The organism is Providencia sp. PROV202, from assembly GCF_028479565.1.
Classification (GTDB): Bacteria; Pseudomonadota; Gammaproteobacteria; order Enterobacterales; family Enterobacteriaceae; genus Providencia; species Providencia zhijiangensis.
This window is the reverse complement of sequence record NZ_JAMPNV010000021.1, coordinates 1-57,671: the sequence shown is the minus strand read 5'-3', so window position 1 is coordinate 57,671 and position 57,671 is coordinate 1. Positions and strand designations below refer to the sequence as shown.

The 57,671-nt window shown below is 41.5% G+C and carries 54 protein-coding genes, 1 tRNA gene and 1 other RNA gene (1 of these 56 running past the window's edge); 25 read left to right on the top strand and 31 right to left on the bottom strand.

Annotated elements, in window-relative coordinates:
- On the top strand, positions 1–474 hold the 3' portion of the coding sequence (gene pgpA, locus PR799_RS15895; protein WP_272522726.1) for a phosphatidylglycerophosphatase A. It extends 36 nt beyond the left edge of the window; only the last 474 of its 510 coding nucleotides appear in the window; its start codon lies beyond the left edge, outside the window; it ends in the stop codon at positions 472–474.
- Between the two features lie 66 nt (positions 475–540).
- Here pgpA and dxs read toward each other — a convergent pair whose 3' ends face one another.
- From dxs to xseB, 3 genes are all read right to left on the bottom strand, one after another.
- Positions 541–2,406 (bottom strand): 1-deoxy-D-xylulose-5-phosphate synthase, encoded by a 1,866-nt coding sequence (gene dxs / locus PR799_RS15890; protein ID WP_272522724.1) that lies wholly within the window; start codon positions 2,404–2,406, stop codon positions 541–543.
- Between the two features lie 174 nt (positions 2,407–2,580).
- Positions 2,581–3,498 (bottom strand): (2E,6E)-farnesyl diphosphate synthase, encoded by a 918-nt coding sequence (gene ispA, locus PR799_RS15885; protein ID WP_154628305.1) that lies wholly within the window; start codon positions 3,496–3,498, stop codon positions 2,581–2,583.
- A gap of 3 nt (positions 3,499–3,501) precedes the next feature.
- Positions 3,502–3,753: an exodeoxyribonuclease VII small subunit gene (gene xseB / locus PR799_RS15880; RefSeq protein ID WP_036953869.1), complete on the bottom strand. Its 252-nt coding sequence runs from the start codon at positions 3,751–3,753 to the stop codon at positions 3,502–3,504.
- A 222-nt stretch (positions 3,754–3,975) separates the two neighbouring features.
- Between xseB and thiI the strand changes: the two genes are divergently transcribed.
- A complete protein-coding gene (thiI, locus tag PR799_RS15875; RefSeq protein ID WP_154628304.1) occupies positions 3,976–5,427 on the top strand; it encodes a tRNA uracil 4-sulfurtransferase ThiI in 1,452 nt (483 codons plus the stop codon).
- Positions 5,428–5,481: 54 nt separating this feature from the next.
- On the opposite strand, the gene yajL is transcribed toward thiI, so the two are convergent.
- On the bottom strand, positions 5,482–6,093 hold the full coding sequence (gene yajL, locus PR799_RS15870; protein WP_154628303.1) for a protein deglycase YajL: 612 nt from the start codon (positions 6,091–6,093) through the stop codon (positions 5,482–5,484).
- Positions 6,056–6,967, bottom strand: a complete 912-nt coding sequence (gene panE / locus PR799_RS15865) for a 2-dehydropantoate 2-reductase (RefSeq protein ID WP_154628302.1) — start codon at positions 6,965–6,967, stop codon at positions 6,056–6,058. Before panE ends, yajL begins: the two co-directional genes overlap by 38 nt.
- 174 nt (positions 6,968–7,141) lie before the next feature.
- Between panE and PR799_RS15860 the strand changes: the two genes are divergently transcribed.
- A complete protein-coding gene (locus tag PR799_RS15860) occupies positions 7,142–7,633 on the top strand; it encodes a YajQ family cyclic di-GMP-binding protein (RefSeq protein WP_036953882.1) in 492 nt (163 codons plus the stop codon).
- 76 nt (positions 7,634–7,709) lie between these two features.
- On the opposite strand, the gene PR799_RS15855 is transcribed toward PR799_RS15860, so the two are convergent.
- From PR799_RS15855 to PR799_RS15815, 9 genes are all read right to left on the bottom strand, one after another.
- Positions 7,710–9,071 carry an MFS transporter gene (locus PR799_RS15855; protein ID WP_154628301.1) on the bottom strand — a complete coding sequence of 454 codons (1,362 nt, stop codon included), beginning with the start codon at positions 9,069–9,071 and terminating at the stop codon, positions 7,710–7,712.
- Between the two features lie 351 nt (positions 9,072–9,422).
- Complete coding sequence (gene cyoE, locus PR799_RS15850) at positions 9,423–10,310, bottom strand: heme o synthase (RefSeq protein ID WP_036953887.1); 888 nt, start codon at positions 10,308–10,310, stop codon at positions 9,423–9,425.
- A 12-nt stretch (positions 10,311–10,322) separates the two neighbouring features.
- Positions 10,323–10,655: a cytochrome o ubiquinol oxidase subunit IV gene (locus PR799_RS15845; RefSeq protein WP_006657209.1), complete on the bottom strand. Its 333-nt coding sequence runs from the start codon at positions 10,653–10,655 to the stop codon at positions 10,323–10,325.
- Positions 10,656–11,270 (bottom strand): cytochrome o ubiquinol oxidase subunit III, encoded by a 615-nt coding sequence (locus PR799_RS15840; protein ID WP_036953890.1) that lies wholly within the window; start codon positions 11,268–11,270, stop codon positions 10,656–10,658. It abuts the gene before it with no gap.
- Positions 11,260–13,251, bottom strand: a complete 1,992-nt coding sequence (gene cyoB / locus PR799_RS15835) for a cytochrome o ubiquinol oxidase subunit I (protein WP_272522720.1) — start codon at positions 13,249–13,251, stop codon at positions 11,260–11,262. Before cyoB ends, PR799_RS15840 begins: the two co-directional genes overlap by 11 nt.
- 4 nt (positions 13,252–13,255) lie before the next feature.
- On the bottom strand, positions 13,256–14,248 hold the full coding sequence (gene cyoA, locus PR799_RS15830; protein ID WP_154628299.1) for a cytochrome o ubiquinol oxidase subunit II: 993 nt from the start codon (positions 14,246–14,248) through the stop codon (positions 13,256–13,258).
- A 426-nt stretch (positions 14,249–14,674) separates the two neighbouring features.
- Positions 14,675–15,448 carry a nucleoside-specific channel-forming Tsx family protein gene (locus PR799_RS15825; RefSeq protein ID WP_154628298.1) on the bottom strand — a complete coding sequence of 258 codons (774 nt, stop codon included), beginning with the start codon at positions 15,446–15,448 and terminating at the stop codon, positions 14,675–14,677.
- Between the two features lie 277 nt (positions 15,449–15,725).
- On the bottom strand, positions 15,726–17,252 hold the full coding sequence (ampG, locus tag PR799_RS15820) for a muropeptide MFS transporter AmpG (RefSeq protein ID WP_272522717.1): 1,527 nt from the start codon (positions 17,250–17,252) through the stop codon (positions 15,726–15,728).
- 183 nt (positions 17,253–17,435) lie between these two features.
- Positions 17,436–18,017: a YajG family lipoprotein gene (locus tag PR799_RS15815; protein ID WP_154628296.1), complete on the bottom strand. Its 582-nt coding sequence runs from the start codon at positions 18,015–18,017 to the stop codon at positions 17,436–17,438.
- Positions 18,018–18,280: 263 nt separating this feature from the next.
- Between PR799_RS15815 and bolA the strand changes: the two genes are divergently transcribed.
- From bolA to PR799_RS15770, 9 genes are all read left to right on the top strand, one after another.
- Entirely contained in the window at positions 18,281–18,619 is a 339-nt protein-coding gene (gene bolA, locus PR799_RS15810; RefSeq protein WP_154628295.1) for a transcriptional regulator BolA, read from the top strand.
- Positions 18,620–18,958: 339 nt separating this feature from the next.
- Entirely contained in the window at positions 18,959–20,263 is a 1,305-nt protein-coding gene (gene tig, locus PR799_RS15805) for a trigger factor (protein WP_272522715.1), read from the top strand.
- A gap of 533 nt (positions 20,264–20,796) precedes the next feature.
- The gene (gene clpP / locus PR799_RS15800) at positions 20,797–21,417 is read left to right on the top strand and encodes an ATP-dependent Clp endopeptidase proteolytic subunit ClpP (protein ID WP_006657219.1); all 621 of its coding nucleotides are present in this window, start codon (positions 20,797–20,799) and stop codon (positions 21,415–21,417) included.
- A 117-nt stretch (positions 21,418–21,534) separates the two neighbouring features.
- The gene (gene clpX / locus PR799_RS15795; RefSeq protein ID WP_006657220.1) at positions 21,535–22,812 is read left to right on the top strand and encodes an ATP-dependent protease ATP-binding subunit ClpX; all 1,278 of its coding nucleotides are present in this window, start codon (positions 21,535–21,537) and stop codon (positions 22,810–22,812) included.
- Positions 22,813–23,045: 233 nt separating this feature from the next.
- Positions 23,046–25,475: an endopeptidase La gene (lon, locus tag PR799_RS15790; protein ID WP_154602730.1), complete on the top strand. Its 2,430-nt coding sequence runs from the start codon at positions 23,046–23,048 to the stop codon at positions 25,473–25,475.
- A 238-nt stretch (positions 25,476–25,713) separates the two neighbouring features.
- Positions 25,714–25,989, top strand: coding sequence for a nucleoid-associated protein HU-beta (gene hupB / locus PR799_RS15785; RefSeq protein ID WP_181478026.1), 276 nt, complete (start codon positions 25,714–25,716; stop codon positions 25,987–25,989).
- A gap of 173 nt (positions 25,990–26,162) precedes the next feature.
- Entirely contained in the window at positions 26,163–28,031 is a 1,869-nt protein-coding gene (ppiD, locus tag PR799_RS15780; RefSeq protein ID WP_154628293.1) for a peptidylprolyl isomerase, read from the top strand.
- Positions 28,032–28,194: 163 nt separating this feature from the next.
- Positions 28,195–28,566, top strand: a complete 372-nt coding sequence (locus PR799_RS15775; RefSeq protein ID WP_154628365.1) for a ComEA family DNA-binding protein — start codon at positions 28,195–28,197, stop codon at positions 28,564–28,566.
- A gap of 213 nt (positions 28,567–28,779) precedes the next feature.
- Positions 28,780–29,208: an acyl-CoA thioesterase gene (locus PR799_RS15770; protein ID WP_272522712.1), complete on the top strand. Its 429-nt coding sequence runs from the start codon at positions 28,780–28,782 to the stop codon at positions 29,206–29,208.
- Positions 29,209–29,278: 70 nt separating this feature from the next.
- On the opposite strand, the gene queC is transcribed toward PR799_RS15770, so the two are convergent.
- Positions 29,279–29,980, bottom strand: coding sequence for a 7-cyano-7-deazaguanine synthase QueC (gene queC, locus PR799_RS15765; protein WP_272522711.1), 702 nt, complete (start codon positions 29,978–29,980; stop codon positions 29,279–29,281).
- A gap of 229 nt (positions 29,981–30,209) precedes the next feature.
- Here queC and PR799_RS15760 point away from each other — a divergent pair, with 229 nt between their 5' ends.
- The 3 genes from PR799_RS15760 (at position 30,210) to PR799_RS15750 (ending at position 34,282) form a co-directional block, all read left to right on the top strand.
- A complete protein-coding gene (locus tag PR799_RS15760) occupies positions 30,210–30,671 on the top strand; it encodes an Lrp/AsnC family transcriptional regulator (RefSeq protein ID WP_036953928.1) in 462 nt (153 codons plus the stop codon).
- Between the two features lie 84 nt (positions 30,672–30,755).
- Positions 30,756–32,501: a SmdA family multidrug ABC transporter permease/ATP-binding protein gene (locus PR799_RS15755; RefSeq protein ID WP_272522710.1), complete on the top strand. Its 1,746-nt coding sequence runs from the start codon at positions 30,756–30,758 to the stop codon at positions 32,499–32,501.
- Positions 32,498–34,282 carry a SmdB family multidrug efflux ABC transporter permease/ATP-binding protein gene (locus tag PR799_RS15750; protein WP_272522708.1) on the top strand — a complete coding sequence of 595 codons (1,785 nt, stop codon included), beginning with the start codon at positions 32,498–32,500 and terminating at the stop codon, positions 34,280–34,282. Before PR799_RS15755 ends, PR799_RS15750 begins: the two co-directional genes overlap by 4 nt.
- Positions 34,283–34,429: 147 nt before the next feature.
- Here PR799_RS15750 and tesB read toward each other — a convergent pair whose 3' ends face one another.
- A complete protein-coding gene (tesB, locus tag PR799_RS15745; RefSeq protein ID WP_154628289.1) occupies positions 34,430–35,296 on the bottom strand; it encodes an acyl-CoA thioesterase II in 867 nt (288 codons plus the stop codon).
- A 238-nt stretch (positions 35,297–35,534) separates the two neighbouring features.
- On the opposite strand from tesB, the gene PR799_RS15740 reads away from it, so the two are divergent.
- Positions 35,535–35,993, top strand: a complete 459-nt coding sequence (locus tag PR799_RS15740; RefSeq protein WP_272522706.1) for a YbaY family lipoprotein — start codon at positions 35,535–35,537, stop codon at positions 35,991–35,993.
- Between the two features lie 180 nt (positions 35,994–36,173).
- An RNA gene (gene ffs / locus PR799_RS15735) (signal recognition particle sRNA small type) lies at positions 36,174–36,270 on the top strand.
- Positions 36,271–36,640: 370 nt separating this feature from the next.
- Here ffs and PR799_RS15730 read toward each other — a convergent pair.
- From PR799_RS15730 to gloB, 4 genes are all read right to left on the bottom strand, one after another.
- Entirely contained in the window at positions 36,641–36,844 is a 204-nt protein-coding gene (locus PR799_RS15730) for an HHA domain-containing protein (protein WP_004905417.1), read from the bottom strand.
- 72 nt (positions 36,845–36,916) lie between these two features.
- The gene (gene tomB, locus PR799_RS15725) at positions 36,917–37,285 is read right to left on the bottom strand and encodes an Hha toxicity modulator TomB (RefSeq protein WP_154602723.1); all 369 of its coding nucleotides are present in this window, start codon (positions 37,283–37,285) and stop codon (positions 36,917–36,919) included.
- Between the two features lie 526 nt (positions 37,286–37,811).
- Positions 37,812–39,191, bottom strand: a complete 1,380-nt coding sequence (mltD, locus tag PR799_RS15720) for a murein transglycosylase D (protein WP_154628287.1) — start codon at positions 39,189–39,191, stop codon at positions 37,812–37,814.
- Between the two features lie 82 nt (positions 39,192–39,273).
- Positions 39,274–40,026, bottom strand: a complete 753-nt coding sequence (gene gloB / locus PR799_RS15715) for a hydroxyacylglutathione hydrolase (RefSeq protein WP_154628286.1) — start codon at positions 40,024–40,026, stop codon at positions 39,274–39,276.
- A gap of 34 nt (positions 40,027–40,060) precedes the next feature.
- Here gloB and PR799_RS15710 point away from each other — a divergent pair, with 34 nt between their 5' ends.
- Positions 40,061–40,786 carry a class I SAM-dependent methyltransferase gene (locus PR799_RS15710; RefSeq protein WP_154602720.1) on the top strand — a complete coding sequence of 242 codons (726 nt, stop codon included), beginning with the start codon at positions 40,061–40,063 and terminating at the stop codon, positions 40,784–40,786.
- A gap of 12 nt (positions 40,787–40,798) precedes the next feature.
- Here the strand turns inward: PR799_RS15710 and rnhA are convergent, their stop codons facing one another.
- The gene (gene rnhA / locus PR799_RS15705) at positions 40,799–41,269 is read right to left on the bottom strand and encodes a ribonuclease HI (protein WP_036953952.1); all 471 of its coding nucleotides are present in this window, start codon (positions 41,267–41,269) and stop codon (positions 40,799–40,801) included.
- Positions 41,270–41,323: 54 nt separating this feature from the next.
- Here rnhA and dnaQ point away from each other — a divergent pair, with 54 nt between their 5' ends.
- Together dnaQ and PR799_RS15695 are read left to right on the top strand one after the other, a co-directional pair.
- Positions 41,324–42,085, top strand: coding sequence for a DNA polymerase III subunit epsilon (gene dnaQ / locus PR799_RS15700; RefSeq protein WP_154628284.1), 762 nt, complete (start codon positions 41,324–41,326; stop codon positions 42,083–42,085).
- 121 nt (positions 42,086–42,206) lie between these two features.
- Positions 42,207–42,283: transfer RNA gene (locus PR799_RS15695), tRNA-Asp, on the top strand.
- 155 nt (positions 42,284–42,438) lie between these two features.
- Here PR799_RS15695 and PR799_RS15690 read toward each other — a convergent pair.
- A complete protein-coding gene (locus PR799_RS15690) occupies positions 42,439–42,708 on the bottom strand; it encodes a hypothetical protein (protein WP_154628283.1) in 270 nt (89 codons plus the stop codon).
- Positions 42,709–43,097: 389 nt separating this feature from the next.
- Between PR799_RS15690 and dkgB the strand changes: the two genes are divergently transcribed.
- Positions 43,098–43,901, top strand: a complete 804-nt coding sequence (gene dkgB, locus PR799_RS15685; RefSeq protein WP_272522702.1) for a 2,5-didehydrogluconate reductase DkgB — start codon at positions 43,098–43,100, stop codon at positions 43,899–43,901.
- Between the two features lie 26 nt (positions 43,902–43,927).
- On the opposite strand, the gene PR799_RS15680 is transcribed toward dkgB, so the two are convergent.
- The 5 genes from PR799_RS15680 to PR799_RS15660 form a co-directional block, all read right to left on the bottom strand.
- A complete protein-coding gene (locus PR799_RS15680; protein WP_272522701.1) occupies positions 43,928–44,827 on the bottom strand; it encodes a LysR substrate-binding domain-containing protein in 900 nt (299 codons plus the stop codon).
- Between the two features lie 218 nt (positions 44,828–45,045).
- Positions 45,046–45,993 carry an alcohol dehydrogenase catalytic domain-containing protein gene (locus PR799_RS15675; RefSeq protein ID WP_272522700.1) on the bottom strand — a complete coding sequence of 316 codons (948 nt, stop codon included), beginning with the start codon at positions 45,991–45,993 and terminating at the stop codon, positions 45,046–45,048.
- Positions 45,994–46,061: 68 nt separating this feature from the next.
- Positions 46,062–47,162, bottom strand: coding sequence for an alkene reductase (locus PR799_RS15670; RefSeq protein ID WP_272522698.1), 1,101 nt, complete (start codon positions 47,160–47,162; stop codon positions 46,062–46,064).
- A gap of 294 nt (positions 47,163–47,456) precedes the next feature.
- Positions 47,457–48,614, bottom strand: a complete 1,158-nt coding sequence (locus PR799_RS15665) for an MFS transporter (RefSeq protein WP_036960479.1) — start codon at positions 48,612–48,614, stop codon at positions 47,457–47,459.
- A gap of 200 nt (positions 48,615–48,814) precedes the next feature.
- Positions 48,815–49,729, bottom strand: a complete 915-nt coding sequence (locus PR799_RS15660) for a TIGR03571 family LLM class oxidoreductase (protein ID WP_272522697.1) — start codon at positions 49,727–49,729, stop codon at positions 48,815–48,817.
- A 270-nt stretch (positions 49,730–49,999) separates the two neighbouring features.
- Between PR799_RS15660 and PR799_RS15655 the strand changes: the two genes are divergently transcribed.
- Complete coding sequence (locus PR799_RS15655; RefSeq protein ID WP_272522696.1) at positions 50,000–50,320, top strand: MoaF-related domain-containing protein; 321 nt, start codon at positions 50,000–50,002, stop codon at positions 50,318–50,320.
- Positions 50,321–50,371: 51 nt separating this feature from the next.
- On the opposite strand, the gene PR799_RS15650 is transcribed toward PR799_RS15655, so the two are convergent.
- From PR799_RS15650 to PR799_RS15635, 4 genes are all read right to left on the bottom strand, one after another.
- Positions 50,372–50,584: a DUF1471 domain-containing protein gene (locus PR799_RS15650; RefSeq protein WP_272522695.1), complete on the bottom strand. Its 213-nt coding sequence runs from the start codon at positions 50,582–50,584 to the stop codon at positions 50,372–50,374.
- A gap of 159 nt (positions 50,585–50,743) precedes the next feature.
- Complete coding sequence (locus PR799_RS15645) at positions 50,744–51,154, bottom strand: SRPBCC family protein (RefSeq protein WP_272522693.1); 411 nt, start codon at positions 51,152–51,154, stop codon at positions 50,744–50,746.
- Between the two features lie 27 nt (positions 51,155–51,181).
- On the bottom strand, positions 51,182–51,979 hold the full coding sequence (locus PR799_RS15640) for an SDR family NAD(P)-dependent oxidoreductase (protein WP_272522692.1): 798 nt from the start codon (positions 51,977–51,979) through the stop codon (positions 51,182–51,184).
- A gap of 50 nt (positions 51,980–52,029) precedes the next feature.
- Positions 52,030–53,040: an aldo/keto reductase gene (locus PR799_RS15635; protein ID WP_272522690.1), complete on the bottom strand. Its 1,011-nt coding sequence runs from the start codon at positions 53,038–53,040 to the stop codon at positions 52,030–52,032.
- Between the two features lie 148 nt (positions 53,041–53,188).
- Between PR799_RS15635 and PR799_RS15630 the strand changes: the two genes are divergently transcribed.
- The 3 genes from PR799_RS15630 to PR799_RS15620 all read left to right on the top strand — a co-directional run.
- Positions 53,189–54,073 (top strand): LysR substrate-binding domain-containing protein, encoded by an 885-nt coding sequence (locus PR799_RS15630; RefSeq protein ID WP_272522689.1) that lies wholly within the window; start codon positions 53,189–53,191, stop codon positions 54,071–54,073.
- Between the two features lie 1,312 nt (positions 54,074–55,385).
- Positions 55,386–55,895 (top strand): cell envelope biogenesis protein OmpA, encoded by a 510-nt coding sequence (locus PR799_RS15625; RefSeq protein ID WP_272522687.1) that lies wholly within the window; start codon positions 55,386–55,388, stop codon positions 55,893–55,895.
- Between the two features lie 65 nt (positions 55,896–55,960).
- Positions 55,961–57,671 (top strand): Ig-like domain-containing protein (locus PR799_RS15620; RefSeq protein ID WP_272522685.1); only part of this gene is annotated, 1,711 nt, incomplete at its 3' end.

Genomic DNA, 57,671 nt, shown 5'->3' with positions numbered 1-57,671 from the left:
CGATTAAATATGCGTAATCCGTGGCACCTTCTCGCGACGGGTTTCGGAAGTGGTTTATCGCCAATTGTTCCCGGCACAATGGGCTCATTAGCCGCCATTCCATTTTGGTTGATAATGGATAAACTCCCTGTTTGGAGCCTCTGGGTTATTATCGTCGTTGGATTCTGGTTTGGGTGTTGGATATGCCAACGAACGTCCGATGATATGAGGATCCATGACCATGGCAGTATTGTTTGGGATGAGTTTATTGGCATGTGGATTACATTAATGGCCATCCCTGTGGTGAGTATCCAGTGGGTTCTCACTGGCTTTTTGATCTTCCGTGTCTATGACATGTGGAAACCTTGGCCAATCCGTATTTTTGATCGCAAAGTCAGTGGTGGGTTTGGCATTATGATTGATGACATCATTGCTGCGATATTTGCCTATGTGACAATTTGGTTATTGGTCCATTATCAAGTTATGCCTTTCTAATTTTTCAATTAGCCTGTTACGATATTAAGGCGTTACTTTTTAGGTAACGCCTTAATTTTTTATAAGTTACTTATTCAGGTAAGCATTGATAGCGTTAACGATCCCTGTGGCATCTAAGCCCAGATCAGCCAATAACTCATCTTGTGTCCCTTGAGGAATAAAGAAATCCGGTAAACCTAAATTCAGTACAGGGAGAACGTTCTTCTCTTTCATTAAGAATTCATTCACACCGCTTCCTGCGCCGCCCATAATCGCATTTTCTTCCAGCGTCACAAGCATGTCATGGCTCTTCGCCATTTCAAGGATTAAGGCTTCATCTAAAGGTTTCACAAAACGCATATCAACAACCGTTGCATTGATTTGTTCTGCGGCTTCTAGTGCATTGCTGAGCAGTGTACCAAAACTGAGGATCGCCACTTTTTCGCCTTGGCGACGGACAATTCCTTTACCAATTTCAAGCGGTGCTAAAGGCATTAACTCTGCACCCGTACCAGCACCTCGCGGATAGCGTACAGCGGTTGGACCTTCTTGATAATGATACCCAGTATGTAGCATTTGGCGACATTCGTTTTCATCACTTGGTGTCATGATCACCATGGTTGGGATGCAGCGTAAGAATGAAATATCGAATGATCCTTGGTGAGTTTGACCGTCAGCACCGACAATACCCGCACGGTCAATGGCAAACATCACTGGGAGTTTTTGGATAGCGACATCGTGGATCACTTGGTCGTAACCACGTTGTAAGAAGGTGGAGTAAATTGCCACGATTGGGTTATAACCGCCAATGGCAAGCCCTGCCGCGAATGTAACAGCATGCTGTTCAGCAATCGCCACATCAAAGTATTGCTCTGGGTACTCTTTTGAGAAACGTACCATACCAGAGCCTTCACGCATCGCCGGAGTAACGGCCATCAGTTTATCGTCGCCTTTAGCTTCTTCACACAGCCAATCCCCAAAAATTTTTGAGAATGTCGGTCTGGTGTCTTTGCTTTTTGGTAACGTAAAAGTGGCTGGGTCGAACTTAGGTACGGCGTGCCAGCTAATTGGATCTTTCTCTGCTGGCTCATAGCCACGACCTTTTTTGGTCATAATGTGCAGGAATTGAGGGCCTTTTAACTCGCGCATATTTTTTAACGTTTGGATCAGCGCAATCACATCGTGTCCGTCAACAGGGCCAATGTAGTTAAAGCCTAGCTCTTCAAACATGGTACCAGGCACAACCATGCCTTTGATATGTTCTTCGGTTTTCTTGAGTAACTCTTTGATTGGCGGGATATTCGAGAAAACTTTCTTTCCACCTTCACGCAGTGTGGTATACAGCTTGCCGGAAAGTAAATGGGCTAAATGGTTATTCAGCGCGCCAACGTTTTCAGAGATGGACATTTCATTATCATTGAGGATCACCAGCATATCGGGCGCGGCATCACCGGCATGGTTCATGGCTTCGAATGCCATTCCTGCGGTAATCGCACCATCACCGATGACACAAACGGTTTTGCGATTTTTATCTTCTTTTTCTGCGGCGATAGCCATACCTAAACCGGCACTAATGGAGGTTGAGGAATGACCAACACTAAGAATGTCGTACTCGCTTTCGGCACGCCATGGGAATGGATGTAACCCATTTTTTTGACGAATGGTGTCGATTCTGTCACGGCGCCCAGTCAAAATTTTGTGCGGATATGCTTGGTGACCAACATCCCAAACAAGATTGTCAAATGGAGTTTTATAGACGTAATGCAGAGCAACGGTGAGTTCAATAGCCCCCAGCCCTGATGCAAAGTGACCGCTCGAGCGACTTACACTATTTAGTAAAAATTGTCTCAGTTCATCACAAAGCTTTGGCAAGCTCTCTTTTGGCAAAAGGCGCAGTTCATCAGGCGTCTCTGCCAGTGCCAGCGTTGGATATTTCGCGGTATCTATACTCATTAGGTGCTCACTACTTAAATTAATTAGGGCGATGCCTGTTAACATTGAGCGGCTGGTGACAGTGATTTTTCTTCGTTAAACGTATTTTATAAGTCGTCACAACGGCTCTAAGTTACTCAGGTAATCAATATTATAATTATCGGTCTTATCTATACCAAAAGGCAAAGCATATTGTCAGCTTTTGCGCTCAATGACAAAATTGGCTAAAGCTCTTAACAAATCCGTATTGTAGCCTTGGGATTGCAATGATTCTAAAGCGGTGATCGCATCTTGATAGAGCTCTTTGGCTTTTTCTTGGGCAGCTTCAAGACCTAACAGTGATGGATAAGTACTTTTTTCATGTTGTTCATCAGCACCTTGGCGTTTGCCCGTTACTGCACTATCACCGATGACGTCTAAGATATCGTCTTGAACTTGGAAGGCTAATCCGATGGATTCAGCGTACTTATCTAAGTTAGCTAAGGCTTGATATCCTTTATGCCCCGCGGCGTAGGCGCCAAGACGAATAGCGGCACGGATTAAAGCCCCCGTTTTGTGCTGGTGGATACGCTCAAGAGAAACAAGATCAACGCGTTTACCTTCTGCATCAAGATCTAATGCTTGTCCGCCACACATACCCGCTAAGCCACTGGCATACGCCAGTTCTGCAATCATCGCAATACGGTCTTTATCGGAGACATCGGGCATTGATGCGCTAGACAGTAACTGGAAGGCAAATGTCTGTAAGGCATCGCCAGCAAGTACCGCATTACCTTCACCAAATTTGATGTGGCAAGTGGGTTGCCCACGACGCAAGTCGTCGTCATCCATAGCCGGTAAATCATCATGGATCAGCGAGTAAGCGTGGATGCACTCAACGGCGGCTGCGGGTGCGTCTAAATTATCAAGACTCACGCCCAGCATTTCGCCAACGGCATACGTTAAGAAAGGGCGTAAGCGCTTACCACCTAATAACGTGCCGTATTTCATGGCTTGTGCTAAGGGGAGATCAGCAAAAGGCAGTGAATCTAATGAGGTTAATAGATACTGATTAACGCGATCATGAGCTTGGCGTTGTTGACGCGCAAAGGTGTCTGGGTGTTGTTCGGACATAATTTATTCTGTATCAGGTGAAAAATCGTCGAGGGCTTTATTTTCGTCATCGCTCAGCAAAATTTGCACACGCTGTTCTGCTTGCTGGAGGACTTTTTGACCTTGCTTGGCAATTTGGACGCCACGCTCAAATTCGTTTAACGCGTCTTCCAAAGGTAGCTCTCCGGATTCTAGGCGAGCGACAATTTGCTCCAGCTCTTGAAGGGAGTTTTCAAAACTAACGGTAGGAACTTGCTGAGATTTTTCTTTAGCCATAATCGTTAATCACTAATGTTAAATCACTTAAAAGTGGGGAAACTTTAATTATTGTGCAGACTAACTTAGTCTCGCAATGGTTACAATTTATTATTGGTGTTTTTAGATTCAGTACGCAAGATAGTGCTATAATACGCCTCTTTATTGACAACTGGTAAAGTGTACAACAGTCACTTTTTCGCAACGTCCGTTTGCCCCACTAACCAAGAACATGCCACGACTATGAAGTTTATTATTAAGTTATTCCCAGAAATCACTATCAAAAGCCAAACGGTTAGACTCCGTTTTATTAAAATTCTAACCAGTAATATCCGCAATGTATTGAAGAGTCTTGGCGAAGAGATCTCGGTTGTCCGTAATTGGGATAACATTGAAGTGCGTGTTAAAGGGGAATCAAAGCACGACGAAATTTGTGACATGCTGAGCCGTATTCCCGGCATCCACCACATCTTAGAAGTGGAAGAGAAGCCTTTCACCAGTTTACACCATATTTTTGAAATGACACTGGAAGCCTACGGGGCATCTGTGGAGAATAAAACGTTCTGTGTGCGTGTGAAGCGCCGTGGTAAACACGAGTTTTCATCCATTGATGCAGAGCGTTATATCGGCGGCGGCTTGAATCAGCATATCGCCTCCGCGAAAGTGAAACTGAAAGACCCAGATACCACCGTACATCTGGAAATTGAAGATGACAATTTGATCCTCGTGAAAGCGCGTATCGAAGGGATTGGCGGCTTCCCAATTGGTACACAAGAAGATGTACTGTCACTCATTTCGGGTGGTTTTGACTCTGGGGTTTCCAGCTATATGTTAATGCGCCGTGGTTGCCGAGTGCATTACTGCTTCTTTAATCTCGGCGGAGCTGCCCATGAAATTGGTGTGAAGCAAATTGCTCACTATTTATGGAACCGTTTTGGCAGCTCCCATAAAGTGCGTTTTATTGCGGTTAACTTCGAACCTGTTGTGGCTGAGATTCTAGAGAAAGTCGATGACGGTCAAATGGGCGTCGTATTAAAACGTATGATGGTACGTGCGGCTTCTAAAGTGGCAGAGCGTTATGGTGTCCAAGCTATCGTCACCGGTGAAGCGCTCGGTCAGGTTTCTAGCCAAACATTGACGAACTTGCGTTTAATCGACAATGCTTCCGACACGTTAGTTTTACGTCCGCTGATCTCTCATGATAAAGAGCACATTATCAAGTTAGCTCGTCAAATTGGTACGGAAGATTTCGCGAAGACCATGCCGGAATATTGCGGTGTGATTTCGAAAAGCCCAACTGTGAAAGCGGTGAAAGCTCGTATTGAAGCGGAAGAAGAGAATTTCGATTTTGGTATTTTAGAGTCTGTTGTTGAGCAGGCGCAAAATATTGATATTCGCCAGATTGCACAAGAAAGTCTTGAGAAAGTACCTGAAGTTGAGATGGTTAGCCAACTCTCGGCAGATAATGAAGTTATCTTAGATATTCGCTCAATTGATGAGTTTGAAGACAAGCCATTGAAGGTTGAAGGAATTGAAATTAAACATATTCCATTCTACAAACTGAGCACGCAATTTGGTGATTTACCAAAAGAGAAAACGTACCTGCTGTATTGCGACCGTGGCGTAATGAGCCGTCTGCAAGCGTTGTACTTGAAAGAGCAAGGCTTTGAGAATATTAAGGTTTATCGCCCGTAAGTTGTCAGATGATGTTGAATGAAAAAGCGAGCTGATTAGCTCGCTTTTTTGTTTCTAGTCTTCCAGATAATCATTAATACCCGGTGGTAAAACGAGCTGTGAGGCGACATTGGCAGCGGTTTTTCGTCCTTGCAATAATTCAATCAATTTCAGTGCAAAGTCAAAGGCTGTCGCAGGGCCTTGGCTAGTCAGTAAATTCACGCGCTCATCAAAATAGACGCGCTTATCGACCCATTTATGAGCTGGGATTTTATCTTGCATGCTTGTTTTGTTCTGAATATCGGGAAAGCCAGTCATGTTTCCGAGAGGAAATAGCTGGTGGTATTCCAAAACAAGTGCCGGAGCGGCACAAATGGCTGCCACAATTTTTCCATCTAAATGCATACGCCTGACTTTCTCAACCACCAGTGGGCTATCACGGAAAGCTTCGGCACCTGCCAGACCGCCGGGTAACACGATTGCGTCAAAAGGTTCGTCTGCAACGCGGATGATGGGAAGGTCGGCAACGAGTTTAATACCTCGAGATGCGGTTATCTCTAACGCTCCGTCTTCCGCCACACTGGCTAATGTCACCTGTATTCCGGCACGAACCAGTAAATCAGCGGTCGTGACGGTTTCAATTTCTTCACTACCATTGGCGATGCATATCAGCACGGAGGTTGTCATAACTTTGTTCTCTATTTTTAATTAAGTGGTACAAACGGTCATTCTCAGGGGTGGCTAAGCCATGAGCTCGAGCTTTTTTGATTAAGAAGCCAGTGATGTAATCAATTTCAGTTCTGCGATGATGGCGAACATCTTGCAGCATGGATGAATGGTTTTCCGATGTTTGATGAATAATGTCATAGACGCGTTCGGTCATCTCTTCTTTATCAGTATGCAACCCCTCGGCAACCATTACTTGGCAGCATTCATCTATGACCCGTGAAATTTGTTCAGGATAGTGAATGATTTGCCCATTGGTACAATTGTGTTCCGTGGAAAGCGGATTTATCACGCAATTAACGACCAGTTTTCGCCAAATGGTATTGAGGACCTGATTATGCCATGCCACATCCGGTAGAGCTTCATGCAGGATGTTGGCGATAGGGTAATAAGCTTCTGCTTGAGAGTTGACGGCACCGATGTGAGTGATGCCGCTAGCAGTATGAAAAACTTGGTTGTTATCTTGCCACGCCGCATGAGTTGTAACTCCGCTCAAAAATGGATGGCGCAATGTGCCTAATTCTTCCAAGGTGCCTAATCCGTTATGCAGCAAGAGAATAGGACTAGTTTCAGGAATGATGGGCAGCAGGGGCAATAAGGCATCTGAAACTTGCCATGCTTTCAAACAGACAATTACTAATTCGCTTGTGTGTAGGTGCTGATGATTATTGCAAGGAATTAATTCGCGGAAAATTTTATCGTCAGGTCCGTTAACATCAACAAATAAATCGGATTGAGCAACGCGTAGCCATCCTTGAACATCGTGTCCTTGTGAGGTGAGGGCAGCTAACCAAAGTTTACCAATAGCACCACAGCCAATCAGGGTTATTTTCATCGATTTTCCCTACTATCTGAGAGCGGTTGATTTGGATTAATAACCGCCATCATAGCGATTTTAATATGATATCCAAATAATTAGTTATGTTATGCAAGTGAGCCAATCTGACAACATGGAGTGTCATGGGCAAATAAGCTATTATAAGCCAATTGATTATAGGAGAGCGTTAAAATGCCATCATTTGATATTGTATCTGAAGTTGAAATGAGTGAAGTCCGCAATGCGGTAGAAAATGCTCAGCGTGAACTTACTAGCCGCTGGGATTTTAAAAACATCACTGCAAGCTTTGAACTGAACGATAAGAATGAGTCTATCAAAGTGACCAGTGAATCTGATTTCCAAGTTTTACAACTGCTTGATATTTTAAGAGAGAAAATGGCAAAACGGGGAATTGATGGCGCAGTGCTGAATGTCCCTGAAGATATTGTACATAGTGGTAAAACTTACAGCGTGGAAGTGACTTTAAAACAAGGCATTGAAGCGAGTATGGCGAAGAAAGTTGTTAAGCTGATTAAAGACAGCAAGTTGAAAGTGCAGGCGCAAATTCAAGGTGAACAAGTTCGTGTAACAGGTAAAGCACGAGATGATTTACAAGCTGTTATGGCGTTAGTCCGTGGCGGTAACTTAGGTCAACCATTCCAGTTTAATAACTTCCGCGACTAATTGATAAGCGTGTTTTAGTTATTGAAAATAGCCCGCAATATTGCGGGCTATTTGTTAATGATAAGATTACATATGATTAAGCGTGAATAATGGCTTCAAGCTCTGCTCGGTTAACCACTTTCTTATCAATCTTGATATAAATACTCATCTCTTCAGCAATCACAACCACATCAAGCACACCGTTCATGGCTTTTAACTGTTCCTGAAGTTTGTTGATATTTTTAAAACGATGTGGAAGAACCATGCGAATACTGCTGACGTAAGGCGGTTGTTTCATGGTTAAGCTGATAGCAAACCAGATAATACAAAGCAGTAGTCCGCCAATAAATACGGTACTGGCTCCTTCAAATTTATACAACCAGCCTCCCAGAATTCCGCCTAAGGCTACCCCTAGAAATTGGCTGGTGGAGTAGACACCCATGGCCGTTCCTTTGTATCCGGCTGGAGCTTCTTTACTGATCAGGGACGGCAAAATGGCTTCCATCACGTTAAATGCAATAAAGAACAGTTGGATCCCTAAGAAGATAATCCAAAGCTGGTGACCTGATTGCCATAAAACAATTTCCGCGGCCGCTAAGAGCAAAATGCAGAACAGGAAAACCTGCTTCATTTTGCGCTGTTTTTCCGCGTAAATAATAAAAGGAAGTACGCAAACAAAGGCGACTAACATGGTGACTAAATACGCTTTCCAGTGATCTTGTGCCAAGTAACCGGCATTGGTCATGATCAAGGGTAGGGCGACAAAGCTGGACATTAGCAGAGTATGCAGACTTAAAATTCCGACATTCAGCTTGAGAAGTTGGGGATTAAGTAAAACCGCTGTTAAATTGCTTTTAACAAAAGCAGATTCACGGTTTACAACATGGTGAGTATTATTAGGTACCACAAAGAGAGTGATGAAAATAGCGCCAACGGCTAATAAGGTGATCCCCCAAAATAAGCCGCTTAGACCAATAGCATGGGTCACAATAGGCCCTAAAACTAAGGCGATAGCAAACGTTACACCAAAGCTAATACCTAAAAATGCCATTGCTTTTGTACGATTTTGTTCGCGGGTCAAATCCGATAACAAAGCCATAACGGCAGCAGAGATAGCACCTGCGCCCTGTAAAGCTCGACCAATAATAATGCCCCAAATAGAATCGCTTAGTGCGGCAATAACACTACCTGCAATAAAAATGAGTAGACCAAAAACAATGAGAGGTTTACGACCAATACGGTCAGACATCAAACCAAAAGGAATTTGAAAAATAGCTTGGCTAAGCCCATAAATACCAATCGCCAACCCAATCAAAAACTCGTTAGCACCCTGTAAGTGCATCCCATAACTGGTGAGGATCGGGAGCACCATAAACATGCCGAGCATGCGAAGGGAGAATACGGATCCTAGTCCCCAAGTGGCTCGGAGTTCTAAAGCTGTCATTTTATTATCGTTCATAAATACTCGTCATATTTCGGGTTGTAGCTGTGTTGGCAGCGCTCACTAACTCAGGTCACATACTGGTGTATGCTCCCTGAGATTAGTTTCACTTGCCGCCTTGCTACAACACGAACTATTTTGAGTATTCAATTTCTATTCTTTTTATTTCGGGCTGTAGCGGTGCTGGTGTTAATTTAATTTTAAATCAATGAGTTAAGTTAGTTTGCTATATGACAATATTGGTTTATTAATAGCAGGCGGCTATTTAACCATAAAAATCATCACAAAAATATTCGCAGACAAAGAAAAACGGCGGGAAGTTTGCACTTCCCGCCGTTTGAACACATTTATTGTCAATGATGCAATAAATTATCGGACTAACGCTATAACAGTATCGCTTGTAACGGTTGGGTCAACTGACATCATCACACTTAACGAGGTAATCGCTACGATAGAGAAGATGAACAGCTTACGCGCCCAAACTCGGTCGTCATTTTCGGTTTTGAAACCAGAAATTGCCATACCAAGCCACCATAAGCTAACCGCAGCGCCGACAACCAGATATTTATAGCCTGCGTATCCGCTAATCGCTAACATTAATGTTGCGACCATAAACGCAAGGATATACAAGAAGATATGAGTCTTAGCGACAGATATACCCTTGATCACCGGTAACACGGGAATGTTTGCGGCTTTGTAATCCTTAAAGCGGAAAATTGCGATGGCATATGAGTGAGGCATCTGCCACAAGCTGAAGATTAACAGCAGGATTAAGGCTCCAGCGTCAAATTCATTTGTGACAGCGCAGTAGCCGATAACCGGTGGTGCTGCGCCAGATAGGCTGCCAATCAACGTGCCATAAACAGACTTACGCTTCATGTACAGGCTATACACGCCCACGTACACAATGAAACCAATGAGTGCAAGGAGCATTGCCAGAGCATTGGCTGCTACGAGTAGCAGCACCATGCCAGCAATACCTAATGCAGCAGCGTAAATCAGGCTAACTTTCGGGTCAATCAGCCCTTTAACTAAAGGGCGATTCTTAGTTCTTTCCATGATACGGTCAATATCACGGTCGATGTAGTTGTTAAATACACAACCAGAAGCCACGACCAATGATACACCCAGCAAAGTCGCAATAAACAGCGGGTAGTCAATTGACCCTTTAGAGGCCAGCAGAAAGCCGCCGATCACAGAAATCAGATTTCCGAATATAATTCCTGGTTTGGTCACTTGCAGGTATTGCTTAAACATATCGGCAACTCTTTAGTCGAGCATCATATTGATGTTCAGGTTGTACATAATCCACAGAGAGCCAATAACAACGATACCGATGATTAGCATAGTGAACAGGAATGCAATCAGGTTCCAGCGCTCATCTGATGATGTATTCATGTGTAAGAAACAAACAAGGTGTACAAGGATTTGCACAACAGCCATTCCAACAACAGTTGCTAGAATAACGCCTTGTGAAGCTGTTCCATTCATCACCATCCAGAAAGGAATTACAGTCAGGATAACTGACAGAATAAAGCCAATCAGGTATGTCTTAACGCTACCGTGGCTTGCTCCAGTATGAGCATCTTTTGCATGACTCATTTAAATAGCCCCCAGAAGATAAACAACGGTAAATACACAGATCCAAACAACATCTAAGAAGTGCCAGAACAGGCTCAGGCAGTTCAGACGGGTTTTGTTAACCGCGGTCAGACCACGACGACAGTTTTGGATAATCATCAGAATGATCCAAACCAGACCACAAGTTACGTGGATACCGTGAGTCGCAACTAATGCGAAGAAAGCAGATAAGAAACCACTGCGATCTGGGCCGTAGCCTTCAGCGATCAGCTCGTGGAACTCATAAACTTCCATAACAACGAAGCCAAGACCAAATAAGAAAGTAATGAACAGCCATAAGTTAACGGCAGCGACTTTCTCTTTGTGCATTGCAATCATTGCAAAACCGTAGGTGATACTACTGAATAACAGTAAGAATGTTTCACCTAATACGAACTGCAAACTAAAGATGTCTTTACCAGCAGGACCGCCAGCAGTGCCATCAGATAAAACCACGTAAGTTGCAAACAAGCTAGCAAACAGGATCAGGTCACTCATTAAGTAGATCCAGAATCCGAATACTTTGGTTGCACCCGCATCGTGGTGCCCATGCTCTGCATGGGCTACATTATGATTAGTCATTGTATTAGTTGACATCGTTCACACCTGCCTTACGTAATTCTTCAAAGTGCTTATTCTCGATTTGTTCGATTTCAGCCACAGGTACGTAGTAATCAACATCTTCGTCGAAGCTTTTTGCAATCCAAGTAACAATCATGCCACCGAAACCAACGATTGCCAGCCACCAGATGTGCCAGATCATTGCGAAACCAAAAATCAAGCTAAATGCAGCGATGATTACGCCAGCGCCTGTATTTTTCGGCATATGAATTTCTTCATATGAAGTAGGTTTCTTATGAGCGATACCTTTCTCTTTCATATCCCACCAAGCATCGCGAGTTTGAATCTGTGGTTCAACAGCGAAGTTGTAGAATGGTGCCGGAGAAGAAGTTGCCCACTCCAGAGTACGTCCACCCCATGGGTCACCGGTTAAATCACGGTTTTCATGGCGGTCACGGATACTCACGATAATTTGGATAACTTGGCAAGCAATACCCAGAGCAATCAGACCAGCACCACACGCAGCTGCAACCAGCATACCGTGATAGGTTGGATCAATATTTTGGCTCAGACGACGGGTCATACCCATAAAGCCAAGGATATATAACGGCATGAATGCTAAGAAGAAACCAGTGATCCAGAACCAGAAGGCACGAACACCCCATTTTTCATTCAGCGTGAAGCCGTAAGCTTTCGGGAACCAGTAAGTCATACCAGCGAAGCATCCGAATACCACACCACCGATAATAACGTTATGGAAGTGAGCAATCAGGAATAGGCTGTTGTGCAGAACGAAGTTTGCGCCTGGAACCGCTAACAGAACACCAGTCATACCACCCACAGAGAAGGTGATGATAAAACCGATAGTCCATAACATTGGTGATTTGAACTCGATACGACCTTGGTACATGGTGAACAGCCAGTTGAAAATCTTAACCCCTGTAGGGATTGCGATAATCATCGTAGCGATACCAAAGAAGGCGTTAACGTTCGCACCTGAACCCATCGTAAAGAAGTGGTGTAACCAAACGATGAAGGACATAACGGTGATAACGATGGTTGCCCACACTAGTGAGGTATAACCAAACAGACGCTTTTTCGAGAAGGTTGCTGCAATTTCTGAGAACACACCGAACACTGGCAGAACAAGGATATACACCTCAGGGTGACCCCATGCCCAAATCAGGTTGATGTACATCATCATGTTGCCGCCCATATCGTTAGTGAAGAAATGGGTGCCCAGATAACGGTCTAATGTCAGTAACGTGATGGTCACTGTCAGAATTGGGAATGCTGCAATAATCAGGATGTTGGTACAGAATGCTGCCCAGCTAAATACTGGCATTTTCATCATCGACATACCCGGTGCACGCATACGGATAATGGTCGCGAAGAAGTTAACACCTGTTAATAGCGTACCGATACCGGATATCTGGAGACTCCATATCCAATAATCGACCCCGACCCCCGGGTTGTACTCCAAGCCGGACAGAGGAGGGTATGCTAACCAACCAGTTTGTGCGAATTCACCTACCCCTAATGAGATGTTGATTAACACAACACCCACTACGAAGAACCAGAAGCTCAGGGAGTTAAGGAATGGGAATGCAACGTCACGGGCACCAATTTGCAGAGGAACAACTAAGTTCATCAAACCAACAACAAATGGAGTTGCCATGAAGAAAATCATGATAACGCCGTGCGCTGTAAAGATTTGATCATAGTGGTGAGGGTTTAAGAAACCTTCTTGACCCGCTGAAGCCAGCACTTGCTGACCACGCATCATGATAGCATCCGCGAATCCACGGAATAACATCACCATCGCAACGATGATGTACATAATACCAATTTTTTTATGGTCAACAGACGTTAACCACTCTTTCCACAGCCATTTCCATTTTCCGAAATAGGTTAGCGCACCGACTAAGCCAAGCCCGCCGAGGACAATGGCAATCAGTGTAACAACGATAATCGGTTCATGAAGTGGAACTGCGTCCAGTGTTAATTTTCCAAACATGCCCTTATTCCTCAGCGCCTGCATGAGCGTTATGGCTCATATGCATTGAATGACCTGTAGATTCTTGCGCTTGAGCAGTGTTGCCCATGTGCATAGAATGATTTGCTTCATTATTAGTATCTACAGGAGCGTGACCTTTATGGTGCTCATGACCAAACTTCATAATGATGTCTTCATAAAGTTTAGGTTTCACGCTAGAGAAGTAGGTAACAGGAACGTTCATGCTAGGTTTAGCAACTTCGTCGAATGCCTGCATCGTATCCATAGTTTTTGGTGATGCTTTTACTTTCTGTACCCACTCATCGAAGCCTTGGCGATCTGCTGTTGCAATAGCATTAAACTTCATATCTGAGAATCCGTGACCGCTATAGCTTGCTGAGAAGCCTTTATAGGTACCTGGTTCGTTAGCGATTAAGTGAAGTTTTGTCTGCATACCCGCCATCGCGTAGATCTGTCCACCTAAAGATGGGATGAAGAATGAGTTCATCACAGAATCAGACGTGATTTTGAAGTTTACAGGAACACCAGTAGGGAATGCGATTTCATTGACTGTAGCAATACCTTGATCTGGATAGATAAAAATCCATTTCCAGTCAGCTGAAATAACTTGAATGGTGACAGGTTCCTGATCACTAACTAATGGCTGATACGGGTCCAGCTCATGAGTCGTTTTCCAAGTGATAGCACCTAGAATAATGATAATAATGATAGGAACTGTCCAGCAGACTAACTCAATTTTGTTAGAGTGAGCCCAGTTAGGACGGTAGGTAGCTGACTTATTGGACTCACGATATTTTACAGCGAAGATAATCGCCATGAAAATAACAGGAATCACAACAAGGAGCATCAAACCAATTGCAATAAGAATCAGTTCTTTTTGTTTTACGCCAACGGCGCCTTTCGGATCCATCAACACCATATCACAACCGCCTAATAATAAGGCTGCTGCAACAAGTGAGATTGCTCCAATGCTTTTTTTGTAGTTCATAAGTCTCATCCACGACCCCAAATGACAAGAATCTAATTGTCGTTTCATCAGTGCGGGCATTTTACGGTAAGGTTGTGCGAGTGTAAATGATTGTAAGGTAAAGAAACGGAAATGTTAGCTCTTTATGTTAATATGATCACATGTAAAGCTTTTGCTTCTAAAAAGTTAAAATTGCTGCTAATTATAGGTATGTTTTGATAAAACAGTATGAATACTAAATTATCTTGGTAATTTTTCAAAGAAAAATATATACAAAATTGACAAAAAAATGTGGAAACTGCTTGGATTGTTAAGAGTTTGAGTAAGGGAAATTACTGATTATATTGCCGATAAAGTGAAATTGGCTACTTTACCGGCAAAATAATAAAGAAAAATTGTTACATTTTTGAAACTAAAGGAAATATGTTAAAAAAATAAACAATATTTCCTTAGTCACTAGAAGTTATACTTTAATGTATAAATGATTGCATCTTGGTAGAAATCATCACCTAACTTATTGTCAGCATAACGATATTGAACACCCGCAGCTAAATTCGGCGTGGCGTTCCACCAGAAAGCTAATGCGCCGTTCACGCCATCACGCCCACCGTTGCCATAACGCTCATGACGTGCAAATTCCATTTCATGCCAGTTAGTGATCATGAAATCTTCTTGGAACATTTTGAAGTTATAACCAGCAACCCAACCAACTACATAGCCGTTATTACCGGAATAATAGGTTTGGTCAACATAGTGCAAAGCCACGAAAGGTTTGAACCACAGATCACCAATCGAGGTGTTATAACCAATACCATACAGTGTGTTGACTTCGTGGAAGTTGCCGCCGTGTTTGTCACCCGGTAAAGACCAAGTGCCATAAACGTGGCCGTATAAGTTGAATCCAGTATCTGCGATATAGACTCGAGCTGTTGTTTTCAGCGTATAACGCTGGTTTTTGCCTGGATCTTCATGCTGTTTATTTAATGGATTTTCAACATCAAAGAAGCCATATAATTCACCCCAATTGAAATTAGCGCCGCCTTCTAATTCGAAGTAAGCGAAATCTTCCTTATGGGTTGTATTTTTAGATTTATTTTCTGTATGACGGGACCAGTCGAGATAGTTCACGTTGATATCTGCGAAACCATTCTGATACCCAAGAAAATTTTCAGCATTCGCGGTTCCTGCCAATGATGCTAGAGCAGCAGCACAGAGTAGTGTTTTTTTCATAAGACATTATTTTCGTTTATGTATTAATAAAAATTAGTTGTTACGCAAATTTTTAGCTTGTCAACTAACCATCCTCAAACATGTGAGATATTATGCTTTCAGTTTGTAATTAAAAAATCCATTTCATAGAATGGGTGATCAATATCACATTTTCATCAATCTTTAAGCGATATTTGCAAGATAGATCTAATTTGCGAAAAAAGGAGAGATTCCCCAAATTAATTAGTTTAACTTGGGGATGCTGTGAACTAAATGGAATGAAAATTAATCAAAAATATCAGAATGACTTATGTTTTATGGCTTTGCGGACAGCGAGGAAGTCAAGGGTTCCACCTACAATAAGGCTGATAGCGCCAATGGCTATACCTATGTTAAATATGAGATTCTGATAAGTCGGCAGCGCTAACCACAGGGATATATGGGAAGTAAACAAGTAAACTTTCACTCCTGCAAATGATGTGATTAGTAAACTAATCAACCAAACTGCCAGGATAGATGCTGCTGCCATTAGCGCATAAACCGCGATTTTATATTCTCGAGGAAAAAATTCTCTGCGCTGAAACTCTCCTGTATCTTGGGTGTATAACAACGACGTTCGGCAAGCGAGTAGTAATAAAACTCCCGGTACTGCAACACCGATGGAAATTAAGTAGAACATTGGCCAGCCATAGGTACTGACAAAAATACTTGCGACGGGACCGATATAGACACGGCCTACAGCGGATAATGCTGAAAGCAAGGCAAATTGGGTGGCCGATAAAGACTTATTACATAAGGTCATTAACAAGGCGACAAATGCCGCAGTTCCCATTCCTGAAAAGATATTTTCGAGGAATATAATGGATCCCATGCTGATAATATTTGGCGGTGTTACTGCAAGGAACCAGTAGCCAATATTTGAACCACCTTGGAGAACACCGAAGACGAATAATGCTTTAAATAGGCTCATATTTTTCATCAGATACCCCCCAAATAGGGCTCCGATGATTGTCGCCGCCATACCAACGGTTTTATTTACTGTACCCACCTCGCTTAAACTAAAGCCAAGAGCATTGAGTAAAAAGTTAGTATTTAGCGCCATAACGAAAGCATCACCCATCTTATAAAAGATGAGAAGCAACAAAATCAGCCATGCGTTATTTCGGCTAAAAAACTCGGCAAGTGGCTCATAAATAGCATCTTTTAACGAAGTTGGTGGGGCGGTATTTTCTTGAGGCTCTTTCGCGAAAAGTGTTGCGAATATCCCAATAAACATCAGAGCAGCCATGACTAAGTAAAGCTGTTGCCACGTTAAGAATTTATCAGCAAGCCAAAGAGCTAATCCCCCAGAAACCAGCATACTGATGCGATAGCCCATGACAGATGTTGCTGCACCAATACCTCGCTCTTCTGCGCTTAATAAATCTGTTTTATAGGCATCAAAGACAATATCTTGGGATGCGGAACAGAAGGCTACAGTGACTGCTAGCGCTGCTAACCACCAAAGATGTTCCGACGGGTTCATAAAACTCATGCCTGCAATGCTAATAACAAGCAAAATTTGCGTTGTTAACAACCACCCTCTGCGACGCCCTAAAAATGGAGGCGTATAGCGATCCATCATGGGGGACCATAGAAATTTTAAAACGTAGGCCTGACCGACGAGAGAAAAGAAACCGATGGTTTTAATGTCAATTTTTTCAACGGTTAACCAAGCTTGTAATGTTCCAGCGGTTAATGCCAAGGGCAACCCTGAGACGAATCCCAGTAAAATTAAGGTAACATTATTGGGCAGTGTAAATCTGGGCAGTGTAAAACGTGGCATTATTCCCTCATCGCCTGATGCTGGTGTATTACGTTGCGCGAAGAATGGCGCAGTAGAAAGATAGAACAACCCAAGCTATTAGTATTAAAAAATAACTTGGGTTAGTAGGAGAAAGCAGACCGTTTTTTGCTAACCTCCGATGAACCAGAATGATACTAGTATGAAATCATTCTTAATGCGCGATTAATATCGTGAATTTTGTCTGATAAAATCGGCTAGTTCTTGGTCTTTCGCCATATCTGAAATTAAATCACTTAAAGCAAGGTTAATCGCTGCAGCAATTTTTTCATTGGTTGCGCCTAATGCTCCTTGGGTATTGTAATTACGGCTATAAGTCCGGCTTTTTGTTGAGCCATTTGGCGCGGTAGCATTAACGACAACGCTGGAATTAACCGTAATATTATGGCGTAAACTTCCTTCGCTCACTTGTGTGCTCAATTTGTTTAATTGAACCACTAAGTTGATATTGGCAGGAGAAGTCACCATGAAACCACGAGCAGCCATCTGCTTTTCTACGGCTTCTTGCATTAGGTAACGCGGATCGCGAGAGGGATTAAGCACCTCTAAAGTACCGTTTCGATTAATTTCAGCCAATGAGCGATTTGTACGGTTATCAACGCTACTCACGCTAATTGAAGTCGCATTGAGTGTCGGGTTCTTGGCTGGTAATGCAATCTTAGGTTCGAGGGATAGCGTATTAGACGGTGCAGTACAGCCCGCTAATAGAAATAACGCAAAAAGTGGAAAACACAGTTTTCTTAACATAATTCTTCCCAGTTCATCTTTCCTAATTGAAAATGTTCCGTTATGGTTCGGGGTGCAACAACTCACACTATTAGACAACAGTTTGAGAAAAAATTCGCATAAATGTGCAGTCGATGAACATTTTGTATTCCCAGACCATAGTTTCAACAATGTAGATGCTATTATCCGCTATTTCTATAATAAGAAGATAGTTGCCAGCAGCGTGATTGGGTGATTTTTTTTCAAATGAGCTTTAGCATTCTTTAATTAATTTAGGAGTCTCGATGGACGCCAATATGCCACAAACTATGCAGTCTCGCGTGAGTGAAAAGCTACAGTCTGCCTTTGAACCTGAACACATGGAGGTGATTAATGAAAGTCACCAACATAATGTGTTACCTGGTTCAGAGAGCCATTTTAAAGTGGTTTTAGTCAGTGATAAATTTGAAAACAAACGTATGATTGGTCGTCACCGTGAAATTTATGCTATTTTGGCTGACGAGCTTGCAGGTGGGATCCATGCTTTAGCCTTACACACTTATACTCCGAAAGAGTGGGATGAATTAGCGAGTACAGCGCTAAAATCACCCGCTTGTCGTGGTGTTGGTGGTGTGAATCGCTAATCAAACGTCTTGATGGCACATGAATACCAATAGTGTGTTTATTGAGTGGCTGTAAGTGAGTGTTTTTTCCTCAATTCGAGAGAGAAAAATGAATTTTTAGTCAGAAAAGTCACAAATAAAGAGGAATGATCGCTTCTTTTATCGGCTTTTCTCGACTCAGGGCGCATGCATCGGTATAATGCTGCGTCTAATTTTCAGTAAGGTTTCGGGACGCTTCTGATATCAGGGATGACCGTTATGAAAGTAACGCCCCCGGTTCTGGAAGGGAGATTGCCATTATGATTTAATGGCATAACTCTGGAGTAGACCGATCACTAAGATTTATTTTGAGGTAAGAAGATGCAAGTTTCTGTTGAAACGACTCAAGGCCTTGGGCGTCGTGTAACAATCACCGTTCCTGCCACTGATATTGAAAAAGCGCTGAATAGCGAGCTGGTTAACGTTGCTAAAAAAGTCCGTGTTGATGGCTTCCGTAAAGGGAAAGTACCAATGCATATCGTTAAACAACGTTACGGTGCGTCTGTAATGCAAGACGTTCTGGGCGATGTTATGCAACGTAACTTTATCAATGCAATCATTGAACAAAAAATCAACCCAGCTGGTGCGCCAAGCTACAAGCCAGAAATGTTCGAAGACGGTAAAGACTTCGTTTACGCGGTTGAGTTCGAAGTGTACCCAGAAATCGAATTAAAAGGTTTTGAAACTATCGAAGTTGAAAAACCAGCAGTAACCGTGAAAGACGAAGACCTCAACGACATGCTGGAAACTCTGCGCAAGCAACAAGCACAGTGGAAAGAAGTTGAAGATGCAGCGGCTGCTGATTCACGTATCACTATTAACTTCACAGGTTCTATCGACGGTGAAGAGTTTGAAGGTGGTAAAGCTGAAGACTTCGCACTGGTTATGGGCGAAGGTCGTATGATCCCAGGCTTCGAAGAAGGCGTTGTTGGTCATAAAGCTGGTGAAGAATTCGATATCGAAGTTAACTTCCCAGAAGATTACCATGCAGAAAACCTGAAAGGTAAAGCGGCTAAGTTTGCTATCGTTCTGAAGAAAGTTGAACAACGTGAACTGCCAGAATTTACTGAAGAATTCGTTAAGCGTTTCGGTATCGCTGACGGTTCAGTAGACGGTCTGCGTGCAGAAGTTCGTAAAAACATGGAACGTGAGCTGAAAAATGCAGTTCGTAACCGTGTTAAAGCGCAAGTTCTGGAAGGTCTGGTTAACGCTAACGAAATCGAAGTCCCAGCAGCAGTTGTTGATGGTGAAATCGATGTTCTGCGTCGTCAAGCTGCACAGCGTTTTGGTGGCAACGAAAAACAAGCGATGGAATTACCACGTGAATTGTTCGAAGAACAAGCTAAACGTCGCGTAATTGTTGGCCTGCTGATAGGCGAAGTTATCCGCACTAACGAGCTGAAAGCTGACGAAGATCGTGTTAAAGCACTGATCGAAGACATGGCTTCTGCTTACGAAGATCCATCAGAAGTTATCGAATACTACAGCAAAAATGAAGAGCTGATGAACAGTGTTCGTAACTTAGCGTTAGAAGAGCAAGCGGTAGAAACTATTCTGGCAGCGGCTAAAGTAACTGAAAAAGAAACTAATTTCACTGAGCTGATGAACCAAGTTCAAGCTGGTTAATTTTTCTTTTTAGCAGTACTCTTCTTTTTAGAAGTACAAAGCAAAACCCGTGGTGTTTCACTGCGGGTTTTTTGTCAATTAGCGTCGTAATATTTAGACTTTGTGCAAATCATCTTGAAAATTACATTTAAATCCTAATTATAATAAGAGTCATCAAGATATCGTTCGCTAGATGATGTTGGGATTTTAGTGTGGAACACATTTTTCGACAGTATAAAACCGTGTAACTAGATAGACTTGTGTTAAACTCTTTAACAGAGCGTCTTGCCTACCGCAGTGTTTTCAACTGTATTCTGGCTTAATTCTTTAGCTACTTTTTAACCAAGATTTAAAAAAGTAACTAAAATAATGAAGTAAGCGAAGAGCGTAAGCAGGCAGACACAACTAACTTCGAAAGAGTGTTTTTTTAGAAATATTGTTTTTTAGAAATATTGTTTTTTAGAAATATTGTTTGTAGCACGAGCCCTGCCCAAAATGGCGGACAGACAGCAAATTAGGCGCAAGCACCAGAAAGTTTTTAATAGGAGATTTCGATGTCACATTTTGGCGGTCAGGAGCAGTTAGCATCCCAAATGGCACTTGTGCCAATGGTTATCGAGCAAACCTCTCGAGGTGAGCGCTCATATGATATTTATTCACGTCTCTTAAAAGAACGTATTATCTTCTTAACCGGTCAGGTAGAAGATCATATGGCGAACTTAATTGTCGCTCAAATGCTATTTCTTGAAGCAGAAAACCCAGAAAAAGATATCCAACTTTATATCAACTCACCGGGCGGCGTGATCACTGCAGGGATGTCAATCTACGACACTATGCAGTTTATTAAACCTGATGTGAGCACTATCTGTATGGGACAAGCGTGCTCAATGGGTGCGTTTTTATTAACCGCAGGTACAAAAGGTAAACGTTTCTGCTTACCAAACTCTCGCGTCATGATCCACCAACCATTAGGTGGCTATCAAGGACAAGCGACAGACATTGAAATTCACGCTCAAGAAATCTTGAAAGTGAAATCGCGCATGAATGAATTGATGGCCCAACATACTGGGAAATCCATCGAAGAAATTAGTCGCGACACAGAGCGTGACCGTTTCTTATCAGCAAATGAAGCTAAAGAATATGGTCTGGTTGATCATATTTATACCAGCCGTTAATTTGCGAATATTTTGATATAATTAGTTTATATCCTAAGGTTTTTGAAAATTTGTTGCCTTGTTTTACTACGAAAGTTAGATAAAACAAGGCATTATAAATATAAGTGAGGTCTACTGATGACAGATAAACGCAAAGAGGGAGCAGGTAAATTACTGTACTGTTCTTTCTGCGGAAAAAGTCAGCATGAAGTGCGTAAGCTGATTGCCGGTCCGTCAGTCTATATTTGTGATGAATGCGTGGATTTATGCCTCGACATCATCCGTGAAGAGATCAAAGAACTGGCTCCGCATCGCGAGCGTAGTGAATTGCCAACTCCCCACGAAATCAGACAGCATCTTGACGACTACGTTATTGGTCAAGAAAAAGCGAAAAAAGTGTTAGCGGTTGCTGTTTATAACCACTACAAACGTCTACGTAATGGCGATAAAACCAGCGATGGTGTTGAATTAGGTAAAAGTAACATTCTGCTCATTGGCCCGACGGGTAGTGGTAAAACGTTACTAGCAGAAACGTTAGCTCGCTATTTAGATGTGCCATTCACTATGGCGGATGCGACTACATTAACTGAAGCAGGTTACGTGGGTGAAGATGTTGAAAATATCATCCAGAAGCTGCTACAAAAATGCGACTATGATGTTGAGAAAGCTCAACGTGGTATCGTCTATATCGATGAAATTGATAAAATTTCTCGTAAATCCGATAACCCATCCATCACGCGTGACGTATCAGGTGAAGGGGTGCAGCAAGCATTACTGAAACTGATTGAAGGCACCGTAGCTGCGGTTCCGCCACAAGGCGGTCGTAAGCATCCACAACAAGAATTTTTACAGGTTGATACCTCGAAAATTCTGTTTATCTGTGGTGGTGCATTTGCAGGGTTGGATAAAGTTATTGGCCAGCGTCTAAATACTCGTTCAGGTATTGGCTTTGCGGCGCAAGTTAAAGGTGAATCTGAGAAGGCAACAGAAGGTGAGTTACTCACTCAAGCGGAGCCTGAAGATCTCATTAAATTTGGTTTGATCCCTGAATTTATCGGTCGTCTGCCAGTTGTTGCCACATTGACTGAACTGAGTGAAGAAGCACTGATTCAGATCTTAAAAGAGCCGAAAAACGCATTGACTAAACAGTATCAAGCGCTGTTTAACCTTGAAGGCACTGAATTAGAGTTTCGTGAAGAAGCATTAACGGCGATAGCGAAAAAAGCAATGGCGCGTAAAACCGGTGCTCGTGGCTTACGTTCGATCGTCGAAGCTGCTCTACTTAATACCATGTACGATCTACCTTCAATGAGTGATGTTGAAAAAGTGGTTGTAGATGAAAATGTGATTAATGAACAGTCAGAACCGCTGTTAATCTACAGCAAACCAGATGCTCAAGCCTCTGGCGATAATTAATTTCTTGTCTGTGTTCAAGAAGTAATCAAATAAAATGAGGGGTAACCCTCATTTTGTTTTTTATGCTTAACTAACCATTGAATGCTAAAATCTTGTCCCCATATAGTTTATATTCTTAGTTGTGGTTTCCTTATTTTGAAAGAACGCTGTTTATATCGCAGTGTTTTACAAGAATTTTTTCTGTTATAAGCAGAAACCCTTAACTGGCGTGTGCTAAACGAAGAGAGAGCTTTATGAATCCAGAGCGTTCCGAACGCATTGAAATACCAGTATTGCCTCTGCGTGATGTAGTGGTGTACCCACATATGGTGATCCCACTGTTTGTTGGACGTGAAAAATCCATTCACAGTCTGGAAGCAGCAATGGATCATGATAAGCAAGTGATGCTGGTTGCGCAAAAAGAAGCCTCAACCGATGAACCTGGGGTGAATGATCTATTTACTGTTGGGACAATTGCATCTGTGATCCAGATGCTGAAACTACCTGACGGTACCGTTAAAGTGCTAGTTGAAGGATTACGTCGTGCTCGTATTACTAGCCTGACTGATAACGGCGAGTATTTCTTAGCACAAGCTGAATACCTAGCGAATGATGGTGCGAAAGCGGCTATCTACGATGACGCATCAAAAGTGCCTAGTACTGCGGAATTGGTTGACGAAAAAGAGCAAGAAGTATTATATCGCACGATTGTTAGCCAGTTCGAAAGCTACATCAAACTGAACAAAAAAATTCCACCTGAAGTTCTGACTTCACTGCATGCAATTGAGCAAGACCAGCTAGATAAACTGGCTGATACGATTGCTTCACATATGCCGTTAAAACTGGCAGACAAACAGCGCGTTTTAGAAATGGCAAACATTGCTGAGCGTGTAGAGTTCCTGATGGCAATGATGGAATCAGAAACTGAGTTACTGCAAGTTGAAAAACGCATTCGTAACCGCGTGAAAAAACAGATGGAAAAAAGCCAGCGCGAGTACTATTTGAATGAGCAAATGAAAGCGATTCAAAAAGAACTTGGCGAAATGGATGATGCTCCAGATGAAAACGAATCGCTGAAACGTAAAATCGAAGAAGCGAAAATGCCAAAAGAGGCACAAGAAAAAGCCGAAGCTGAATTGCAGAAGCTGAAAATGATGTCTCCAATGTCAGCTGAAGCGACTGTGGTTCGTAGCTACATTGACTGGATGGTTCAGGTTCCGTGGCATAAGCGCAGCAAAGTCAAAAAAGATTTAGTGAAAGCGCAAGAAGTGCTCGACACAGACCACTATGGCTTAGAGCGCGTTAAAGACCGTATCCTTGAATACCTCGCAGTTCAAAGCCGTGTTAGTAAAATCAAAGGGCCAATCTTATGCTTAGTTGGGCCTCCAGGGGTTGGTAAAACGTCTCTGGGACAATCTATCGCGAAAGCGACAGGGCGTGAATATACCCGTATGGCTCTGGGTGGGGTTCGTGACGAAGCAGAAATCCGTGGTCACCGCCGCACTTATATTGGTTCAATGCCGGGTAAACTTATCCAGAAAATGGCGAAAGTTGGGGTTAAAAACCCACTGTTTTTACTGGATGAAATCGACAAAATGTCTTCAGACATGCGTGGGGATCCTGCATCAGCACTGTTAGAAGTGTTAGATCCAGAGCAAAACGTTGCATTCAACGACCATTATCTGGAAGTTGATTATGACTTGTCTGACGTGATGTTTGTGGCAACATCGAACTCGATGAATATCCCGGCACCATTATTAGACCGTATGGAAGTGATCCGTCTGTCTGGTTATACCGAAGACGAAAAATTGAATATTGCTAAGAGACATTTATTATCTAAGCAAATCGAGCGTAATGCCTTGAAAAAAGGTGAATTATCTATCGATGATGGCGCAATTATGAGCATCATTCGTTACTACACTCGTGAAGCTGGCGTGCGTGGATTAGAACGTGAAATTTCTAAACTGTGCCGTAAAGCAGTGAAAGCGCTGCTGATGGATAAAAAACTGAAGCATATTGAGATCACTGCGGATAATCTGAAAGATTACTTGGGTGTTCGTCGCTTTGACTACGGTCATGCTGATACCGAAAACCGTGTAGGGCAAGTGACTGGCTTAGCATGGACAGAAGTGGGCGGTGATTTACTGACCATCGAAACTGCCTGTGTACCGGGTAAAGGTAAGTTAACTTACACCGGTTCTCTGGGTGAAGTGATGCAAGAGTCAATTCAAACAGCATTGACTGTGGTACGCGCTCGTGCAGAAAAACTGGGTATCAACGGCGATTTCTATGAAAAACGTGATATTCACGTTCACGTACCAGAAGGCGCAACACCGAAAGATGGTCCAAGTGCGGGTATCGCAATGTCAACGGCACTGGTTTCTTGCTTAACAGGTAACCCTGTAAAAGCGGATGTGGCGATGACTGGTGAAATTACGTTACGCGGCTTAGTATTACCAATTGGCGGGCTGAAAGAAAAATTACTGGCAGCTCATCGTGGTGGTATTAAAACGGTTCTTATCCCTGATGATAACAAACGTGATTTAGAAGAAATCCCTCAGAATGTGATTGCCGATTTGCAAATCCATCCTGTTAAGACAATTGAAGAAGTCCTCTCACTAGCATTAGTCAATCCTCCTTTTGGGGCTGAAGTGGTCCAAAAGAAAGCTAAAAGAGTGAGCTGAATCAAGAAGTTTGTATAAAATTAAGGCTGACAGCTAATTTAGGGCTTGTCAGCCTTTTTTTTCGTCGTTACTTTAGCGAAGATTCTGATAATGGTTAGCGTGCTATCTGTTTTCTTGCCATTAATATTCAGGATTGATATAACGGCTGCATCATTAATTAACTATACTTAGTAATGTTAACTATACTGTAGTTGGTTAATTAACCGATAAAGTCAAAACTAATATGGGGATGATAATAGTGAATAAGTCTCAACTGATTGAAAAAATCGCTGCAGAAGCGAATATTTCTAAAGCCGCAGCAGGTCGCGTAGTCGACGCTTTCGTTGCTTCTGTAACGAAGTCTCTGAGCAAAGGTGATGATGTTACTTTAGTTGGTTTTGGTACTTTTAATGTACGTCAACGCGCAGCACGTACAGGTCGTAACCCGCAGACAGGTAAAGAAATTAAAATCGCTGCGGCAAAAGTTCCTGCATTCCGTGCAGGCAAAGGTCTTAAAGACGCTGTTAACGGTTAATTGAGTTTAGTTTCGTCTTTCACGCATTTTTGCGAAAACTCAAACTGACGTAATGTCTTTAATCAGCTAATATATAAGCGCGCCATGGAAATGGTGCGCTTTTTTTTCTATCTGAGTTAAAATTAGCGTAATATTAAGAAATTCAACAAAGCAAAGCGGAGTTAAGCCTTTTTATGATGGAAGATCTACGCACGAAGGCGAACAGTCCTTTTATTAAAGTGTTGTTAGCTATTATTATCTTGTCATTCGTGCTGACAGGTGTTGCTGGCTATGTGATTGGTGGCTCAAGTAATAATGCTGCTGAAGTCAATGGACAGCCAATAAGCAAGGAACAATTACAGCAAGCTTTCCAGCAAGAGCGCCAGTCATTACAAGAATACTTAGGAGATAAATTCTCTGAAGTTGCAAGTAATGACAACTACATGAAAGAGCTGCGTACCCAAGCTTTGAATAACTTAATCAATAATCAATTGATTAACCAATACGCTAATGAATTACAACTCTCTGCTAGCGACCAACAAATTGAGCAAGCTATTTTTGCTATGCAAGTTTTCCAAACGAATGGGAATTTTGATAGTGAGAAATACCGCGAAATTTTAAAACGTTACAATATTAATGCAGATGATTTTGCGGCACAAATTCGCCAAGATTTAGTTCGCGCGCAATTAGGTAAATCGTTCACCGGAACAGAATTTGCTCTGCCTTCAGAAGTAAAAGCGTATGCAGAATTGTTTATGCAAGAGCGTGAAGTTCGTACAGCAAGCTTGTCGTTAGCTGCGCTAGAAGCTAAACAAACTGTTTCTGAAGATGAATTAAAAGCGTATTACGCAGCAAATCAAAACAGTTTCATTTCTCCTGAACAAGTTCAAGTAAGCTATGTAGAAATGGATGCGGCATCTATGCCAAAAGCATCTGTGACGGCTGAAGAAGTGAAAGCTTACTATGATGAAAATCTGAAGAATTTCACTAAAGCGGAACAAAAGCTATATAGCATGATTCAAGTGGCATCAGAAAAAGATGCGCAAGCTTTAGAAGCCGAGCTGAAAGGCGGTGCTGATTTCGCAACGTTAGCTACTGAAAAATCCACAGATAAATTCAGTGCAGGCAACAAAGGCGTGATTGGCTGGATGGAAGCAACGTCGACACCAAGCGAAATCATCAGTGCGAATTTAACCGAGAAAGGTCAAATTTCTGCACCGATCAAAGTCCAAGATAATTATGTCTTATTCCGTTTGGATGATGTTAAGCCTGAAGCGATTAAGCCTTTTGATGACGTTAAATCAAGTATTGAAACTAGCTTAGTTCAAGATAAAAGCGTCAAACAATTTTACGATTTACAACAGAAAGTGAGTGAAGCTGCGACTAATGATAATGAATCATTAGCATCAGTTGAAAGCATTTCTGGCTTGAAAGTGGCGACTACGGACTGGTTCGATCGTCAAAACCCACCGGCACAACTGAATTTCCCGAAAGTCATTAATGAAGTTTTCAGCGACCGTTTAGTCGATAAAAAAGGCACAACAGGTATCAACTCTGACGTAATCAACGTTGAAGGGGACCGTGCGTTTGTCCTGCGTGTGACTGACTATAAAGCGGAATCAACAGAGCCATTCGAAACAGTAAAAGCGGATATTGAAGCATTAGTTAAGCGTCAGAAAGCATCTGCTCAATTAAAAGCGAATGGTGAGAAATTACTGGCAGAGTTACAAGCGGGCAAAGGTGATGAAGCATTAAAAGCTGCAGACACCCAATTTGGCGCTGTTCAAACAGTTTCATTCCTTGCACCTGCAACGGATGTGACTGGCGTTGCGATGAAAATGACACCGCCAACTGACGGTAAGCCAACTTATGCAATCGCTTATGATCAAAAAGATAATCTGCTAATTGTTCAATTAGATAAAGTGACTTTAGGTCAGCCAACAGCTGATGAACTGACTCAGTTATCTAACGAGTATCGTGGCGCAATGAGCTCAGCGGTGAATGAAGCGTTAATGCTGAATTTACGCGCGAATGCAAAAATTGAAGTGCAAAGCTTAGAATAAGTTATTTGCATGGAATAATTGCGAAGCGCTTCGCAACTAAAATTGTAATCTCTGTAATAGAAGGCCACCCATTGGGTGGCCTTTCGCATTGTATAAACCAAAGAAAAGTGTTTGGAAAAGTTCTCTGGCATTGTGATGTCTCAACACACATAGGAGAACAATGATGAAATGGAATAAAAGCATTAAACAAGGATTAGGGACAGCGTTAATGGTGGCAATGTTATGCCCTTTATCTGTATTTGCAGCAGTCAAGAAAGCAGAAACTGAAAAACCGGTAGCAGCGATAGTACAGCCTCAAAAGAGTGATGAAATAAAAAACGTGGCGAGTTTAGCTTCCCCAGACCAAGTGAACATTAATCAAGCCACTGCAGAAGAATTAGCGAGGAAACTCAATGGAATTGGTAAGCAGAAAGCTCAGGCTATAGTGGAATACCGAGAAAAATACGGCGCTTTTAATACGGTTGAAAACATCCTTGAAGTGCAGGGAATTGGACCTGCATTTTTAGAGAAAAATCGTAATAAACTTGTCCTATAAGCAAAATAGCCCACTTTCAACGTGGGCTATTTTTTAGGAAATAGAAAGTCGTGTTATGAGATTAAAAATAAATTATGGGTAATATTTATGCTATTAAATTTAATTTAAAGCACGAATATGAGAGCTAAGTCTGATTAGTGATATTTTTTCAGCAGCCCTTTCAAATATTTGTTACTTTTATGTTATCAAATAATTCAGCTGGTCGGAGTAGTTATGGCAATACACATAAAAGTGCTCGGTTATCACATTGATGTCTTTCAGCATGTCAATAATGCTCGGTACTTGGAGTTCTATGAAGCGGATAGATGGGATTGGATGGGCAAAGCTAATCTTATCGAATGGGCTATCCAGCATAGAATAGTTATGGCGGCCGTGAATATTAATGTTAACTATTTCCAAGCCGTTGGATTGGGCGATGAGCTAACCGTCATTTCACGAATGGATAAAATCGGAGTGAAGAGTGCTGTTTGTTACCAACAAATTATTCGACATCGTAATGGGGTTGATGAAGTGGTATCCGATGCGTACATCACGTTTGTTTTCATTGATGGTAAAGTTAATAAAGCCATGGTGATCGAGGATGAACTCCGAGAAAAAATTGAGTCACTGAAAAATAAAACAGATGCTTTTATCGAAGTATAGGCAAATTGAAGTATAGAAAAACTAGAAGGATAGCCAACCAGAAAACACTGACTAGGGTTGGCTTCTAGAATTACTTCGTTGCGCTCAATTGTTTGAGTAATGAATCCATAACGGCTTGTTTATTATTAAGATAATAATTCAAGCCTTTGCTGCGTAAATGGCAGGCAGCGCATTCGGAACAGCCATCACCAGGAATACCATTGTAGCAAGTGAGAGTTTGAGTGCGGATAGTCTCCAGATGACCATAATAGTCAGCAAGAGCCCAGGTTTGCGCTTTGTCTAACCACATAAGTGGTGTTTCGAAACGAATGTCTTTTGCTAGGCCTAGACTAACGGCATGATTGAGCGCTTTGACAAACTCGTCACGGCAGTCGGGATAACCTGAAAAGTCAGTTTCACAGACACCAGTGATTACGGCTTCCGCTTTAACTTGGTAGGCATAGATAGCGGCGAGTGTTAGGAATAGAATGTTACGTCCGGGTACAAATGTGCTTGGTAACCCGCTGGCTTCACTCTCTTCATAGTCAGGAACCGGAATATTATCACGGGTTAAGCTACTAACCGCTAGCTCATTAAGCAGAGTGACATCGAGAACTTTATGCGCTTTTGCGCCTAATTGTAAGCTGAGCTTTTGTGCAATATCGATTTCTAAGCGGTGGCGCTGACCATAATCAAAGGTGACACAATGAACCTCATCATAATGTTTGAGTGCCTGAATTAGGCAGGTTGTTGAGTCTTGCCCTCCGCTGAAGACAACAACAGCACGTTTCATGAGTCTCTCCTAAGATTAAATAATGAGGATATTAATTTAGCCCTATGTTAACGAGCCAAGAGGAGAATGAACAGTCTGTTTTTGTACCTTCAACCTCTAACTTAAGCAATTTATGCTATGTTTCGGTTATTTATGCAAAGTTATTCTACAATACTAGCAATTCGTAACAGCTTTATTATTTCATCATGATAGAATTTTGCTGATAATAGGATTCGCTCAGGGGCTAAACATGCTGGATAAAATAGATAAAAAACTACTTTGCTTATTACAAAATGACAGCAGCCTATCATTAAACTCATTAGCCGAAGCCGTCAACTTAACCTCGACACCGTGCTGGAAGCGACTTAAGCGGTTAGAAGACGAAGGATATATTCGAGGACGTGTCACGCTATTAGACGGTGAAAAGCTGGGGTTGGGGCTGACGGTGATTGTCATGATTAAAACCCAACAACATAATAGCGAATGGTATGCGCAATTTGTTTCATTTGTAGAAAAATTACCAGAAGTTTTAGTGTTTTATCGCATGGCCGGTGAGTATGACTATCTGATGCAAGTCGAAGTTCATGATATGAAATCCTATGATCTATTTTATAAGAAACTGGTCAATGGCGTTCATGGCTTAATTGATGTAACCTCCAGTTTTGCAATGGAAAAAATCAAATACACAACCGTGTTGCCCATCCCTGACTAATCAAAAAGTCATCTATTAGCGGAAGAGTGCAAAGTTCGTAATAATAAAGCAAGCAGTCACTAACATCATTCAAGGCAGTAATACGTGCGATTATTTTCACAATTACGTTGGTATTTTATAAGCGAATGGCGTCGCTATGTTGGCGCGATTTGTTTTCTTGTGGTCATTGCTATTCTACAAATGATCCCACCGCGCTTTGTTGGTGTGATAGTGGATGGTATTAGCAAAGGGTCGATGACGAATCAACAGCTTTTGGCATACGTATTATCCATGCTCGGAATTGCTTTAACCGTTTATGGGTTGCGTTACGTTTGGCGTTTATGGCTATTTGGCGCTTCCTACAAATTGGCTGTCCGATTAAGACAACAAATTTATCAGCAGCTTAGCTTACAAAATCAGCCATTTTATTTGAAATATCGCACGGGAGATCTCATCGCGCGTACCACAAATGATGTGGATCGCGTGGTATTTGCTGCAGGTGAAGGCGTCTTAACTCTCGTTGACTCCTTGGTGATGGGATGTGCGGTCCTTATCATGATGAGCATAGAAATAAGTTGGCAGCTCACACTCCTTGCATTGATTCCGATGCCCATTATGGCACTGGTTATTAAGCGTTATGGGGATCAGCTTCATCATCGTTTTAAACATGCACAAGGTGCTTTTTCATCGTTAAATAACCATGCGCAAGAGAGTTTAACCAGTATCCGGATGATCAAAGCATTCGGTCTTGAAAACCATCAATCCAATCAATTTGAGCAAGTTGCCACTGAAGCTGGGCGAAGAAATATGCATGTCGCGAAGATTGATGCTCGTTTCGACCCAACCATTTTTATGGCGATTGGAATGGCAAACTTATTAGCCATCGCGGGTGGAAGCTGGATGGTATTGAATGACACATTAACCCTCGGTGAGCTTACCAGCTTTGTGATGTATTTAGGGTTGATGATCTGGCCGATGCTTGCTCTTGCATGGATGTTTAACATTGTTGAACGAGGAAGTGCAGCGTATAGCCGGATTTTAAGCTTATTAGACGAGCCATTAGTGATTAAGGATGGTAGTCAAAGCTTGCTTGCAGAAAAAGGCGAGTTAAACGTCAATATCAGAACATTTTCGTATCCTGAAACCCCGCGCCATGCTTTGCATGATATCCAGTTCAACGTAAAGCCAGGGGGATTCCTTGGGTTATGTGGGCCAACGGGGTCGGGAAAATCGACATTACTTACTGTATTACAACGCCATTTTGATGTGAATGACGGTGAGATTATTTATCAGAATAAATTACTGACAGATATTCGACTCGATGAGTGGCGGGCAAGGTTATCAATAGTGAATCAATCTCCATTCCTATTTTCTGATTCGGTCGCAAACAACATCGCTCTTGGGCAGCCTAATGCAACAATGGAACAAATAGAAGAAGCGGCTCGAGTGGCTTGTGTGCATGAAGATATTTTACGTCTACCAGAAGGGTATCAAACCCAGGTGGGAGAGCGTGGCGTTATGCTTTCAGGGGGGCAAAAACAGCGGATTTCCATAGCCCGTGCAATTTTACAAAATGCAGAAATTCTTATTTTAGATGATGCGCTATCTGCGGTTGATGGGCAGACAGAGCACACCATTTTGCAGAATTTGAGTCGTTGGAGGCAGGGGAGAACGTTGATCATTAGCGCACATCGACTATCGGCTTTGGTGGATGCTGATAATATTCTTGTATTATGCCATGGTGGCATAGTTGCCAAAGGCACTCATAAAGTACTTTCCCAGCAATCTGGTTGGTACAGCGATATGTATCATTATCAGCAAATCGAAGCTGCTTTGGACGGTGATCTATGAGCCAGAGAAAGCCGCTTTGGCCAGCATTAAAACGCTTATTATCTTACGGTAAACCTTACCGCGGTACCATGGGGGTAGCGATTGCCATGCTATGGTTGGCTGCTGCCGCAGAAGTTAGTGGACCCTTACTGATTAGCTACTTTATTGACAATATGGTGGCGAAAAAACAGATCATTATGCCGCTAACGCTGTATATGGTGATTGGATTTATTGCCTTGCAAATCATTGCTGCACTTCTTCATTACCATCAAAAAATTCTGTTTAATCAAGCTTCAGTTGGCGTGGTGCAAAATCTACGGACCGATGTGATGAATGCGGCTCTGCGCCAGCCATTAAGTGCTTTTGATAAGCAACCCGTGGGGCAGATTATTTCTCGTGTCACCAACGACACTGAGGTGATCAAAGATCTGTTTGTTATGGTTGTACCAACGGTTTTTCGCAGTTTGGCATTAATTTGTGCCATGTTAGTCGCCATGTTTTCTTTAGAGTGGCGAATGGCATCCATTGCGGTACTCATTTTCCCTGCGGTTCTGGTTGTAATGTTGGTTTATCAGCGACTTAGTACGCCAATTGTGCGCCGTGTTAGGACATACCTTGCAGATATTAATAATGGTTTCAATGAAGTCATTAATGGTATGACGGTTATCCAGCAATTTTTACAGCAAGCCAGATTTGGCAAAAAAATGTTGGAAGCAAGTGAAGATCACTATCATTCCCGAATGAAAGCATTGAAGTTAGATGGATTATTGCTCAGGCCATTACTGAGTTTGTTTTCTGCTTGTGTGCTATGTGGGCTATTGTTGCTATTTGGATTTGACGGCACCAGTACTGTCGGTGTCGGGGTTCTGTATGTTTTCATTAATTATTTAGGTCGTTTAAACGAACCGTTAATTGAGCTGACATCTCAGCAATCCATGTTGCAACAAGCGGTTGTATCCGGTGAACGTGTTTTTGAGTTGATGGATAGTCCACAGCAAGGCTATGGCGAAAATGTTGCACCATTACAGGGTGGATCAATTGAGATAAAACACCTCTCTTTTGCTTATCGAGATGATAAAAAAGTCCTCGATGACATTAATTTATCTGTCCCAGAACACCATTTTGTGGCACTCGTTGGGCACACGGGAAGTGGAAAAAGTACCATTGCAAACTTAATCATGGGGTATTACCCATGGCAGGAAGGGGAGATTTTACTGGATGGACGAGATTTAAATTCACTTTCCCATCAAGTATTACGAAATGGTATTGCTATGGTGCAGCAGGACCCAGTAGTACTCGCGGCTTCATTTTTTGATAACGTGGCTCTAGGGCGCGATGTTTCCCAAGAAAAAGTGTGGGAAGTCCTTGAAACTGTACAATTAGCTCAGCATGTCCGTGAATTGCCTGATGGATTGGATTCGTTGTTAGGTGAGCAAGGAAACACGTTATCCGTTGGGCAACGACAGTTATTAGCGATGGCGCGAGTACTCGTCGTAACACCGAAAATTTTGATATTGGATGAAGCGACCGCGAATATAGACTCTGGTACTGAGCAGGCAATTCAAAAGGCGCTACGTGTTATTCGTCGAAACACTACGCTGGTGGTGATAGCTCATCGCTTATCGACGATTGTGGATGCTGACCAAGTTGTTGTTCTTCATCGAGGAATGATCGTTGAGCAAGGAAATCATGCTGAGCTTCTCCAGCAGGAAGGCCGCTATTACCAAATGTATCAATTACAACAAGTGGGCGAGTCGCTGAACTCTCGTGATGAAGCGGCTGCGGAAGCATTATTAGTTTAGTTAGTACTCACTGACTAGTCTGTATGGAATTGATAAGGTTACCAAATAAGAAAAGCCTCACAATTAGGAGTTCCTATCTAGTTGAGGCTTTTCTTGTTTTAAAGTAAGTAATGACTTACTCTTTTCGGGCTGATATACATCGGGAAATTATCGAGGTTTTCTCTTACGAATGACCCCTTCTTGTACCGTAGTTGCCACTAAATCCCCTTGTTGATTATAAATTTGCCCTTTAACAAAGCCACGCCCACCAGAAGCAGAAGGGCTCTCAATAGCATACAGTAACCATTCATCAATACGATAAGGGCGATGGAACCACATTGAGTGGTCAATAGTTGCCACTTGTAAGTCGCGTTCCATAAAGCCGCGACCATGAGGCTGTAATGCAGTGGGAAGGAAATTGTAATCCGATGCGTAGCCTAGCAAGTAGTCATGTAACTCTGGTGTATTGGGAAGCTCTCCTTTCGCTTTAAACCAAATATAGCGAAATGGTTCTTGAGGAGCGCTATCAAATGGGCTGTAGAATTGAATCGGGCGAAACTCGAAAGGATTAGGGCGCAGCGCATATTTTTTGACAGCATCGGGAAGCTGGTCTGCGAAGCGTTGAATGATTTCATCCTGTGAAATCAATTGCTCTGGCGCGGGGACATCGGGCATTAAATTTTGATGGTTAAACCCGTCTTCTTGTTCTTGAAATGAGGCGGTCATAAAGAAGATCGGTTTACCATTTTGAATGGCGCTAATACGGCGTGTACTAAAGCTGCCACCATCACGCAAAATTTCTACATCGTAAACAATCGGTTTTTGGCTGTCTCCTGGGCGCAGAAAATAGCTATGAAATGAGGTTATGATGCGATCTTCGGGTGTGGTTTGTTTCGCTGCATACATGGCTTGCCCAACAACTTGCCCACCAAAAACTTGCGGCAAACCAAGATCTTCGCTTTGCCCCCGAAAAATACCTTCTTCAATTTTTTCGAGTTTAATTAGGCTAATTAAGTTTTGTAATTCTGTGCTCATAGTTACCTTGAAGATGGTTAAAAAATATCAGATGCCGCTATTTTCCCATTAATCCACAGAAATAGGTAGGCAGTTTGTGTACGGATTAATTGACAATCGTTTTTGGTTACAATTTGAAATATAATTTCATTATTTAATTTGTATTAGATATAATTTTCTAAGTTTAGATAAACTCTAATATATCAAGAATAATCATATTGAAATGTCTAATTAAATCAAAATATTACAGGTAATTATAATGACATTCTATCGTTACATGATTAGTTCGTTGATACTTATTTTCTTAGTCGGGTGTGAAGGGAACAACGCCAATCCCCCTGAAAAAAGGATAAAAGGGAAAAGTAATCACGAAAATCAGCAGGTAGATATTGGTACGATCAGCGGAAATATCCTTATTGCTAAAAATAAAGGATTATCTGAAAACGTGGATATTACGGTTACCATGGTAGATAACTCATTTGTTGAGTTGCCAGCGCTGATATTATCTCAAAAGCACTATACTAACTTGAACAATCAAGTGACGCTTCCGTATCAGCTGACATACCACAAAAATGAAATAAGAAATCAAGCTAAAATCACGGTTAGTGCGACGTTACACGTTGATGGAAAATTAGTCTATATTACAGAATCGCCGACCGAAGTGATCAACAATGGCATGGTTGAAAATATTGATTTACTTCTGGTTCCTGCTAACTAGCGGTTGCTTCTTATTAATAAGTATTAATTCCTGCCAATATTTATTGTTCATACTAAACTGTATTAAATAGCCATTCAGATTTTTGTGTAATAAAACAGCACTTGATCGCCGCTTTCTTGCTATTTAACTATCTATCAAGCATAATGCCCGTGCTTTGAAAGAAGCAATCAATGGGGGCTCTGTTGGTTCTCCCGCAACGCTAACTTGTTAACTAGGTCAGGTCCGGAAGGAAGCAGCCATAGCAGGGGTCGTGTGTGCCGGGATGTCGCTGGCAGGGCTCCCACCCAATATTAAGTCCTCTCTTAATCTTCATATTCTCGTTTTCATCAATCACATGTTCAGTAACAACAGCTATTGTCTTTTGGCTATGCTTTCTTGTTATTATCATGCTTGGTTTAATATATTTTAATAATAAGAAATTGATTACTATTCTTAATTGATATTTACAATGGTTAAATTGATATCGAAATAGCTATTATCGCATGAAATGTTAAATTAATTGGGATTAGGGAAAGGTAAAAATAAAAGGGTATAAAGAGGCTGTCAGTATTCGGTGAATACTAACTAAGATAAATAAGGAATTTTCATTGAGCCGATAAAGTATTACCGGCTATAACCATTCACTATCTATGCGCGTAAATAAGTATTTATCTAACAAACTTCCAAACAGATGCTGGGATTTTATCGTAAAGTTTATTCATAGTGAGTTCGGCAAGACGATGATCTGCTGCAGAGTAAAATAACTCTAATTCATCATCAGATAACTCATACTTATTTTTCTCAATGACGCGCTCAAGTGTTTCAATAGTGGTGCATTTTCTTAAACGCATCAGATAATCGGATTTGGTCATAACGCCCTTTCTTTATGTGTCGATAACCTAAAATATACTATGGGATAGTGAAATTAAAGGTAAATGGTGATTCTATGTCTTACTTGTCAGGCATTTTAGATCATCATCGAGCACGGCGACAAGATTTTGATTCATACTTTCCCAGTCAATGATTTCGCTGAAAGTAATTACTGGGCTGCCAAATAAATTATATGTCTCGTCAAGATACTCTTCAACAAGAGAAATAACGAGATTTTCTTTTGGATACTTGATTTTGAATCGCCAGACAAAAGCTGCAATATGCTCAACGAGCTCATTGAGACTGATGCTTTGTGGCGAACTAAGATCATTTACCCAATGGGTATTTGTTTTTTGTAAACTTGATATTGCGTCTCTATTCAAACTGTTACACAGATATTTTAATTCAGCTATATCATGTTTCTTGGGTGAGTATTCATCCATAATCACCTCCATGGGCGAATCTGACTTTTACTTTGCGTATTTTTGTATCAAAAATAATGTCATATCAACTAAATATAAGCATCTGTTTTCAATATAAGCAAACATAGTTAGTATATTGATAAATATAAGATTATCACTAATTGAGAGAGTTTTTAGATTGTCACTAATATAAAAGTAATATTCAAATATAAACTGATTGCTCAGATTGCTTTCGCCACATCAATAATAATAGCACTTTTATTTCATAAGTCACCACCCAATAATGACTTTTTTATGGAGGGAACCGTAAGAGGACTAGGAAAAATCGGGCTAATTATTTTTCTATCACACTCTAATGAAGAATGTAAATGATATTGTGCGGTTTAGACAATTAAGTGTATTTAGACGATATGTTACAACTAAAATTGTGATCGAGATTGATATCGAGATTAAGCCTAATTAAATAGTTTATTTCTAATCATTGAAATTTATTTAATATAAAATCCCCTAAGGTTTAACCTTTATGGGGATTTTTGAAATATTTAATTTAAAGATATAAATTCAATGTAACACCTGGCTTTAAATCTGCCATTTTAACACCTGAGTTCCAATTCATCAGGTCGTTAAGTTTAATTCCATGACGTTTAGCAATGCTGTAATAAGTATCACCTTTTCTGACTTTGTAGGTTCCACCTTTGCGGTTATTGCTGGTCGGTGTCGTACCTGAAATTTTTAATGTTTGTCCTGGAAGGATGTTAGCTTTAGCTGTTTTTAACCCATTTAGCTGTTGGATGTTCTTTGCCGTTGTATTGAATTTTTTAGCAATACTCGCGATAGATTCACCTTTGCGAACTTTATAACTAAAGGTTTTAGCTTGCTTTGAGTTCGCTTTTGCTGTCTGGATATTACTCGCCGTGGCTTTCGCATAACGATTTTGTGCTACCGCGTTACGAATATCATTTAATACGTCTTGATCCGTCAGTGAAACTTTTAACTGCTCAGCTTTTGCAGTTGGCAACATAATATAATGCGGACCATTTGGTGACGTAACGCCTCGGGTATAACCCGAATTATAGGTTTTAATGGATTCTTCCGTTAAACCTGTTAATTCAGCAGCTTGAGTCAATGTGATTTGTTGTCCCACATCAACTTGCGTTAACCCTCTATTCTTATTGCTTTTTGGTAATCTGACTTGATAGCGTTCTGGTTGTCTCAGCACTTGGCTAAGCGCAAGGATCTTCGGAACATATTGTTTGGTTTCTTTAGGTAATTGAAGAGACCAAAAATCTGTTGGTAAGCCAGCAGCTTCATTCTTTTTAATCGCGTTTTGTACGCAACCTTCACCGCAGTTATAAGCAGCAAGTGTGAGCTCCCAATCGTGACCAAACATAATGTTCAGATTTTCAAGGAGATCTAACGCTGCTTTTGTGGATGTCACAACATCGCGTCGCTCATCAACCCACTGCGTCTGTTTTAACCCATATGAACGTGCCGTGATGGGTACGATTTGCCAAAGACCCGCCGCTTGTGCAGGGGATGTGGCTTTAGGGTTATATGAACTTTCAATGACAGGAATTAAGGCTAATTCCATTGGTAAGTTACGATCATTGATTTCATCTACAATTAAGTACATGTAAGGCTCTGCTCTTACTGCCACATCATAGATAAAACTTTGTTTATTGGAGTAACTATTGGCCATTTCCCGAATTGTTGCGTTTTCGGGAATATCCATCTTCAGTTCACCACTAATATAACCCCAAAGGTCATGATCGACTTTGGAAACCTGTCTACTTGCTGCTTGGTTATGGGATGCAACAGTGTCAATTGAGTGGTTGGCTGAAGATTTTGGTTGCTTAACGGTGACTTTGGAAGCGCCTTGACAGCCCGCAAGCAAAACAATGGCGATGAGGGTCGCGATTATCTTCATTAGCTCTGTTTTTCTTTGTTTTTAATGTTTAAAAGTTGACCAGATAATACTGGCTTTAGCTGTTATTGACAATAATTATACATCAATATTCATCTTTTAATTGGCGTAATAATGTAAAAACTGCTCGTAATGATGGATTTGTCATATTAATGTTCAGTTTTTGTTGCAATTCAGGGTTTTCGCACTGTAAAAAAATGTTGATATTTTTCTCGGTTTTCAATGTACTAGGTACTGTTGCTTGCTGATTATTGCGCAAAGTTCTTACTTTTTCGGAATAGTTCGTAATTGTCTCATTTTCAGGCCAAATATGATGAGCGAATTGTAAATTAGACTGCGTATATTCATGCGCACAGCAGATGAGAGTATCATCAGGAAGTGCTGCGATTTTTTGAATCGATTGATACATTTGAGCGGGAGTACCCTCAAAGATCCGCCCACAACCGGCTGAAAATAATGTATCGCCACAAAATAGGTAAGGAGCTTGGTAAAAACCAATATGTCCAAGCGTGTGACCTGGGAGACCGATGACTTGAAAATTGAAGTCATCAATGGTGACGGAATCGCCATCACACACCAACTCTGTCGCCCCTTTAACTAAGGTTTCTTGGGGGCCAAATACAGGGAGTTTTGGATATTGAGCAATAATTTCTTTCACACCCTGTGTATGGTCGTTATGATGATGGGTGAGTAAAATTGCAACAGGGGTCAATTGGTTAGCCGTTAATATTGAGAGAACCGGCTCTGACTCAGCAGGGTCAACGATGATACACTGCTGGTTGTTTGCTAGTAGCCAAATGTAATTATCATTTAACGCTGGTACTCGAATTAACTCCATAATCAACCTCGATCCGATTTTTAAGGGGAATGTTATGAAACCTGCGCGTATTGAAGAAAAGATTCAAATGCCCGCCAGTTGGTCTGATATTCCTTTTGGTGAACACTATCGACAAGCCTTGGAAGCCCAGTTAGCGCCTTGGTGGCAAAAAATGTTTGGTTTTCACCTGCTTAAATTAGGTCATTTGAGTACAGAAATCCACACTAAAGAGTGCATGATCCCTCATCAATTCACGCTAGGTGAAGATCCTCACGTATTTGATGTCGCGGCAAATCCCGAAGCTCTGCCTTTTGCGGATAAGACTATTGATGCCTGTTTAATGCCCCACTTACTTGCCTATAGCCATGATCCGCATTGGATCTTACGGGAAGTTGATCGGGTATTGATCGATGATGGTTGGCTGATTTTATCGGGATTTAATCCATTTAGCCTAGCTGGGATGGCGAAATTAGTGCCTATTTTGCGTAAGCAGCAGCCTTACTGTAGCCGTTTTTTCCCTTCTCTCCGGGTATTTGATTGGCTAGGGTTACTCAATTATGAGGTGCTATATCACCGAAACTGCCAAGTGCTTCCTTGGGTTTCATCGGAAAAACGGGTCAATAAACGTTGTGGTGGAATTGGCGTGATCAGCGTGATTGTTGCAAGAAAACGGACATATCCATTAACGCCAACGCCCCTGAAATTTAAGCAGCCTAAGGTGAAAATTTCAACAGCGTTGGGTGCAACGAAAGAAATCAGTAAATCGAAGCAACTTCGTTAAGTCTGAACCTGACTATTCTTGAGTAGGCTGGTAACCTGTATCTTCTTTTGTTGGCGCATTGGCCGCGGCGCGAGCTAATTCATCACACTTTTCATTCTCCGCATGACCCGCATGACCTTTTACCCAGCGCCAATCGATAGTATGGCGTGTAATTGCTTGGTCGAGACGCTTCCAAAGATCCACATTGACCACTGGCGATTTATCCGCTTTTTTCCATTGGCGGCGTTTCCAATTGTGGATCCATTGAGTGATCCCTTGACGTACATATTGGCTATCGGTAGTCAGGATAATATCGCAAGGTCGGGTAAGTGACTCTAAAGCAACGATTGCTGCGAGTAATTCCATGCGATTATTGGTGGTGAGGAAAAAACCATCACTGAGTGTTTTCTCATGTTGCTGATAACGAAGTACGATACCGTATCCGCCGGGTCCTGGGTTACCTAAACAAGACCCATCAGTGAAAATTTCTACCTGCTTTGTCATTTCTGTTACACTCTTCCTTATTCATCAACTTCTAGTTTGACACAAAAAAACATTATGAGCACGGCGATAACCCGACAAATTGTCCTCGATACTGAAACCACAGGTATGAACAAGCTTGGTGTTCATTATGAAGGGCACAATATCATTGAAATTGGTGCTGTAGAGGTGATTAATCGCCGCCTAACAGGACGTAATTTCCATGTGTACATCAAACCAGACCGTCTCGTTGACCCAGAAGCTTTTGAAGTCCACGGAATCAGTGATGAGTTTTTGCAAGACAAACCAGTATTTGCCGATATAGCCGATGAATTTATCGAATTTATTCGCGGTGCAGAACTTGTTATTCACAATGCGCCCTTCGATATCGGTTTTATGGACTACGAGTTTCGTAAGCTCAACAGAGGCATTCCTCCAACCTCCGAATTCTGCACCATTACCGATAGCTTAGTATTAGCTCGCAAGATTTTCCCCGGTAAACGTAATAACTTAGACGCCTTATGTGATAGATACCTTATCGATAACTCCAAGCGAACATTGCACGGCGCTTTACTCGATGCTGAGATCCTCTCTGACGTCTACTTAGCGATGACAGGGGGGCAGACCTCTCTTGCATTTTCAATGGAATCTGAATCCAGCAATACAGAGCAAGCCAATGAAATTCAACGTATTAAGCGTCCAGTCAGTGGATTAAAAATTATTTATGCTTCTGATGAAGAAATTGCAGAGCATGAAGCCCGCTTAGATATCGTGGATAAAAAAGGGGGGAAACCCTGTTTATGGCGGCAAACTGAGCAAGATGACGAAACTCTTCATTAGGTCGACAGTTTTGTGATCTGATAAGGCTAAAAACTGCTCAACCGTACGATTTTTCAAGAAAAAGAGTTGACTGTCATATCAAGTATTCGTAATATGCTTCGCGTTCCCAGTAGGGAATTTCGGAGCGGTAGTTCAGTTGGTTAGAATACCTGCCTGTCACGCAGGGGGTCGCGGGTTCGAGTCCCGTCCGTTCCGCCACATTATGACGCCATGCTATTGATTAGCATGGCGTTTTTGCTTTTAGGGTTTTGCCAGTATGCCATTCAGTATGCCTCTTTATTTTGGTTTCCCTCCGATTGTATTGGTGGGTATTGGATTCTTTATCTCTTTTTTGTCAATCTAAGAATAACAACTTAAGTGCCAACCAAGTTGTTATCTGCGATAAGCTTCTCAACTATTAATCTCGATAGTGCAATGGGCACAATCAAAGTCTGTAAAAATTTTTTGCCTATTTTTTCGTTTGATTGAAATTTTCCTATCGGCTTATCATCAACATAGACCTCAAATTGTGCTGCCTCTGCTATCGTTTGAGTGAATTTGTGCCACATATTACCGTTACTACGTATTTTGGTTTCATCAGGAATAAAGTTACCCTGCTGAGTGAGCAAATGTTTGCCCGCCATTGAGAAGCCGAATTTTCATTTGTATTACCTTATTCACTAATTGCTAAGTTGTATTAAGGCTAACAAACTAAAATAAAGACAAAAAGCGGAGTAATGAATGGTCACTTATAGTTTGATTATCTTAAATGGTAATTTGATTAAGCTGAATTTAGTCAAATGTCTCCATAAAGACTATTTTTATAGTTAAAGCTATTAACTAGAGGGATTGTTGATTTTTTAGCAAAAGTCTATTGAGCTTATGGCTATTTCCCTCTGGATTATTCCACCGTATTCTCTGTGGTATTCAAATTGTCGTGGTAATTATTCGTTAGTTTGTCCTTAATGACGGTGGTCTAACCAGATAATTACCCGTGAAGTTTAACGTGAACTAATTTAAGAGAGATAACATAATGACTGTTCCTATGATGGGTGTTGGTACGTTTCGTTTAAAAGATGATGTTGTGATTGCATCAGTAAAAAATGCATTAGATGTTGGGTATCGTGCGGTTGATACCGCTCAAATCTATGAAAACGAAGCTGCTGTTGGGCAGGCAATTGCTGAAAGCGGTATTGCACGCGATAAACTCTATATTACAACCAAAATTTGGATTGAGAATTTAAGCAAAGATAACCTGATCCCAAGTTTGAAAAAAAGCCTGAGTGATTTACAGACTGACTATGTTGACCTAACCTTGGTTCACTGGCCATCCCCAAATGATGCGGTTTCTGTTGAAGAGTTTATGCTTGCTTTATTAGAAGCGAAAAAACAAGGTTTAACTCGTGAAATTGGTGTATCAAACTTTACTATTCCATTGATGGAAGAAGCTGTTGCTGTCGTTGGTGCGGAAAATATTGCCACCAACCAAATTGAATTATCACCGTATCTGCAAAACCGCAAAGTGGTTGAGCGAGCAAAAGAATTAGGTATTCATATTACATCGTATATGACACTGGCTTACGGCAAGGCATTAAAAGATGACGTTATCCAGTCCATTGCGCAAAAACATAACGCAACCCCAGCTCAAGTTATTTTGTCATGGGCGATGGGTGAAGGTTATTCTGTGATCCCATCATCAACCAAGCGTGAAAATTTAATCAGTAACCTAAAAGCCACAGAATTACAGCTTGACCAAGAAGATCGTGATGCAATTGCAAAACTGGATTGCAATGATCGTCTTGTTAGCCCTGAAGGCTTAGCGCCTAAGTGGGATTAACGATTATTCCCGTAGGAAAGCCATAATCATGGCTTTCCAATCTGGTCTAAATAGGTCGTCAGGCAATCAATAAAAGCGCGAATTCGTTGACTGACGACCTTATCGCTGTAATAAACAGCATGAAATGGCAATGGAATAGGCAGGATCTCATCAGGCAATAATTCAATCAGTTCCCCACGTTTAATCCCTTCGTTCACCATAAAGTCAGACAAACAGGCAATTCCTTCGCCATTAACACACAACTGCAATAATGTTTCGCCACTGTTTGATGATATTCCATCAGCAACATCAACGAATAGCCCATTTTCGGTCTTCACTGGCCAAGTATTGAGTGATGTTGGCTCTGTAAATGTCAGGCAAGTATGGTGACGTAAATCAGCTACAGATGTGATTTTGTCGGCTGTTTCAATATATCGAGGTGAAGCCACTATTTTACGGTAGCTATTAAATAAGGGACGAGCCCGCAAACTTGAGTCTGCTAACTGCCCAGCCCTGATTGCAATGTCAACCTTACGTTCAATCAAATTAACAAATGTCTCAGAAGAGACGAGTGATAATTCAATATTAGGATATTGCTGCCGAAAAATAGCAACAAACGGAATAAGGAGATGCAAAGTGACGGGCGTTGCTGCATCAATACGCAATAAGCCTTTGGGCGAGCTTTGTGTATCAAGGAGTTCATCCTCAATAGTTTGCATTTCCTGCAACACATTTTTCATTCGTTGAAAATACAGTTCACCTTCTGCAGTAAGATCAATTTGTCGAGTTGTTCGTTTGAGTAAATTGACGCCCAATTTCTCTTCCAGCTTTTTGACCGTTCGGCTGACCGCAGAGTTGGCGATGTTTAGCTTATCCGCTGCTTTTGTGAAACTTTTTTGTTCAACGACTTCAATAAATACATGTGCTTCGTCGGATGTAGCCTTCATTCAAAGTTCCTTTCAGATCTAAGGTGTTCAACGCGTGCCAATTCATATGATTAATAAAAAATGCGTATTTCGAGAGGGATGATAATACAGTGAGGGTGTGCTTGTCGAAAAAACCAACGTATACGTTTGATGGTGTACGTTGGATGTGTTGTTCTATCGAATCTAACAGCAAGTAACACAATACTAAATAAAACAATAGCAAGTAAAACGACAGGGCATTAAAAGGTCACTACCGTTTTAATGTGCGCGTTTTCACTGTGTAGTAGGGCTTGAGGAAGTTGCTCGAATGCAAACGTATCGGGAATAGGACATATTAAGTCACCTGTGCTTATTTGTTTGATTAATGCTTCTCCTGCCAGCATTAATTGCGTAATTGCAAGTGGTTCACCAAACTGATGAATGGCAGCCAGAGCAACTTCGTGATAAGAAATGGCGGTTGTAAATGCAGGGTCAACAGGCAATTCAATTCGACCTAATATAGACACAATATGCCCATTCGCTTTGAGATGCGGGACTAATAAAGACGCATATTCGGGGCCTGTGGCATCAAAGATAGCAAAATAGGTTTTATCAACCTTCGAATGGTGCCTAAATAGTTGGTTAATTCCGAGTTTTGCCGCGGTGTCTTGTGTGGCACTCGCAGAGATAACATCGACAAGGAAACCTCGTTGTCGCAGGATCTGCACCAGAAATTGATTAACCGCACCTAGCCCTGAAACTAATACGCTTTCGCTGTTATTCACGGGAACTTTTTCAGCAGATTGCCATGCCGTGAGTAATGGGCATGGCACCGCTGCCGCTAATGAAAATGACATTTCTTCCGGTATCATCATCACACTATTGGAATTGAGGATGGTATATCGGGCAAAACTACCGGGTTTTAACAAAGGGGCATGGTAGCAAACTCGGCGGCCAATCAGCTCAGGCGCGACATTGTGTCCAACAGACACAATAATACCGGCTCCATCAACACCTGGGATATGCCCCGAAGCCCAGTTGAGAGGGTTACTCTGAATAAATTTGTAGTCAACGGGGTTTATGCCTGCTGCGGCATTTTGTATTAAGATCTCATTATCCGCTAATTCTCTTGTTATTGAGGTACGCTGGATAACGGAATGCTGAGAGGCATCATATTGCCAGCTATCGTATTCTATGCTTTTTATCATAATATTCTGATTTATATTGGAAATAATAAAAAGCCCCTGTTTGATGAACAGAGGCTATTGTGAGTCACTTATTTGGCTGTCGGGTAATCGATATAACCCGCAGCACCGCCACCAAAGAACAATTCTCTTATTGGTTCATTCAGCGGAAGGTTATGTTTTAATCGATAAGGTAAATCTGGATTGGCAATAAATGGACGCCCAAACCCTATCAAATCAGCTGAACCTGATGCTAATGCTTGCTCTGCACGCTCCACAGTATATTGCCCTGAGTAAATCATTGTGCCGTGGAAAACAATACGTAACGCTTCTTTGAAAGCCATTGGCATAACTGGCGCATCTTCCCAATCGGCTTCGGCGATATGAATGTAGGCAACACCTATCTCATTTAAGACGGCAGCAGCGGCAAGATAAGTTGCTTCAGGTGTCGCATCTTCAGAGCCCATCAGCGTGGTCAATGGTGCTAAACGAACGCCCACTTTTTCACGACCAATAGCATCGGAGACGCCTTGTGCCACTTCACGCAGAAAACGCAATCTGTTTTGCAATGAACCACCGTATTCGTCATCGCGTTGATTTTCTCGCGAATCAATAAACTGATTGATTAAATAACCATTCGCAGCGTGTAATTCGATACCATCAAAACCGGCTTCGATTGCATTACGAGCAGCTTGAACATAGTCTTGAACAATACCTGCAATTTCTGCTGTTTCAAGGGCGCGAGGCATGGAGTGTTGAACCATCTCTCCAACGCCATCTTCAGGTCCACGACCTTCAGTATCCACAAAGACTTTAACCCCTTTAGCTTGAATGGCAGATGAGGAAACAGGGGCGGCATTATCAGGTTGTAAAATGGTGTGGGAAACTCTCCCAACGTGCCAAAGCTGTGCAAAGATTTTACCGTCCGCTTGATGAACGGCATCGGTGACTTTTTTCCAACCCTCAATCTGTGCTTGCGTGTAGATACCTGGTGTCCAAGCATAGCCTTGCCCTTGGCGACTAATTTGAGTACCTTCGCTAATGATGAGTCCAGCACTGGCACGCTGAGCATAATATTCAGCCATCATTTCAGTGGCGATATCGTCTTTACCAGCTCGTGAACGAGTCATTGGTGGCATAACAATTCGGTTTTTTAATGGTAAGCCACGTAAGTTATAATGCTCAAATAACATGATCCTGCTCCCGTATTTATCTCTTGTTAATCTGTCTTAAAACGTGATTAATTCGTCACTGCATGACAAAAATATAATCAATTGCAGATGCAAGATAAATATCACTCATTACAATACACTTTTGCGAAAAGTAGAATAATCACGATCCATCACTGCATTTTGAGGCGAAGGGCATCTGGGGTGGGAATCGCGTTCTAGCGTGCGCCCAAGTCTTTGTAGATACCCAGTATGTTTATGTTGGAATATTAGAAAATTAGCCCCTCATTACTGAAGGGGCTAATTGTGATAGGCGAATTAGTTCGTTTGTGTTTTTTGCTGATGTGCATTTATCAAAACGATAATTAATGCTAAGGCTGCAATAATTGCCCCCATGACCGGAACATAGGCATAAGATAATCCGCCCGAAATCACAGCGCCTCCCGCAACGGCACCAATGGCATTTCCAAGGTTGAATGCACCAATATTCACGGAAGAGGCTAACCCTGGAGCTTCACTTGCCACACGCATCACTCGCATTTGTAATGGCGGGACAACACCAAAGGTAGCAGCACCCCAGATGACCATGGCAAATGCAGCACCTATTGAGTTTTGTGCAATAAATGGCATCAGTAACATGATGGCGGCAAGTAATAGTAAAAATCCTTTTAACGTCCCATCGACAGAACGATCTGAGAATTTTCCACCTAAATAGTTCCCAATTGAGAAACCGACACCAATCAGAACTAACATGACCGTAATCACGCCTGTACTCGCATCTGCAAGATACTCAAGTACTGGGGCTATGTAGGTGTACAATGTGAACATGGCACCCGCACCTAATGCGGTTGTTAAGAGTGCAAGTAACACTTGTGGGCGCATCAACACAGAGAGCTCTTGTTTAACATTAGGACGCACGCCAGCATTGCCTTTAGGAAGTGATATCCATAGGAAAATCATCGTGATGACCCCTAAACCAGCGGTGATTAAAAATGACGAGCGCCAACCTATCGTATTCCCTATCCATGTCGCAGCGGGAACGCCCCCAATATTCGCGATAGTTAATCCCATAAACATCGTGGCGATTGCACTTGATTGTTTTTCTACAGGAACAACGCTTGCAGCAACGACGGCTCCTAATCCGAAAAACGCGCCATGATTTAAACTGGTTAAAATTCGTGACAGCAATAAAAATTCGTAATTGGGTGCAAGTGCAGATAAGACGTTTCCAAGCGTAAATATAGACATTAAAATAATCAGCGCTTTTCTTCTCGCTTGATGAGATAACAGTAATGTCATGACCGGGGCGCCCACCATCACACCAACGGCATAAGCGGTAATGAGCATGCCTGCTACAGGGATAGAAACTCCAGTGCTATTTGCGATAACAGGCAGTAATCCCATTGGGGAAAACTCGGTAGTGCCAATACCGAATGCACCGAGCGCAAGGGCAAATAGAGGAAGATTAATTTTCATTATTGTCTCGATAATAAGTTAGAAATATATGACTGAATTTTGTTAAGTATGTCACAAAAAATTAAGGGGTTAATTACCCAAATCAGCAAATGATTTCTATTAAAATCGCAATAATCAATGGAAGGATTGTTAGCGGTGTTTAAATGTGATTTATTGAAAGAGGGAGATAAAATAGCGTATCGTCCCTCATTTTATGGTGGCTATTGGTGAAATTCTGGTAAGACAGACAGACTAATGTCTTCTAATGTTTCTTCTATTGGATGCTCATTACGGCGAAATTGTAAGCCAATGTGGTTAACACCCGCAGCTTTCATTGCGGTTAACTCTTTGATCAATCCATTTCGACCTGTTTTTACACCAAAACGGTGGCGTTGGATTGGCGCGTTTATATCATCAATAAAATCAAGATGAATAAAGCTGACATACGGCTTACTTCCCGCAACATTGCGCCATAGTTTGACCCTTTCTGTATGATCAATTGGGGTTCCTGGGTAGGCAAGCCAACCTTGCATATGTTGCCCAATCCATTCCGGCGATTGCTGGGCAAGTCCCGCGACAAATAATGGGATAGGCTGATGTTCAGGTAAAATTTGTACGCCAGTGGGTAACTGTACGTCTTTTTTGCCAGTTAGAATATCAACATGTTGGCGGAATAATTTACCTCTATCAGGATAGCTGACATCAAAAAGAGGATATTCAATCGGTCTATCTCCACTCGCGACACCCAGTAATAAGCGCTCATGACTTAATGTTTGTAGTGTTGCTGCTGATTTTCTAACTAGCCAAGGTTGGCGTAAAGGCAGAACAATCGCCGCGGTGCCAAGTAAGATGTTTTCAGTGATCCCTGCGAGGTAACCCAGATAGGAAAATGGCTCAAATACCTGAGCAGCATCACCAAAGTTAGGGTCATAGAAAGGGACATCTCGTACCCAAGCTGCACGATAACCTAACTTATCTGCCAGCTTGATCCTAGATGCATGTTCTTTCATATCAGGTACGCCAAAAGGTCGATTTTCTTGTTGACGTTTTATTTGTCCTGTTGAAGACCAATCATTATCAAGGGGTAATTCGATACCAATAGAAAATGATCCATTTATAAATTGATGAGTATTCATAATTAACCTTAAATCAGAAATAGAGTTTAGATGTGATTATTTTCTGGATATAAGAACTTAAGTAAATATGAATAATGACAATAATATTTTGCGATAAAAGCAAAGGTAGAGGGCGTAGTGCATGTTTGGGAATTTTTTTATTATAATTGATATTTCATTGTCTATTATTTCTTTATAAAGAAAAGACTGTTGCAAATAAAATAACAATCATGCATGAGTAACGTATTATATTAAAAAAGAACAGCTGTTTTATGTTTAATGAGGTTAGTGATGACAGAAAAATATTATTTTTTGGGTAAGTCATTTGAAATTGAAATGGATAACGGATTGCAGGTGAAAAACACCTATACGACTGACGGAAAAACCGTGACTATTGAGTTTTTAAATGGTGATTTAAAAGGCTCTATAATGCATGTCCCATACACTGCCAAAGCGGTAGATGGAGATAATTTTTTGATTTCTTGGCAAGAAAGCGACAATTCAACTGTTGTGCATTGTGATAATTTTTTACAGGGTAAGTCATACGCTTATTATACGATGATGAATGGTCAGTTCTTTGTGATGGAAGGTGTTATTACAGAGTTGAAATAAGTTTTTGTTTAATAAAAAGCCCTGAAAAGGGCTTTTACCGTAATCGTATTTTTATTTAATTAACACTGCACTGACTGTTGCATAATTTCCCATTCTTGCGCTTGTGATTTTATAACCCGATGCACCAGCCTCTTGTGCTTTTTGCGCAATAATAGCTTCAGCGGAGGTGATTGTATCACTCGTTGCTGTTACTGATTGAGCAAAAGCACCAAATGAAAAAATAGACAAAGTCATAGCGGCTGCTAACATTTTTAATGTTTTCATTGAATAATATCCTTTAATTTAATTGACCTAATGATTTAGGTGATGAACTCAGTGTATTCTTTTTTTTATTATTTAATAGCGTTAACTTCGCAATACTCTTTTCTTAAAAAGAGAATAATCATAACCATTAGTGAAAATATGTAGATGAAATAATGTAAACTAAAAATTTGCTTTTAATGCATCTAAGCCATCTTGATAAATATCCGTAAATAGTTTTACGACATCTTCATTACTGACATTGACAGGCGTAAAACGTCCCGTCCATTCAACACGAGAAACATTTTTATCTTCAGTTTCATGCACACTGATATTCGATAAATAATGAATGACAGGGAAGGGCGCTTGAATAATCGAATAACTATAATTTTTACCGGTGTGGTCAAATGCTTCTAACCGCTCAATGACAGTACTGCCATCTGAAGTGGTTAAGCTTCTCACGCGAGCGCCTTCACTCATCACACTTTTAGGTATGAACGGAAGCCAATCAGGAAGTGAATCAAAGCCCCCCATTAATTGCCAAACTTGTTCTGGTGAAGCGGGGATTTCGATAGAAACAGTTGTATTAGCCATAATAATTTCCTTAAAATTTTAAATTCGTTACATTGCAAGTGTATCTACGACACCACCATCGACACGCAATGCGGCGCCGGTTGTTGCCGATGAAAGGGAGGATGCTAAATACACTGCTAGATTAGCTACTTCATCAACATCCGCAGCGCGTTGGATAATGGAGCTTGGGCGCGAACTTCTGACAAATTCATCCGCTTGTTCACGAGCCGATAAGCCAGATTTCGCCATCGCATCCGCTAACATCCCTTTTAATCCATCCGTAAATGTCGGTCCTGGCAGAATTGCATTCACCGTCACGCCTGTTCCTGCAAGGCGCTTCGCTAGGCCATGAGAGACTGCGAGGTTGGCACTCTTCGTCACACCGTAATTGATCATGTCACCAGGTATCGCAACACCTGATTCTGAGGAAACAAAAATAATACGCCCCCAACCCTGTGTGACCATGTTCTGTGCATAGTGGCGTGATAAGCGCACGCCGGAGAGTACGTTGACATTGTAAAATTCTAACCATTCACTATCTGGAACAGTAAAAAAGTCATCGTCGTTAAAAATACCGAGGTTATTAATTAGGATGTCGGCCGTAGGTTCTTGGTTAAATAACACCTGAGCACCTTCTTCTGTCCCCAAGTTAGCGATGACAGTGCGTAATTTTGCGTCAGGTACTTCGTCTCTAATATGACTCATCGCGCTAGCAACGCTCTTTTGGCTACGTCCAACAATCACGACCGTAGCGCCTGTTTTTGCCAAACCACGTGCAATACCCAGGCCAATACCCGATGTTGAACCGCTCACAATTGCCACACGACCATTCAGATCTAATTTCATTTCAATCCTTAAAGCTGAGTGGACTATTGTGCCCACTCATTGTTGAGTGATTAACGAATAGGTAAGGGGGCGTTAGCCGCGATCAAACCTTGGCGCTGCATTTCCAACCAAAATTCAGTTGGAATTTTAGCGCTTAATGCTGCTAAATCTTCAGACATACGGCCTGGGCGGCTTGAACCTGGAATAACGGCAGCAACGGCTGGGTTAGCTAATGAAAACTGCAATGCAGCAGCTTTAACATCAACATTAAATTGCTGAGCAATTTGATAAATCTTCGCAACTTGCTGATGAATAGCAGGGGACGCTTTTTGATATTCAAAATGTTCCCCTCCAGCTAATACGCCAGAGCTGTATGGCCCACCAACAACGATATCAACATTATGCTCTAACGCTTCTGGCATCAGACGCTGTAATGCGCGGCTGTGATCTAATAAGCTATAACGTCCTGCTAATAAGAAAGCATCGGGTTTTGGCTCATCTAAGCCCAGCGTTAATTCACAAGGTTCAACACGGTTAACCCCTAAACCCCAAGCTTTAATCACGCCTTCTTCGCGCAAACGCGTTAAAGCACGGAATGCCCCTGTACGTGCTATATTAAAATGTTCTAACCAGCCATCTCCGTAGAAATCCTGTGAAGGATCGTGGATCCACACAATATCAATACGGTCTGTTTTCAAACGTTTCAGGCTATCTTCAATAGAGCGTAAAGTTGCATTTTCAGAGTAGTCATTCAGAATTTTGTTTTTCAAACCATGTTCGAAGATACCGCCTTTTTCTCCGAAATCACGTTTTGCTGGATCTTCCATTTCATCTAACATGATGCGGCCGACTTTTGTGCTCAACACATAATCATCACGTGAATATTGAGACAGAGCCTCACCCATGCGAATTTCAGATAAACCGGAACCATACAGCGGTGCAGTATCAAAATAACGAATACCTAAATTCCAGGCTTCATGTACCGTTGCCTGTGCTTCATCATCAGGGATCGCTCTGAACATGTTACCGAGAGGTGCACCACCTAAACCAATCTTGCTAGGCAGTAATTTTTTAATACTCATATTGTCATTCCTTAATAAATTAGCGAGTTATCCGCAAAATTAGGTTTAAGGACAGCGTACTATCCTGTCGTGGTGAAGATAATAGGTTGATTTATTCTGACATGATAGGACATAATTCGTCTGAGTTAAGACATTAAAGGGAATAACTATGATTGATTTGCGTCAGCTCAGCTACTTTGTTGTTGTCGCTGAAGAGGAACATGTTGGACGTGCCGCAGAGCGCTTGCACATCTCACAATCACCATTAAGCCGACAAATTTCTCAATTAGAAGAAAAACTCGGATTAATGTTGTTTGAAAGAAGTCAGCAACGGATCCGCTTGACGTCTGATGGACAAACGTTTTTGATAGAAGCTCGCTCTCTTCTCACTCATGCCAATCGTCTGGAATCATTAGGTCGTCGATTAGGTCGAGGAGAAGATGGCGGGTTATGTATTGGTTACATAGAGAATGCGATGCACTCAGGTGTTCTACCGAGTTCATTAAGTGAACTCAGGGATTCGCGTCCTGATGTGCATATTGCACTTTATAGCCAAACACCTGAGCGCCAATTAGAGGGATTACGTCAACGGAGCCTTGACTTTGCAATGGTTGATACACCGCCTGAAGGTAAAGAGAGTGAGTTAGAATATTTTCAAGTACTCAATGATCATATGCTCGTTGCGATACCCCATCATCATCCTCTTGCTGAAAAAGCGGAGATCACCCCTGAAGACCTCACCGCACAGCAGTGGATCTCTGTTTTGCACAACAACGATAACTCACATTCAAGGGATGACTTTGTCGCTGCTTGTGTGAAAGCAGGGTTTCGGCCAGATATTCGGTTAGAAGCAGAAGAACCATTAACTGCATTAGGTCTTGTTGCTGCGGGTCTTGGCGTCACATTGATACAAAGTGGTTTACGGTATAATTTACCGAAAGGGGCGATTGTACGGGAGGTGCCTTGGATGAATATGACTACTCAGATTTGGGCTGTCTGGCATAAGGCAAATTTACGACCACTCGTTACTCATTTTAGAGGAATGTTAAGTTAAACAGAAAAAATTTAAAAACAGGTGCTTAGGATTCGCTACAACTGTATGCAATTTAGTCATATGCTTAAATGTAGGGTGGATTGCGGAAATATAGTACATTTTATTTTCATTGCAATGCTCACTTTCAGAGAAGATAAAATGCTGTTGGTTAATAATTCAATATTTATATTAAAAACATGTGGTTAAGTTTATTTTACGCTGCTCTTACAATTTGATTGAATTCGAATGCATTTTGCATCATGACCTCTGCAATGGTTAGGGCAAAAAATCTAATTATAGCTGTCTCATTTTAGGGGAAGTGGACACTGCCTTTGGATCTACATGCCTCAACTCGCACTCATTCTCACTCTTCAGGGGAAAGCTAGTGGTTTATGACTACTTACTCTGTTTACGGTACTCTAGCGGTCATATTTATTTTCAAATAGCTTATAAGAACGAGAATTAATCCTACTACCTATAGACGTTATTACCGAGATATTGTTATTTTCGATTATTGAAATAGGAACTAGCAATGTATTTAAATTAATATCTCTTTTTATGAATTAGGAATAATTCCTAGATGAAATAGGAATTATAAGGGAATACTCTTAATTTTTATTTAAATGTGGGATTTAAGTGGAATTATGAAAATTAATAGGTGATATACATTACTAACTATGCCTTCTGGTTATTTTGAAGGAGATTAAATGATAAGGGTATTTAATTAGAATGTTATAAACCTATATTATACACGCAGTGAGAGTATTTTGTGATAATAAGTTTTTTACTCGTATTAAGGTATTTTTAATAGAATGTTAATAGGCATTAATACGACCTATAAACCCCTCTTTTAGAGAGGTTTATGCTTAGGTTTAAATACTTGGTATTTATATATATATAGAATAAAAATTTTATTTTTATCAATTTTATGGTTTTTATGCTCACACACTATATGAGTTAGAAAAATAAATAATCTTTTAACATGTAAATTATATCAATTAAAACAATTATTTATGAATCAATTGATAGAATAACGACTAAAATTGATAGCATTTCTGCGGATTGGTAAAATCAAGGGGGGTAAAATTGACGCATATCAACTTTGAACGATATAATGCTGAAGTTTTCATCATGTAACAAAATGCTTCATGCACACACTTAATGGGTTAAATTGAAGCAAAAATAACTATAAGTATTTTATTTTTAAGCTGGGAACTAAATGATTTCCAGCTTTAGTATTTATTCAAATTACTGCGATATTTATTCTCTCTAATATTACATAGAGGGATTTTGCTTTGCATAAATTAAACACCATAGCGTTGAAAGGATTAATATGAAAAAGATCACTGGCGTTGTAATGCTATTATGCATTGCAGCATTGACGGGTTGTGTGCGTAATGAAGGACTGCACGGGTATAATAGCGAAAAATGGAAGAATAAGAATATTCTTAAAGAAAGCAAAGAAGTCGAAAGTAATAAAGCATTAGTTTCTTTCTATAGAATAGATAATCAAGTTGAAGGGAAAACAATTAATATATTCGTGAATAAACAGTACCTCACTTCATTAGAGCCTAATGCGACTAAACAAATTAAATTATGCTCTGGAAATAACAATTTTACTGCATATAAAACAGATGTTAGCGAGCGCTATAACACTAAATTAAACGAAATCGATAATAAGTCACTAGAGCCAGGCAAATCCTATGCATTCTTGGTCACTGAAACCAATGGAACAGTATCATTAAAACCAATGACAGAAAAAGAAGTTTATGAATTTAAAGGGAAAGTTAGCACTCAGGTTCATACTTTACCGCGTGTGGATGTAGCTCAAAGCTGCCAATAATTAACACGTTTTTAAACTAAATTTAATTCAATAAATAATTGTCCGATACGAGGCAATGGATAACTATGTCTATTAAAAAAATATCAATTAAAGTTAATAATAGCAAAGAGACGATTGAGCAATATTCTGTTATTGGTGGGGAAAATGGAGCAGGTAAATTAAAACAACCACTGCATATTAATGCACAAAAAGATGTAAACTATTTATTAATTGACGAAAGTACACAATTCGCACCAGAAAACATCGCGGTTAAGCGAGTTGATAAAAACCTTGTCATCGCATTTGAAGGCGGTGATGTAGAAAGCCCTGATTTAATTATTGAAAATTACTTTGCTGAGAATGGTGCCATTGGTTATCAAGAAGGCGATGCAAACCTCATTATTGGTCAATATGAAAATGGCCAATATTTCCCATACGTTCCTGAAAGTGCGGTAAAAGCTGACGCAATCAGCCAATTAGCAGACGGCCAAGCGGCTGGTCAAGCCATTGGTGGCGATGCATTACCACCATTGTGGGCATTTAACCCATGGTGGTTAGCTGCACTTGTCCCTCTTATTGGTATTCCTGCTGTGGCAATCAGTGGCGGTGGCGGTGGCGGCGGTCATTCTAAAGTTGTCGATCATGCACCTATCGCGGGTGATGATTCTGCACATGCAAAACATAATACCCCTGTTACTATCCATGTTACCGCGAACGACAGTGACGTTGATGGCGATTTAAATCCGAACTCTATCCGCATCGTCAAAGAAGGTTCTAAAGGAACCGTGACAATCGGTAAAGATGGAAAGATTATCTATACACCAAACAAAGGTGAATATGGTGTTGATACCATCACTTATGTGGTGAAAGACCGCGCAGGTCATGAGTCGAATGTTGCTACCATTACCGTAAAAATTGATGCAGCACCAGAAGCGAAAGACGACTCTGCGGCAACCAAAGAATCTAAACCTGTCACCATCGATATGGAAAACAACTACTCCGATAAAGACGGTGATGTTGACCACAGCTCTTTAGCGATTAAAACCAATGGTGGCAAAGGGTTCGCGAAATTTGTTAATGGCAAGTTAGTGTATCAGCCGAAAGCCGGCGAAGTGGGTACTGACACCATCACTTATACCGTGACAGATAAAAACGGTAACGTCTCTGAAGAAGCGACGATCACCATCGAAATCGACGCGCCGCCAGTAGCGAACGACGACTCAGCTAAAGCCAACAAGGCAACGCCAGTTGAATTAGATGTTTTAGGTAATGATACCGATCTGGACGGTGATATTGACCCTACGACATTAGAAGTTGTGGGTGAACCAACCAAAGGCACCGTAAAAGTTGTTGATGGTAAGCTGGTCTATACCGCAAATCCTGATGCAACAGGCCAAGACACCATTACGTATCTGGTTAAAGATAAAAATGGCAACGTGTCCAACAAAGCGACCGTGACCATTGATATCACTGAACCGCCAGTGGCGAACGAAGATAAAGCCGATACTCGCCACAATACGCCAGTTGAAATCGATATCACCGCGAACGATACCGATATGGACGGCGATCTGGATAAAAACAGTGTGGTGATCACCAAGCCAGGGACGAAAGGTACTGTCACCATTGGTGAAGATGGCAAGCTTGTCTACACCCCGAATAAAGGTGAGCACGGTACTGACACCATCACCTACCAAGTGTTCGACAAGAACGGCAACGTGTCCAACGAAGCGACGGTAACCATTGAAATCGATGCGCCGCCAGTGGCAGTTGATGATAAAGCTGCGACCAAAGAGTCAG

Coding starts and splice junctions, on each gene's coding strand:
- dxs (WP_272522724.1), bottom strand. CDS start 2,406: ATGAGTATAGATACCGCGAAATATCCAACGCTGGCACTGGCAGAGACG.
- ispA (WP_154628305.1), bottom strand. CDS start 3,498: ATGTCCGAACAACACCCAGACACCTTTGCGCGTCAACAACGCCAAGCT.
- xseB (WP_036953869.1), bottom strand. CDS start 3,753: ATGGCTAAAGAAAAATCTCAGCAAGTTCCTACCGTTAGTTTTGAAAAC.
- thiI (WP_154628304.1), top strand. CDS start 3,976: ATGAAGTTTATTATTAAGTTATTCCCAGAAATCACTATCAAAAGCCAA.
- yajL (WP_154628303.1), bottom strand. CDS start 6,093: ATGACAACCTCCGTGCTGATATGCATCGCCAATGGTAGTGAAGAAATT.
- panE (WP_154628302.1), bottom strand. CDS start 6,967: ATGAAAATAACCCTGATTGGCTGTGGTGCTATTGGTAAACTTTGGTTA.
- PR799_RS15860 (WP_036953882.1), top strand. CDS start 7,142: ATGCCATCATTTGATATTGTATCTGAAGTTGAAATGAGTGAAGTCCGC.
- PR799_RS15855 (WP_154628301.1), bottom strand. CDS start 9,071: ATGAACGATAATAAAATGACAGCTTTAGAACTCCGAGCCACTTGGGGA.
- cyoE (WP_036953887.1), bottom strand. CDS start 10,310: ATGTTTAAGCAATACCTGCAAGTGACCAAACCAGGAATTATATTCGGA.
- PR799_RS15845 (WP_006657209.1), bottom strand. CDS start 10,655: ATGAGTCATGCAAAAGATGCTCATACTGGAGCAAGCCACGGTAGCGTT.
- PR799_RS15840 (WP_036953890.1), bottom strand. CDS start 11,270: ATGTCAACTAATACAATGACTAATCATAATGTAGCCCATGCAGAGCAT.
- cyoB (WP_272522720.1), bottom strand. CDS start 13,251: ATGTTTGGAAAATTAACACTGGACGCAGTTCCACTTCATGAACCGATT.
- cyoA (WP_154628299.1), bottom strand. CDS start 14,248: ATGAGACTTATGAACTACAAAAAAAGCATTGGAGCAATCTCACTTGTT.
- PR799_RS15825 (WP_154628298.1), bottom strand. CDS start 15,448: ATGAAAAAAACACTACTCTGTGCTGCTGCTCTAGCATCATTGGCAGGA.
- ampG (WP_272522717.1), bottom strand. CDS start 17,252: ATGCCACGTTTTACACTGCCCAGATTTACACTGCCCAATAATGTTACC.
- PR799_RS15815 (WP_154628296.1), bottom strand. CDS start 18,017: ATGTTAAGAAAACTGTGTTTTCCACTTTTTGCGTTATTTCTATTAGCG.
- bolA (WP_154628295.1), top strand. CDS start 18,281: ATGGACGCCAATATGCCACAAACTATGCAGTCTCGCGTGAGTGAAAAG.
- tig (WP_272522715.1), top strand. CDS start 18,959: ATGCAAGTTTCTGTTGAAACGACTCAAGGCCTTGGGCGTCGTGTAACA.
- clpP (WP_006657219.1), top strand. CDS start 20,797: ATGTCACATTTTGGCGGTCAGGAGCAGTTAGCATCCCAAATGGCACTT.
- clpX (WP_006657220.1), top strand. CDS start 21,535: ATGACAGATAAACGCAAAGAGGGAGCAGGTAAATTACTGTACTGTTCT.
- lon (WP_154602730.1), top strand. CDS start 23,046: ATGAATCCAGAGCGTTCCGAACGCATTGAAATACCAGTATTGCCTCTG.
- ppiD (WP_154628293.1), top strand. CDS start 26,163: ATGATGGAAGATCTACGCACGAAGGCGAACAGTCCTTTTATTAAAGTG.
- PR799_RS15775 (WP_154628365.1), top strand. CDS start 28,195: ATGAAATGGAATAAAAGCATTAAACAAGGATTAGGGACAGCGTTAATG.
- PR799_RS15770 (WP_272522712.1), top strand. CDS start 28,780: ATGGCAATACACATAAAAGTGCTCGGTTATCACATTGATGTCTTTCAG.
- queC (WP_272522711.1), bottom strand. CDS start 29,980: ATGAAACGTGCTGTTGTTGTCTTCAGCGGAGGGCAAGACTCAACAACC.
- PR799_RS15760 (WP_036953928.1), top strand. CDS start 30,210: ATGCTGGATAAAATAGATAAAAAACTACTTTGCTTATTACAAAATGAC.
- PR799_RS15750 (WP_272522708.1), top strand. CDS start 32,498: ATGAGCCAGAGAAAGCCGCTTTGGCCAGCATTAAAACGCTTATTATCT.
- tesB (WP_154628289.1), bottom strand. CDS start 35,296: ATGAGCACAGAATTACAAAACTTAATTAGCCTAATTAAACTCGAAAAA.
- PR799_RS15740 (WP_272522706.1), top strand. CDS start 35,535: ATGACATTCTATCGTTACATGATTAGTTCGTTGATACTTATTTTCTTA.
- PR799_RS15730 (WP_004905417.1), bottom strand. CDS start 36,844: ATGACCAAATCCGATTATCTGATGCGTTTAAGAAAATGCACCACTATT.
- tomB (WP_154602723.1), bottom strand. CDS start 37,285: ATGGATGAATACTCACCCAAGAAACATGATATAGCTGAATTAAAATAT.
- mltD (WP_154628287.1), bottom strand. CDS start 39,191: ATGAAGATAATCGCGACCCTCATCGCCATTGTTTTGCTTGCGGGCTGT.
- gloB (WP_154628286.1), bottom strand. CDS start 40,026: ATGGAGTTAATTCGAGTACCAGCGTTAAATGATAATTACATTTGGCTA.
- PR799_RS15710 (WP_154602720.1), top strand. CDS start 40,061: ATGAAACCTGCGCGTATTGAAGAAAAGATTCAAATGCCCGCCAGTTGG.
- rnhA (WP_036953952.1), bottom strand. CDS start 41,269: ATGACAAAGCAGGTAGAAATTTTCACTGATGGGTCTTGTTTAGGTAAC.
- dnaQ (WP_154628284.1), top strand. CDS start 41,324: ATGAGCACGGCGATAACCCGACAAATTGTCCTCGATACTGAAACCACA.
- PR799_RS15690 (WP_154628283.1), bottom strand. CDS start 42,708: ATGGCGGGCAAACATTTGCTCACTCAGCAGGGTAACTTTATTCCTGAT.
- dkgB (WP_272522702.1), top strand. CDS start 43,098: ATGACTGTTCCTATGATGGGTGTTGGTACGTTTCGTTTAAAAGATGAT.
- PR799_RS15680 (WP_272522701.1), bottom strand. CDS start 44,827: ATGAAGGCTACATCCGACGAAGCACATGTATTTATTGAAGTCGTTGAA.
- PR799_RS15675 (WP_272522700.1), bottom strand. CDS start 45,993: ATGATAAAAAGCATAGAATACGATAGCTGGCAATATGATGCCTCTCAG.
- PR799_RS15670 (WP_272522698.1), bottom strand. CDS start 47,162: ATGTTATTTGAGCATTATAACTTACGTGGCTTACCATTAAAAAACCGA.
- PR799_RS15665 (WP_036960479.1), bottom strand. CDS start 48,614: ATGAAAATTAATCTTCCTCTATTTGCCCTTGCGCTCGGTGCATTCGGT.
- PR799_RS15660 (WP_272522697.1), bottom strand. CDS start 49,729: ATGAATACTCATCAATTTATAAATGGATCATTTTCTATTGGTATCGAA.
- PR799_RS15655 (WP_272522696.1), top strand. CDS start 50,000: ATGACAGAAAAATATTATTTTTTGGGTAAGTCATTTGAAATTGAAATG.
- PR799_RS15650 (WP_272522695.1), bottom strand. CDS start 50,584: ATGAAAACATTAAAAATGTTAGCAGCCGCTATGACTTTGTCTATTTTT.
- PR799_RS15645 (WP_272522693.1), bottom strand. CDS start 51,154: ATGGCTAATACAACTGTTTCTATCGAAATCCCCGCTTCACCAGAACAA.
- PR799_RS15640 (WP_272522692.1), bottom strand. CDS start 51,979: ATGAAATTAGATCTGAATGGTCGTGTGGCAATTGTGAGCGGTTCAACA.
- PR799_RS15635 (WP_272522690.1), bottom strand. CDS start 53,040: ATGAGTATTAAAAAATTACTGCCTAGCAAGATTGGTTTAGGTGGTGCA.
- PR799_RS15630 (WP_272522689.1), top strand. CDS start 53,189: ATGATTGATTTGCGTCAGCTCAGCTACTTTGTTGTTGTCGCTGAAGAG.
- PR799_RS15625 (WP_272522687.1), top strand. CDS start 55,386: ATGAAAAAGATCACTGGCGTTGTAATGCTATTATGCATTGCAGCATTG.